This is a genomic window from Teredinibacter purpureus, from assembly GCF_014217335.1.
GTDB classification, from domain to species: domain Bacteria; phylum Pseudomonadota; class Gammaproteobacteria; order Pseudomonadales; family Cellvibrionaceae; genus Teredinibacter; species Teredinibacter purpureus.
Map to the genome: position 1 here is coordinate 2,439,703 of NZ_CP060092.1, position 57,671 is coordinate 2,497,373.

Annotated in this window: 41 protein-coding genes (2 of these 41 only partly in view); 16 read left to right on the forward strand and 25 right to left on the reverse strand. The window is 46.1% G+C overall.

The features are described 5' to 3' along the window. Positions 1-553: the 3' end of a glycoside hydrolase family 9 protein gene (locus tag H5647_RS10495; protein WP_052692000.1), read on the forward strand. 2,174 nt of this gene lie to the left of the window's left edge; only the last 553 of its 2,727 coding nucleotides appear in the window; its start codon lies off the left edge, out of view; it ends in the stop codon at positions 551-553. Positions 554-670: 117 nt separating this feature from the next. Here H5647_RS10495 and H5647_RS10500 read toward each other — a convergent pair whose 3' ends face one another. The 6 genes from H5647_RS10500 to imuA all read right to left on the reverse strand — a co-directional run bounded on the left by H5647_RS10500 (position 671) and on the right by imuA (position 6,884). After that, on the reverse strand, positions 671-1,378 hold the full coding sequence (locus tag H5647_RS10500; protein ID WP_045858421.1) for a DUF3313 family protein: 708 nt from the start codon (positions 1,376-1,378) through the stop codon (positions 671-673). A 93-nt stretch (positions 1,379-1,471) separates the two neighbouring features. Then, entirely contained in the window at positions 1,472-2,035 is a 564-nt protein-coding gene (locus tag H5647_RS10505; protein WP_045858423.1) for a DUF3833 domain-containing protein, read from the reverse strand. A gap of 81 nt (positions 2,036-2,116) precedes the next feature. Further along, positions 2,117-2,920, reverse strand: a complete 804-nt coding sequence (locus H5647_RS10510) for a hypothetical protein (RefSeq protein ID WP_162926356.1) — start codon at positions 2,918-2,920, stop codon at positions 2,117-2,119. 397 nt (positions 2,921-3,317) lie between these two features. Continuing rightward, on the reverse strand, positions 3,318-4,037 hold the full coding sequence (locus H5647_RS10515) for a DVUA0089 family protein (RefSeq protein WP_045858427.1): 720 nt from the start codon (positions 4,035-4,037) through the stop codon (positions 3,318-3,320). A gap of 351 nt (positions 4,038-4,388) precedes the next feature. Next, positions 4,389-6,029: a Y-family DNA polymerase gene (locus H5647_RS10520; RefSeq protein ID WP_052692002.1), complete on the reverse strand. Its 1,641-nt coding sequence runs from the start codon at positions 6,027-6,029 to the stop codon at positions 4,389-4,391. A gap of 15 nt (positions 6,030-6,044) precedes the next feature. Further along, entirely contained in the window at positions 6,045-6,884 is an 840-nt protein-coding gene (gene imuA, locus H5647_RS10525) for a translesion DNA synthesis-associated protein ImuA (RefSeq protein ID WP_045858430.1), read from the reverse strand. 194 nt (positions 6,885-7,078) lie between these two features. Between imuA and H5647_RS10530 the strand changes: the two genes are divergently transcribed. The 4 genes from H5647_RS10530 (at position 7,079) to H5647_RS10545 (ending at position 10,481) form a co-directional block, all read left to right on the forward strand. After that, a complete protein-coding gene (locus H5647_RS10530) occupies positions 7,079-7,963 on the forward strand; it encodes an ROK family protein (RefSeq protein WP_045858432.1) in 885 nt (294 codons plus the stop codon). Positions 7,964-7,965: 2 nt separating this feature from the next. Further along, positions 7,966-8,637 (forward strand): DsbA family oxidoreductase, encoded by a 672-nt coding sequence (locus H5647_RS10535; protein WP_045858434.1) that lies wholly within the window; start codon positions 7,966-7,968, stop codon positions 8,635-8,637. Between the two features lie 189 nt (positions 8,638-8,826). Beyond that, positions 8,827-9,339, forward strand: coding sequence for a phosphatase PAP2 family protein (locus tag H5647_RS10540; protein WP_045858435.1), 513 nt, complete (start codon positions 8,827-8,829; stop codon positions 9,337-9,339). A gap of 56 nt (positions 9,340-9,395) precedes the next feature. After that, a complete protein-coding gene (locus tag H5647_RS10545; RefSeq protein ID WP_045858437.1) occupies positions 9,396-10,481 on the forward strand; it encodes an MJ1255/VC2487 family glycosyltransferase in 1,086 nt (361 codons plus the stop codon). A 175-nt stretch (positions 10,482-10,656) separates the two neighbouring features. On the opposite strand, the gene H5647_RS10550 is transcribed toward H5647_RS10545, so the two are convergent. Further along, positions 10,657-12,384, reverse strand: coding sequence for a bifunctional protein-serine/threonine kinase/phosphatase (locus H5647_RS10550; protein WP_045858439.1), 1,728 nt, complete (start codon positions 12,382-12,384; stop codon positions 10,657-10,659). A 209-nt stretch (positions 12,385-12,593) separates the two neighbouring features. Then, complete coding sequence (locus H5647_RS10555) at positions 12,594-14,066, reverse strand: NarK family nitrate/nitrite MFS transporter (RefSeq protein ID WP_045861296.1); 1,473 nt, start codon at positions 14,064-14,066, stop codon at positions 12,594-12,596. Between the two features lie 289 nt (positions 14,067-14,355). Here H5647_RS10555 and H5647_RS10560 point away from each other — a divergent pair, with 289 nt between their 5' ends. Continuing rightward, positions 14,356-15,177 (forward strand): lipoprotein intramolecular transacylase Lit, encoded by an 822-nt coding sequence (locus H5647_RS10560; protein ID WP_082087025.1) that lies wholly within the window; start codon positions 14,356-14,358, stop codon positions 15,175-15,177. Here H5647_RS10560 and H5647_RS10565 read toward each other — a convergent pair. The 3 genes from H5647_RS10565 to H5647_RS10575 all read right to left on the reverse strand — a co-directional run bounded on the left by H5647_RS10565 (position 15,163) and on the right by H5647_RS10575 (position 18,521). After that, on the reverse strand, positions 15,163-16,920 hold the full coding sequence (locus H5647_RS10565; protein ID WP_045858440.1) for a bifunctional protein-serine/threonine kinase/phosphatase: 1,758 nt from the start codon (positions 16,918-16,920) through the stop codon (positions 15,163-15,165). The two genes, H5647_RS10560 and H5647_RS10565, sit on opposite strands and share 15 nt — an antisense overlap. A 127-nt stretch (positions 16,921-17,047) precedes the next feature. Further along, positions 17,048-17,488: a cyanase gene (cynS, locus tag H5647_RS10570; protein ID WP_045858442.1), complete on the reverse strand. Its 441-nt coding sequence runs from the start codon at positions 17,486-17,488 to the stop codon at positions 17,048-17,050. A 223-nt stretch (positions 17,489-17,711) separates the two neighbouring features. Then, complete coding sequence (locus H5647_RS10575) at positions 17,712-18,521, reverse strand: formate/nitrite transporter family protein (RefSeq protein WP_045858447.1); 810 nt, start codon at positions 18,519-18,521, stop codon at positions 17,712-17,714. A 756-nt stretch (positions 18,522-19,277) separates the two neighbouring features. Here H5647_RS10575 and H5647_RS10580 point away from each other — a divergent pair. The 5 genes from H5647_RS10580 to H5647_RS10600 all read left to right on the forward strand — a co-directional run bounded on the left by H5647_RS10580 (position 19,278) and on the right by H5647_RS10600 (position 27,834). Next, entirely contained in the window at positions 19,278-19,508 is a 231-nt protein-coding gene (locus H5647_RS10580) for a YgaP family membrane protein (protein ID WP_045858449.1), read from the forward strand. Positions 19,509-19,560: 52 nt separating this feature from the next. After that, on the forward strand, positions 19,561-20,685 hold the full coding sequence (locus tag H5647_RS10585) for an efflux RND transporter periplasmic adaptor subunit (RefSeq protein WP_052692004.1): 1,125 nt from the start codon (positions 19,561-19,563) through the stop codon (positions 20,683-20,685). A 58-nt stretch (positions 20,686-20,743) separates the two neighbouring features. Beyond that, positions 20,744-23,992 (forward strand): efflux RND transporter permease subunit, encoded by a 3,249-nt coding sequence (locus tag H5647_RS10590; protein ID WP_045858451.1) that lies wholly within the window; start codon positions 20,744-20,746, stop codon positions 23,990-23,992. 32 nt (positions 23,993-24,024) lie between these two features. After that, entirely contained in the window at positions 24,025-26,082 is a 2,058-nt protein-coding gene (locus H5647_RS10595) for a TonB-dependent receptor plug domain-containing protein (RefSeq protein ID WP_052692006.1), read from the forward strand. 516 nt (positions 26,083-26,598) lie between these two features. Continuing rightward, positions 26,599-27,834, forward strand: coding sequence for a helix-turn-helix domain-containing protein (locus tag H5647_RS10600; RefSeq protein WP_045858453.1), 1,236 nt, complete (start codon positions 26,599-26,601; stop codon positions 27,832-27,834). A 69-nt stretch (positions 27,835-27,903) separates the two neighbouring features. Here H5647_RS10600 and H5647_RS10605 read toward each other — a convergent pair whose 3' ends face one another. From H5647_RS10605 to H5647_RS10645, 9 genes are all read right to left on the reverse strand, one after another. Continuing rightward, on the reverse strand, positions 27,904-29,103 hold the full coding sequence (locus H5647_RS10605) for a hypothetical protein (protein WP_045858455.1): 1,200 nt from the start codon (positions 29,101-29,103) through the stop codon (positions 27,904-27,906). Between the two features lie 183 nt (positions 29,104-29,286). Then, on the reverse strand, positions 29,287-31,416 hold the full coding sequence (locus tag H5647_RS10610; protein ID WP_082087026.1) for a glycoside hydrolase family 6 protein: 2,130 nt from the start codon (positions 31,414-31,416) through the stop codon (positions 29,287-29,289). A gap of 576 nt (positions 31,417-31,992) precedes the next feature. Then, a complete protein-coding gene (locus H5647_RS10615; RefSeq protein ID WP_236074867.1) occupies positions 31,993-34,185 on the reverse strand; it encodes a glycoside hydrolase family 6 protein in 2,193 nt (730 codons plus the stop codon). Between the two features lie 155 nt (positions 34,186-34,340). Then, positions 34,341-35,927, reverse strand: a complete 1,587-nt coding sequence (locus H5647_RS10620; protein WP_052692010.1) for a cellulase family glycosylhydrolase — start codon at positions 35,925-35,927, stop codon at positions 34,341-34,343. An 886-nt stretch (positions 35,928-36,813) separates the two neighbouring features. After that, entirely contained in the window at positions 36,814-38,496 is a 1,683-nt protein-coding gene (locus H5647_RS10625; RefSeq protein ID WP_052692012.1) for a cellulase family glycosylhydrolase, read from the reverse strand. Between the two features lie 442 nt (positions 38,497-38,938). Then, positions 38,939-41,224 carry a cellulase family glycosylhydrolase gene (locus tag H5647_RS10630; RefSeq protein ID WP_121495367.1) on the reverse strand — a complete coding sequence of 762 codons (2,286 nt, stop codon included), beginning with the start codon at positions 41,222-41,224 and terminating at the stop codon, positions 38,939-38,941. A gap of 257 nt (positions 41,225-41,481) precedes the next feature. Further along, positions 41,482-44,067: a glycoside hydrolase family 9 protein gene (locus H5647_RS10635; protein WP_045858458.1), complete on the reverse strand. Its 2,586-nt coding sequence runs from the start codon at positions 44,065-44,067 to the stop codon at positions 41,482-41,484. Positions 44,068-44,988: 921 nt separating this feature from the next. Further along, positions 44,989-45,663 carry a VWA domain-containing protein gene (locus tag H5647_RS10640; protein WP_236074868.1) on the reverse strand — a complete coding sequence of 225 codons (675 nt, stop codon included), beginning with the start codon at positions 45,661-45,663 and terminating at the stop codon, positions 44,989-44,991. Between the two features lie 34 nt (positions 45,664-45,697). After that, a complete protein-coding gene (locus tag H5647_RS10645; protein WP_045858459.1) occupies positions 45,698-47,140 on the reverse strand; it encodes a hypothetical protein in 1,443 nt (480 codons plus the stop codon). A gap of 428 nt (positions 47,141-47,568) precedes the next feature. On the opposite strand from H5647_RS10645, the gene H5647_RS10650 reads away from it, so the two are divergent. Continuing rightward, the gene (locus H5647_RS10650) at positions 47,569-50,211 is read left to right on the forward strand and encodes a cadherin-like beta sandwich domain-containing protein (RefSeq protein WP_045858461.1); all 2,643 of its coding nucleotides are present in this window, start codon (positions 47,569-47,571) and stop codon (positions 50,209-50,211) included. Between the two features lie 237 nt (positions 50,212-50,448). Here H5647_RS10650 and H5647_RS10655 read toward each other — a convergent pair whose 3' ends face one another. Together H5647_RS10655 and mobA are read right to left on the reverse strand one after the other, a co-directional pair. Next, on the reverse strand, positions 50,449-51,222 hold the full coding sequence (locus tag H5647_RS10655) for a hypothetical protein (RefSeq protein WP_162926358.1): 774 nt from the start codon (positions 51,220-51,222) through the stop codon (positions 50,449-50,451). A gap of 74 nt (positions 51,223-51,296) precedes the next feature. After that, positions 51,297-51,974, reverse strand: a complete 678-nt coding sequence (mobA, locus tag H5647_RS10660; protein WP_082087027.1) for a molybdenum cofactor guanylyltransferase — start codon at positions 51,972-51,974, stop codon at positions 51,297-51,299. 71 nt (positions 51,975-52,045) lie between these two features. Here mobA and pdxH point away from each other — a divergent pair, with 71 nt between their 5' ends. Together pdxH and H5647_RS10670 are read left to right on the forward strand one after the other, a co-directional pair. After that, on the forward strand, positions 52,046-52,684 hold the full coding sequence (gene pdxH / locus H5647_RS10665) for a pyridoxamine 5'-phosphate oxidase (RefSeq protein ID WP_045858466.1): 639 nt from the start codon (positions 52,046-52,048) through the stop codon (positions 52,682-52,684). A 142-nt stretch (positions 52,685-52,826) separates the two neighbouring features. Continuing rightward, positions 52,827-53,186: a diacylglycerol kinase gene (locus tag H5647_RS10670; RefSeq protein ID WP_045858468.1), complete on the forward strand. Its 360-nt coding sequence runs from the start codon at positions 52,827-52,829 to the stop codon at positions 53,184-53,186. A 594-nt stretch (positions 53,187-53,780) separates the two neighbouring features. On the opposite strand, the gene H5647_RS10675 is transcribed toward H5647_RS10670, so the two are convergent. Continuing rightward, entirely contained in the window at positions 53,781-54,248 is a 468-nt protein-coding gene (locus H5647_RS10675) for an Lrp/AsnC family transcriptional regulator (RefSeq protein WP_045858470.1), read from the reverse strand. Positions 54,249-54,342: 94 nt separating this feature from the next. On the opposite strand from H5647_RS10675, the gene H5647_RS10680 reads away from it, so the two are divergent. Together H5647_RS10680 and H5647_RS10685 are read left to right on the forward strand one after the other, a co-directional pair. After that, positions 54,343-55,518, forward strand: a complete 1,176-nt coding sequence (locus tag H5647_RS10680; RefSeq protein WP_045858471.1) for an amino acid aminotransferase — start codon at positions 54,343-54,345, stop codon at positions 55,516-55,518. 204 nt (positions 55,519-55,722) lie between these two features. Continuing rightward, positions 55,723-56,952 carry an HD-GYP domain-containing protein gene (locus H5647_RS10685; RefSeq protein ID WP_045858473.1) on the forward strand — a complete coding sequence of 410 codons (1,230 nt, stop codon included), beginning with the start codon at positions 55,723-55,725 and terminating at the stop codon, positions 56,950-56,952. A 42-nt stretch (positions 56,953-56,994) separates the two neighbouring features. Here H5647_RS10685 and greB read toward each other — a convergent pair whose 3' ends face one another. Together greB and H5647_RS10695 are read right to left on the reverse strand one after the other, a co-directional pair. Continuing rightward, positions 56,995-57,468, reverse strand: a complete 474-nt coding sequence (gene greB / locus H5647_RS10690; RefSeq protein WP_045858475.1) for a transcription elongation factor GreB — start codon at positions 57,466-57,468, stop codon at positions 56,995-56,997. 21 nt (positions 57,469-57,489) lie between these two features. After that, on the reverse strand, positions 57,490-57,671 hold the 3' end of the coding sequence (locus H5647_RS10695) for a S9 family peptidase (protein WP_045858477.1). The gene runs 1,831 nt beyond the window's last position; the window shows 182 of its 2,013 coding nt (coding positions 1,832-2,013); its start codon lies beyond the right edge, outside the window — the gene reads right to left on this strand; it ends in the stop codon at positions 57,490-57,492.

Consider the following 57,671-nt stretch of genomic DNA (forward strand, 5'->3'; position numbering starts at 1 on the left):
ACCCGTACCTACGGCTACGCCTACACCCGTACCTACGGCTACGCCTACACCCGTACCTACGGCTACGCCTACACCCGTACCCACGGCTACGCCTACACCCGTACCTACGGCTACGCCTACACCCGTACCCACGGCTACGCCTACACCCACGGCTACGCCTACACCCACGGCTACGCCTACACCCACGGCTACGCCTACACCCACGGCTACGCCTACACCCACGGCTACGCCTACACCCGTACCCACGGCTACGCCTAATCTTGTTACGTGTTCTGTAAGTTATATGAATAGTTGGAGTAGTGGCTATCAGATTAATGTTGACGTCGAGAATGGCAGTAGTAGTGCTATTTCGTCTTGGACGTTAGAGCTTGATTTTGGTGAAGACCCACAGGTCACCGGCAGCTGGAACGTAAATGTTTCTGAGTCGGGTAATGTTGTGACTGCGTCAAATATTAGTTGGAATGGTAATGTCGGCGCGGGTCAAACGACTAGCTTCGGTATGCAGGGTAGTTCAGACGGTAATCTGTCAACGCCAACGTGTAGCGTATTATAATTAATACCGTTGTAACGCATAATTTACAATTTAAAAAGTGACGAAAAACCGGCTCCTTATGGGAGCCGGTTTTTGTGTGTGCTTACGGAAAGTAGCCGTCGTTTGCGGTACGTAAGATTACAATTTTTGGTGCTGGCGAGACAATGCGTCGCTTAGTTTTTTGCCCCAACCTTCAAAATGCTTCTGTAGATTATGTTCTTTTGTTAGGCGCGTATTTTCTTGGTAATTGGAGCCTACTTGCTGCTGTCCTTCGATGATAGCAATAAGATCGCCCGTTAGAGCGTCGCGTAACGCGGCCTCGAATTTTATTTCTCCAGAACCCAGCGTTTCAGTGTTGTCGTTTTTAGGGGTCCAAGGTGTTAATCGCGATATCTTTATATCAAGCTGAATTGTTTGCGCAGTGGGAACCGTAACGGCGTTAAATTTTCCTCCGCTGTGTATTCCTTTGGTGATACTTGAAATGTAAAGTCCTCGTATAAAACGTGTACTTTCATCACTTAAAGCCCACTGACCTTTCTTGGGGCTTTTAACCCAAGGTGGAGGCACTAATTTCATATCCGATACATCTAAAGGCGTAATAATAAACTGTGTGAACTGGCTGAATTCGACACCCGGTCGAACATAGGTGATTGTCGTATCTTGCTGAGCATTCGCAGTAATAGCAGCAAAAACCAGTATTGTGGCTAGAATGTCTCGATAGCAATTCTGTGTAAAGTGGGCTGATTTTCGTAAAAAAATAGAGAGCTCCTGTTGCTGCTTTGTTTGGTTAAACGGTGTGATCACTGTCGGTACTTGTCCAGCGGATGGTAACCAGTAGGTAGGCATCACGATGGATTCTTAAATTTATACTATAGACTAACTTGTTCAAAGTATGGCGTTGCTAAGGTGGTGTAAGGGTTGCCATTTTTTTATGGCCGGTTATTTATGCAGCTCAAAGGAAGAGTGTTTGATTATTGTGAGCGTTACCTTGCCTACGGTAATACCAAACTTGGTTAACGTGGATTCGTTAATAAGTGTAGATTCATTGGTGAGATACATGCGGTCGTCTACGTTAAGGTTTATATGACCGTCGTTATACGGAACCATCAACGTGTACTTGAAAAACAGTGCATTTCCTTTAGCGGCTAATACGGTTTCACCGATAACATCGTTGGCACTTGCGCTGTATCGATTATTCCCTAGTGGGCTTAAGGTCCATATTCTTTGTTGTTTTTCGCCATCGTCAAAAATGAAGTATTCATCTAATATGCCGACACCTTGATTGTTCCAGCTGGCGTCTATAGTTGCATTAAAATAACGAATCACTTTGTTTGAGCGATTCTTGACTACCCCGTGAGCGGTAAGTTTTCCGTTGAAAAAGTGGGGTACGTTAAGTGATGGCGTATTTTGAGCGTACTCCTCAAGAGTAACGTTGGAGCAGGAGGTAATCGCCAGTGCCGCGATTATTAGAAGGAAGCGTGTGCTGTACTGGATGAGTGACATAGCATTTGGACTAATCGTTAGGAAAAGAAAGGTTAATTCCCCGTTATTACGTATTAAGTGTAGATTTGGATGGTTGTTGCTCTATTGCGCTAATGATTGATCATGTAAAAGAGGTTTAAGCTCGTCGTGGTTGTCCATAAAACCTTGAGATTCAGAGAGCGCTTCCTGCGATTTTCGCTTATTTTCGCCCAGACTCCAGTTATAGCTGGCACGATGAAGTCTTGTGGAAGCTTGATATCGGTGATAAATGAGTTCTTCTGTGTTGTCGAGTTGTGTATAAATGGCGATTATTTTTGTGGATGTGTCTGCTGATTTTTTCCACGATTCTGCCGATAGCAAAAACTCGCCAGCTTGGGAGTAGGCATAACCAACTTGCTCTAGAATATCGCCTGAAGTAATGAGTAAAACCGTTAATATTGATAGCGTTTCAGTGCGTACCTCTGTACGTATTGTGTCTTGAAATCTCTTTTCGCCATAAAGGTTTAATCGACGACTAATAAGGTCTGTGTCGTCGGCAAAATTTCGCCACGATTTTCCAATTTCATTTGGGTTTCCAGATTTGGTGAGAAGTGCGGTTAATTGCTTTTGTAAATAGAATAAATTTTCAGTATTAATCTGGAGTACGCTTAATCGTTGGCTTGCCATCGAAAACTGATTGTTTTCAATTTGCTTTTCAATAAAGTCTAAATCTTTATACATGGCCCAATATATGGAGGCAAACTTGTAATGGAGAAGTTTTATGGCATTGGATTGATTCGGTGTCGTTGAGCCTACATTAAGGCTTAGTGGTAAGCGTGTTGCGGCGGGGCCGTGTATTGAGCAGAAGCCGAGTACTTGAATGCCTTCTTGCGCACATTTTTTACGTAAATCGCGTTCTTTTATCAAACATATTCTTTGCCAAGATTCTGATGGCAGGGCAGTGCAATCGCAGTGAATGTCTGCGCACGCTTTTAGAGGTTCGGCACCGACATAAAGGCTTATCACTGTGATAATTATCAGGCAACCCACGTGTCGCATGTTTCAATTCCGTTATTGTGCCAATACATCTATTTAGCATAAGAACGGAACGACCCTTCAGCCAACTCCTAGCGTATTAAGTGTAGAACGTTTGGTTATGATCAAAAGGTTTTGATAGCAATGAGCGATAACTCCTATAGGAGACCGTCATAGTGTTGGGCGTTACGGGGAGTGTTTGCCGGTAGTTATGGTAAAGAAGGGTCTTGAGCAGCGCCATCGCCGTAATTCCAACTTACGCCGATGGCTGCTTGGCCGCGCGGTTTTATCAGGCGCTTAGATGTTGATTGAGCGCCTTCTTATCACGACGTTTTCGGGAACACAAAGCTGCGAGTGATAAGCCCATTAGCATTAACACTGTTGCTGGGGGCTCTGCGACAGCGACTGTTGTGGAGATTGAAATAGGGCTGGAGGTGATATTGATGTTGTCGCTCCAGGTGATTTGATAGTCGCCGTGATCGCTGTTGGCGGTGTTGCCGCATATTTCACCTACGCCACCGGAACTTCCGAGTACCCCGCCGATACATTTTTTGGGTGAGTTAAAACCTGTAATGGCGAGTAGGTAGTCGCCTGCGGCAAGGGTTAATTCCAAAAACGAGTCGTAATGGTATTCGGACCCATCCGAAAACCCTTGTGGCGAGAAAATACCGTTCCCATCGTCGTCATTGCTAGCTAGAGTCGTGCCGAGGGGAGAAATAATAGATATGGTGGTGTCGAGCAAGGTGATTTCACCGTCGCCGTTAACATCCACGGTGTTCGCTAAGATAAAATCGAGAGAGTTAGATAGGGGTTTTGTTTCCCATGCAAGAAGATCAATAGTCAGCGCGCCACCACTGGTATAAAAGCCCCAGTAGTCTGTTGTGTTTCCAGCGTCTGTATTATAGATAGTACCGGTAGAAATAACAGAGGCTATTGACGTCTGTGCAAGGCAGGCGCTAAGCAATAGGCCAATAATACCTTTTGTGACAAAATGGTTCTTAACATTCATTTCAATTCCTTTGAATTTTTATGTTAAATAAGAAAGGGTGTGATTTTAAAATTTTAGGCGTTTTCATTTTGATAGTATCAATGTTCCTTATGGCCTTTCAATTAGAATTTAATGACGCGGTGTTAATTAGTCCACTGAACATGGTGGATGAGTGCAATGTATGAGCCAGTTTTGATATTGTTTGTGGAATCAAAGTGTTAGGTTTTGGGCTTGTCCTGCATGAGTTTTAATATGTAAACTAAACCGACTGTGTCGTATGGTATTGGTGGCGCGGTGGTTATTTTTTTGGCAGTCGTGTTTTTTATGGATGTTGTGTTTTTTTACGATTAGACGAATAGTGGTGGGTGATTTTTAAGCGAAAACGCCGTGCATAAACCATTTTCGTTGTTGGATATCGAAATAAATCCATAAACGTAAAAAATCATCTCGTTGAGCAATAAAATAATCTCTTGCGCACGCTTGTTGCCACCAACCCGATTCAATACGCTCGGGGCCTTGTAGTAGAGTTACTTTTCCTTTCCAATAGAGTGTGTGCTGTCTTTCTTCCATGGGGCGCGGAGTGTCAAATAGCCAGCTTGGCCGTGAACCGGTGCTAGCGCTAAGCGTTTTTTTTGTCGCAGGTAGTAGAGCTTTAGGTTGCGTATTTATTGTGAATATTTGATGGCTTTTCTCTGGAATATGATCGTCGCGATAACCGATCTTAAAAAGAGCGCCAGCGCCTAGGCGTGATGCTAGTTTGGCCGTGGTTATTGTAAAGCTACGGTGGGCTTCTTCATCATTATAATGATGAAGAGTTTCATTGAATGATAAAGCGTGGTTATGAAGGCTGTTGGGTATTGTATTGCGGCAAAAGAGTTCTACACTATCCACTTCAAATGCTAGGTTTTGGGCGTCTAGCTGAATGCGTGTAAGTTCAAGTAATAATGCCCATTGGCTTTGTCCTTTACTGGTAACAACAGTAAGGGTTTGCTTGTTGTGGTGAATGTCGAGCAATGTCCAGTCAATAGCCTGGCATTGTTGTTGTCGTTGCTTAAGGTATTCGCTAAGTTTTTGGAGTAATAACGTCATGGGTTGGTACAGTTGGTCGCAATTACGAATGGGGTAATCGAACTGAAGGCTATCAAAGAAAGATTCATGGGGTTTATACATTTCGATAGGCCTATTAAATAAGCCTGCTTGCGAAAATGTTTTTTCTATGCCAAATATTGTTTCGATAAACGCACAAAAGTCCAATCCCCAGCGTTTACGTATTCCGCTTAATGAATTGTGCGATATTTGATTGGCGATATCGCTTAGCGTATAAAAACCTGATTTATCTAAAGCGCTTATATGCTCCTGCATTTTTTTCGGTGTAATACCGTTGTGGGGGCACGATAATAATTGTTGAATCGGTATGTTTTTGAGTTGAGCGGTAAAAAAAACAATAGCCGTTTCACGATGCTCGTGCGTGATGTCACGGGGGATATTGTTGTCCTGAAAAGAGAGTAACCAAGCCGCATAATCGGTGTGCGCGAAACCAAGTTCGAATGAGTAAGGTAAGACGGAAAGTGTTTTTTTAAGTTGAAGCGTAAGGTTGTGAATACCTCTAAATAACGCTAAAGACTGTGAAATCTCAAGCGTAAAACCGTTATCGCGATGAAAACTATAGCGAGTATAACGTGGTTTTAAGTGCTGTTGAATATAAGGGGTGTAATGGTAAAGCTGTTCGGCGATTTGGCGAATAGCGGTATGTTCCACGTTATAGTCGCGTTCAAGAACTTGGCATTCACATAGCATCCGTGCCCTCGTTGCCGACATATCCAGTGTGATACCTTTTTTAAACGCTTCAGTATTTACACTGATGACGCGTTGTTTTTCAACAACAATGATGGCATTAGGATCGTTATAGTCAAAACCAAAAATATCTAATGGGAGTTGCGGTAAACGAATGGCTATCCAGCTTTTAGGTTCTATTATACTGTTCCCTTTTTTGGCGTTAATATTGTACTGCAAACGTGAAATCAGTATTTAATCAGAGGTTCCATAACGTTGTTTTAGCGCTACTTTCTTTTCTGTGGTGATAGGCCCGTTATTGATGTGACGGTTGTAACGGGCAAGTATATAGTCGTTCGTGGTGCTCGATGCTACGCTTGGGTAGGCTTGGTCAAGTTGATTGTGGGGCGGTAGTGCTCGCCAATGTTTAGGCAAAGGGAGTTCAATGGGGTGCGTTCGGGCTTGTTGCAGTTGGCCGCGCTGCTTGAATAACGTTACGGTTAAATGGTTACGAGTGAGCGCGGCAATTAACCGAATAGCGGCTGGGGAACTTTGTTGCTGCGCCTGAAACGAGCGAAATAAAACAGTTAGCCCGTATCGGTCAGCAGTGGCTAATTGGCATTTGCGTAATTCGGTATAGTTTAGTAATTCTTTTGGCTGCCATGCCATTAAAACACTACAGCAACTGGCGCGGGCTAATTCTACAAAAGCTGCAATAAAGTCCGTTTTGTTGTGCGTTTGCACAACTAGAAGCTGGGCTAAGGGTATTTTGGCGTCAATAAGAGCGGGAGCAAAAGGCCGCGCAGGAGGGTTAAGTAATACCGCATGGGTATTGGGTTGTTGTGTAAGTTGTGTCTTTAATGCTGGCGTAAATAACTGCCAGTCGCCGGTGCCTGCGGTAGGTTGAACAACCTCTATAAGACTACCAAGCGGCCAGCCATTATTCAGTAATTGCTGGTTGAGCTCTGGGTATCCGCTGTCGAGAGCTTCCTTGTGTCCCTGTTTTTGGACATGGCCTTTCCATATGTCGCTACGTTGCAGCAGGCTCTCTAATGAAGGCGCAGCGGTCTTTGTTGGTTTGTCGGTGTGCGTCATGTTGAGTATTAGCTAAAAAGGGTTGGGCGGCAAAAGCTCGCTTTTCACTTGCATGTATGTATATACAGTATAGCGACCTAATCATTCTGGCAAGTATGAATTTTGGCAACGTTGTGCCGGAATGCGATAATGGGTGTTTAGTGAAACAGTAGGTTAGGGGCAGTAGTAGGTTCTAACGCTTAAGGTGATTGATTATGGGTAAGCTGTACGGCGCCGTAGAGGCGGGTGGGACTAAGTTTATATGTGCGGTTGGGCGCGGGCCAAATGAGATTGAAACAGTACAAATTGCAACCATTACGCCAACTGAAACATTGGCCCAAGTGATTGAATTCTTTAAACCGTACGCGTCTACACTTACCGCGCTAGGCGTTGGTTCGTTTGGGCCTATAGACCTGAATCGCGAATCGCCAACCTATGGTTATATAACCTCCACGCCTAAGCCTGGCTGGGCGCAAACGGACATCTTAGGCGTACTTCGTGAACACTTTGACGTCCCTATTGGGTTTGATACAGATGTTAACGCGGCAGCTCTCGGTGAGGGTGTGTGGGGAGCCGCACAAGGCCTGGATGACTATATTTATATCACCATCGGAACCGGTATTGGCGGCGGGGTTGTGAGCGGTGGTCGTCTTGTTCACGGGTTACTGCACCCAGAATTGGGACACTGTTTTATCCCAAAACGAGCAGGTGATGATTATAAGGGGCGTTGTCCTTTTCATGGCGATTTGTGTTTTGAGGGATTGGCTGCGGGGCCGGCAATAGAAGAGCGCTGGCAAACGCCAGGTGTGGCTTTGCCTGTTGATCACCCAGCATGGGAGTTAGAGGCGGACTATATTGCAAAAGCACTCGTGACGTTTATCGCTACGTTATCACCTCAAAAGATTATTTTGGGTGGTGGTGTTATGGCGCAGTCGCAGGTCATTACTCAAGTGCGTGAAAAGGTTCCGGCATATTTAAATGGCTATATTCAGCACCCTGCTATAACCGATAATATTGAACAGACAATTGTCCTGCCGGGGCTTGGCAGTCAGGCGGGAATACTGGGTGCAATGGTGTTGGCACAGCAAGTGGAGTGTTAAAAGTGGCAAAAATTCAGGTTGATCATTTTTCAGATGTCTTGTGTATTTGGGCGTATGTTTCACATATTCGGATTGCTGAGCTTCAGTCAGAATTTGGCGATGATATTGCTATTGAGGTTCATTTCTTTCCCGTTTTTGGTGATGTGCCAGGAAAAATAAAAAAGGCATGGGGCGATCGAGGTGGAATAGCGGCCTATAGTCAGCATGTACAAGACGTAGCCGAACCGTTTGAGCACATTACGCTTCACGAGGATGTCTGGCTCAAAAATACGCCGCAATCTTCTTTACCCGTTCATTTATTCTTGGCAGCGGCTAGATTAGCGGAGCAACAAGAACGCACTGAAGTGGGCGTTTTTTCGCGATACATGACGTTGGTACGAGAGGCGTTTTTTGTACATGCTCGCGACGTTGCTCAGTATAAAACGTTATTGTTACTTGCCGATGAAGCAGGACTTCCCGTCGATATTGTGCGTCAAAGCGTTGAGAGCGGAGAGGCGCACGCCATTATTTGCCGTGACATGTATAAAGCCGTTGAGTTAGGCATAAAATCGAGCCCAACGTTGCTGTTTAATGAAGGACGACAGCAGTTAGCGGGTAACGTTGGGTATCGTATTATCGAAGCAAATGTTAGAGAGCTTTTGGATAATCCTGCGGGCCAGCAATCATGGTGTTGACGCGAGCGAGTGCAGGTATAGCACTCGCTTAATATTATCCTCTTCCCCCAACCCAAAGTTCTATTTAATTCATTAAAAACATGCGCTAAAGGCATGTTTTTTTGTTCTACGCCTGTCATTTTTCTGTCACGCAATACTCATAAATATGTCATGAGCTTGCGCTAAAGTGATCGAAATGGAGGGTGTAACATGCGTCTATTTCATACTATACATCAAATCGATTTAATGACTTTTGATTGGTGCTTACGCCGTAAGCACCGAGAGTTGGCTGTGGTGTTAAGCCGATACGTATCGCGGGTTGCCGACGGCCCTCTCTACGCTGTTATCGTATTTGTTTTCATGCTGCTAGAACAATGGCACATGGTTAAACTGATGGTTGTAGCGTTTCTTATTGAGCGAGCACTGTATTGTATTTTTAAATCCTCTTTTCGTCGCAATAGGCCTGCAGTTGCTATCCCAGGCTATAAAAGCGAGGTTGTTCCTTCCGATCAATTTAGTTTCCCCTCAGGGCATACCTCAGCCGCATTTTTAGTTGCCTGCGCGCTGGTGGGGGCGTACCCCGCATTGGGGTGGCTGTTGTACCCCTGGGCCGTGAGCGTTGGTGCGGCAAGGGTGATGCTTGGTGTGCACTTCCCTACAGACGTTATGGCGGGTGCGTTACTTGGCCATACCATATGCTTGCTTGTTCTAGCGGCACTCTAATTATAATTGTGTGCAAGACGACATCGTAGCGAGTTAACTTACAATAAGAGTGACGAATGAAAATACTTTATGGTGTCCAAGGAACGGGTAATGGTCATATTAGTCGCGCACGCGCGATGAATAAATATTTAAAAGAAAACGAGATAGATGTGGATTATGTCTTCTCGGGGCGAGAAAGAAATAAGTATTTCGACATGGAAGAGTTTGGAGCGTGGCGAGATTTCAAAGGTTTAACGTTTGTACACAATGCTGGAAAATTAAGTGTTATAAGGACATTAAAAGATGCAAAATTCAAACAGCTTTGGCAGGATATTAACAGCCTGGAGGTCGACAACTACGATTTGATCGTGACCGATTTTGAACCGATTACGGCATGGGCTGCTAAGCGGGCGGGGAAGTTTTGTCTAGGCGTGGGCCATCAATATGCCTTTGAACATAAGGTGCCACGTAGAGGCGATGACTTTATTGCCCGCACAATAATGTCGTCCTTTGCTCCTGCCTCCGAAGGGTTGGGGTTACATTGGCATCACTTTAATCAAGCGATATTACCGCCTATTGTGGAGTTAGACCCTGTGGCGGACCCCGTGGATAAAAAGAAAATTTTGGTGTACTTGGGGTTTGAGGATAGCGACGAAGTTATTCGTTTGCTTGAGCCATTTGAAGAATATAGTTTTTATTATTATGGGCCATTTTACGAGTACCAAAGTTTGGGCCATATTAAGCTTAAACCGTTGTCGCGTGATGGTTTTAAATACGACTTGGCAACGGCGAATGGTGTTATATGCAATGCCGGTTTTGAACTGTCTAGCGAGGCAATTCAGCTGGGTAAAAAATTGTTGGTTAAACCGCTAATGGGACAGCTTGAGCAGCTATCAAATGCGAAAGCAATGGAGGAGCTCTATTTAGCGATGACAATGGAGTTTTTAGACAAAAAAATTGTGGGTGAATGGTTAGATGATTTCCCTACTAAACGCGTGACTTACCCAAATGTAGCAAAGGCCATTGCCGAATGGATTGCCGCAGAAAGCTGGACACTGGAAGGCTCAAAAAACAAGTTAATTGAAACCCTGTGGAGCCATGTTGAGGGGCATGGGTTACCCTCTTTTGACAATAGTGGCTTGCAGCCTGTATTCATTGAATAATCAACGTTATGTTATTGGAGTGTTCGTTTGGTGAGGCGTATTTAAGCGATAGAGCGGCAAGGTTTGTTGAAGATGTTGGCCCGTACCCATAAAAAAAAGAATAGTTTTATGGGTGTTTCGGCCAATAGGGGACGCTCTATTTGGGGAGAGGTGCTCATTATAAAGGTGTTGGTACTTATAGTTTCGTAAATAAATAAAGCGCTGTTAACCAGCCCGCAGCGGCGACCAGTTTCCACGTTAACACTGGGTCGCGCTCTAACAGCGGCACTTCCTCTGGCGTTGTCCATTTCGTGTTGGGGCTACGCAGGTCTTTAACCCATTCCGATAGGGCAGAATAACGAGCGTTTGGTTGAATACTTAAAGCTTTTTCTAGTGCTTTATCGAGCCAAAAAGGTACCAGTGGATTGTGCTGTCGAGCAGGAATGTAGTTTAATTTTTGAAAGCTTTTTAAATCCTTCGCGTTGCTATAGGCTTCTCCATAAGGCTGTTTTTGGGTTAGCATTTCATAGAGTAAAACAGCGAGAGAGAATTGATCTGATTTTTGTCCCACGGTACCGCCGTAACGATACTCAGGGGCGGAATAGTCTAGAGTACCTAAAATTGTGTCGCGCTGAAACGGCGAGCCAATCTCGTGAATACCCGCGACCCAGCAGGAGCCAAAGTCAATTATCGTGGCGCCTTGAATTCCTACAACGATATTTCCCGGTTTAATATCTTGGTGTAAGGTATCTTTTCGGTGAAAGGCGCGAATACCTTTTACCATTTGCTCCAACAGTTCGATGGCATCGGTAATGGCAAAGGGAGCACGCTCTTTTATTAATTGCTCTAAGGTTGGGCCGGCAACATGCTCTGTTAAATAGTACAGCGTTTTTCGGACATGCGGGGGCGTGACGACTCGAGCAACTTGTGGGTTTTGAATGCGCGCGCCAATCCAAGATTCCATCACAAAACGTTCAATGTAAGCGGGGTCATCATCATAATTCACCGAAGGTGTTTTCATGACTAATGGTTTGCCATCACTATTCTTAACTAAATAAACCTGACTTCTTTCCGATTCATGTAGAATTTTTTCAACGGTCATGCCATCAATCTTATTGCCGGCTTCCAGTAGGGGAGGGAATGGCAGCTTAGATAGTACATTGACGGCGTCGGCTTGAGAGGGTGTACCAATCGAAACAATCTTAACCGCCTGAACACTAATGTTATCTTTTGTCTCGTACTTTACTGCGAGCGCGGACAAGGTCTCCGTGATGGTTTCTGGAAAATCTTGGTGTTCTAATACCAGTTTTTTAAATTCTCGCGAGGGAATGGCATCGTGTATGCCGTCGGAGGTTAAAACAAACAGGTCGCCAGGTTCGATTTCCTCCATTTGCATGTCCACTTCAAGCGTTATGTCGGCACCTAGAGCGCGGCTTAAATAGGTGGTGTCTTTATCGATACGTTGCGTGTGATCACGTGTTAACTGTTCGAGTTGGTTCTCTCTTACGCGGTAGATACGAGTGTCGCCAATATGAAACGTGAAACTTTTATCGCCTTTTAAAATAAGTGCACTAAAGGTTGTAAGGTAGCCTTCGCCACGGACACTGTTTTGGCTTTGCCCCCACAAATATTGGTTAAGCGACCGAATAACCTGCATTGCCGACTGCTGCGTTCGCCAAGTGTCGGGCGTAGCATAATAGTCGGTTAGAAACCCCGTAATGGCTGATTGACTTGCTTGCCGTGCGGCGGAGCTACTGCTTACGCCGTCGGCTACGGCAATGGCGATACCTTTTGTCGCAAGCGTGGTTTGTTGATCGTTAGAAGGAATGCGAGCGCCGACGGTATCTTGGTTTTCAGGCTTGTTGGGGCCTTTGTCACTGTATTGGGAGAGTGCAATTTTGAGGGACGATTTTAAGTGGTCCACTGTAGGTCCTTGTCGCGTTTGGTAGCGTTATCCTATCACTATTTTAAATGTATGGCGTTAGCGGTAGATCGGAGTACACCAGTGGCAATAATAGAGAGAATAGTCGAAATAAAGGGGCGTTAGCCTGCGTCTTGGTTGTGTGTATTACGGTAGGACGTCATTAAAAAAAGGAGGGGATGAAATACATCCCCCCCTTTTTGTTGACGAGCTTAGGTCAACTCAATTTTCTGCACGGTACCATCTGGAAGTACTTCAGTCATATGCCCTTCGGGCTCTTCTAAAAACTGAACAATCACAAAGATAACCGCAGCACAGCCTCCAATAATTAAAAAGAAGGTACTTGCATCGACAAAGCTATAGGCGGTTAGAAACGTAACGGCACCAACGTTACCGTAGGCACCTGCCATGCCGGCAATTTGGCCTGTCATGCGGCGTTTAACTAAAGGCACCATGGCAAACACGGCACCCTCTCCAGCTTGAACAAAGAAGGAACAACACATAACGGCGACAACCGCTAAAAATATAGGCCAGCCTGAATCGATTTGAGAGAGAATGCAATAGCCTACAGTGAGGCCAGCTATAAAAATGGAAAGTGATTTGCGACGGCCAAATCGGTCTGAAATATAACCGCCGCCTGGGCGCGCAATCAAATTCATAAAAGCAAAGACTGCACCGAGGGCGCCGGCTTGAACTAAGCTCAAGCTGGTAAATGTTTCGAGAAAAAAGGCCGGCAGCATCGAGACAACGGCGAGCTCTGAGCCAAAGGTTACAAAATAGGCCCAGTCTAAAATCGCAACTTGCTTGAATTTGTATTTGTCATGCTCAGGAGCGCCGTGCGCGAGCATCTCTTTGTTAACTTTATAAATTTGAGAAAACTGGAAAACAAATAGCGCAACCAGTACACCATAAAAGGTGTAGGTGGCCGTTTGGCTTAACAATTTAACGCCCGCTGGAGATAGTTTCCACGCTAATACTGCCAGAATAAGATACATGGGAATATTCATGGCTAAATAGAAGTAAAAATCTTTCTTGCTGGTAACTTCTAAACCACCGGATTTTTTTGGCTTAAAGTAGGTAGAGCCTTTGGGTGTGTTACGTGCTTTCCAATAGAAGATAAAACCATACACGAATGCAATTACGCCCGTGGACGCAATCGCGTAGCGCCAGCCATCGTCCCCGCCATACAATAATGCCACGGTGGGTAAAGAGAACGCTGCAGCCGCTGAACCGAAATTACCCCAGCCGCCGTACACGCCTTCGGCCAAGCCAACTTGACGAGCTGGAAACCACTCGCCAACCATGCGAATACCAATAACAAACCCAGCACCGGCAAAACCCATAGCGAAGCGCATAATAGCGAGTTGTTCGAAGCTGGTGGCAAAGGCAAAGCCTAAGCAAAGAAGGCCGGATACTACGAGTAAGCAGCTGAAAACAATACGTGGCCCAAATTTGTCCACCAAAATACCAATGACAATTCGCGCTGGAATAGTAAGTGCCACGTTTAAAATAAGCAGGGCTTTCCACTGAGCCCCTGTCATATTAAAGGCCTCCATGATAAGCGGTTTCATGGGAGCATGAGAAAACCACATGACAAAGGTTAAAAAGAATGCAAACCAAGTGAGGTGCAGCGTGCGGATATTAGTTTGTGAAAAATCCAGCAGGTTTAACTTAGAGGAACTCATACGGTTTCCTTCTTCTCCTAAAAAATGTGGATGAGTTACACCGGTGCGGTGATCGCTCATATTGAAATGTTTGATTAACACCTAGCAATCGTCATGCCAGCACCGTTATGGCTCGATAAAGCCCAGTAAGGACCTTGTTAAAAGGGTTTCTGAATAAAAAACAAACATAGTTGTGACCGTATGCTGTGCGTTTCGGCTCGTTTTTGGTGCGCTTTAGGTGGGAGTAAGCGTGCAAGATAAATGTGCGATAGTATGCGCGGCTGGAGATCGATGATTGGATGAAAGAATTATGGCAAAACGACCCTCAACAAAAAGCAAAAGCCCGAAACCTGCGGTAAACCAAAAGAAAAGGCCGGCGCAGCAATGGCGAACGCGACTTGGCTTACACGTTCAAGCACTTAGTTTTGGCTTGTTAACGCTAATCGTGGCGTTTACGGTCAGCTGGGTGGTATTGGCAAAATATGATTTTATGTACGGAGTTTGGCTCGATCATGGTGGAATTGGGCAAGGAATAGATACCTATGGCCCGCAAAATCGATATAAGACGGGATTTGGTGACACGACTCGAGATGAGCGCATTAGGGTGTTTAGTGAGATAAATAGCAGTGTACATCGAGGCGGGGAAGGCTTAGCCGACATTACGTATACGTCACCGAGTAGCGATGGAGTGCACGTGCTATTGCGATCACCTGAGGTGATTCACCTGCAAGATGTGGCCAATTTGATCGATGTTTTATTTGGCGTTGCGTTTATATCCGTTATTTTGTGGTGTGGCGTGAGCGGGTATCTATTACTCGTGGAGCGTTCTATGCCTTCACTTAAACAGCAAAGTATGGCGGTGTTAGCGTTAACGGTTCCGGCCATTGTTCTGGTGTTAATACTCGGCCCAACGGATGTGTTCAATCAGTTTCATATATGGATATTTCCCGCGGGGCATGAATGGTTTTTTTATTATCAAGATTCGCTCATGTCGACATTGATGCTAGCCCCAACACTTTTTGGATGGATAGCCATCGCGTTATTAGTGGCGGCGGCGGTAAGCTTCGTGGTTATTCAGGGCGTGTTACAGGTGGCGGCCACAACTGTACCGCGACTTTTAACGCGCAAGTAGGTATATAACCGCAAGGGCTAGAATAGCCGATAGGCTTTGCCAAAAGGCTACAGGGTTTCGGTCTAGTAACGGTGGCTGTGTTTTGGTGAGAAATTCACGGCTGGGCCTGCGTAAATCGGCGATGAATTCTGAAAAAGCATCGTAGCGTTTGTAAGGGTTAGGGTGTAATACTGTCTTGAGCGTGTCGTCAATCCAAGCGGGAATTTCGCGTTTGTCATGTAGCGCGGTTCTATACCGTAAGTTTCGTTGTGCGGAGGGTGTTCTGGCTTTGGCGACCTCGGCTCCATAGGGAAGGTTGCCCGTTAACATCTGATAGGTAATAACCCCTAGAGAGAATAGATCCGAACGCGGTGTGCCTGGTTCTCCCAAAAAATATTCGGGTGCTGTGTATTGTGCGGTTCCGAGAATATTTTGTCGTTCAATTGCGGTTGTAATCTCCATAATTCCTGCAACTTTCGTTGCGCCAAAATCGATAATTTTTACGGTTCCCGTTGCGTCGATCATAATGTTTTCAGGCCGTAAGTCTTGATGTAACATTTCTAACCGATGAAAAGCCCGCAACCCCTTTGCAATTTGTTCCACAATTTCTCTAACGCTTTCGAGTGTGGGTTTTGGGTTGTCTATCATCCATTGGGTTAGTGTTTGGCCGTCGATAAACTCGGTTGCAATATAGATAAAGTGCCGTTGCCGTGTTTGCGAACAAGGCTTTAGTACATAGGGGTTATCTATGCGCTTGGCGACCCATTCCTCCATTAAAAAACGTTCTAGGTAGGCTGAATCGTTTCTCAAGTCGATAGAGGGGATTTTGATGATAGTGGGTGTTTTGGTTTCGTTATCCTCCGCTAAATAGACATGGCTACGACTACTGCCGTATATCTTCCTCAAAATGGTATAACCATCAAATTGTGCACGAGCCTCCAGTAATGGTGGGAATGGTAACTCGCTGTATTGTTGGTAAATTGCGCGTGTATCGTGGCTTGGTAACGTATTAATACGTACAACTTGTGCAGTAAGGTTGTCGGTGCTGCCATTGTCGAAGGCTGCCTCTACAATAAATTTTGCGGCGGTATTTAAATCTTGCTGGTGAGCGTTAATAGTCTCGGTAATGAGCTGGTCATTCGCAAATTCATAAACACCGTCAGAAGCAAGAATAAAGATGTCGCCTTCGGCAACGGGTAAGGCCTTGTAGTCAATTTCGAGATGTGAATTAATACCTAAACCTCGGCTTAGGTAGCTTTGCTCTTGTGAAACCCAAAGCCTATGATCCTGAGTAAGCTGTTCTAATGCGTTGTTATGTAGCCGGTAGATGCGAGTATCGCCAATATGAAAAATGTGCGCGGTATCCGACTTTATAATCAGTGCACTTAACGTACAGACATACCCGCGGTCTTTATCGTAGCGGTATTGGCTTTGTTGTGTTTGGGCAAATAGCCATGAGTTGGTTGCCATTAACACTTGTTGCGCGGATTTTTTAGTGGACCAAGCCTCAGATGTACAGTAATAATCTTGTAAAAAACTGGTGACCGCCGATTCACTGGCTATTTGGCTAACCTGACTACTGCTAATGCCATCGGCTATCGCAATGGCAATACCCTTAGAGCTAAGTTGAGGTTCTGCTGGGCAGTAACTTCCGTGAAAATCCTGATTAATATCCTTGCGGCCTTTATGTGAATATTGGCCAATCGAAAGTGTGAGCGGCTGATTTTTTGTAGGGCTAGAAGGGCGTGGCTGCTGGGTAGTCATTGTTATCGCTTCGCCCCAAGGGGCAGGTTAACCGTGAGAGAGGTGTTTAAATTTAAATAAAGGACGGTAGAGCGTGCTGCTCGAGAACGATGGCCGCCGTTTAGGGGCGGCACCCATTGCCCAAAAACTACCAGTTATTGTACTTTAAAAATTTCCCATTCATTGTAATTAATACGCGATCCCCTTTGGGGTCTTCAATTTTATCGACATCGAGCGAGAAATCGATAGCGCTCATAATGCCGTCACCAAATTTTTCTTGGATGATTGCTTTTAAGGTGGTGCCATAAACACCGGTAATTTCATGGAAGCGATAGATTAGGGGGTCGGTGGCAATCGATTGCTCCCACGTTTTTGTTGGATAGGCTTCAAGTGCGGCAACAACGTCTTCTTCCAGGGCTAAATATTCAACAATGGCGAGTGCAATGTCTTTGGGTGCGCTATTCATGCCTAAGCAAGCGGAGGCTAACCACACGGGTGAGAGATTTAAATCTTCCCCAATTTTTTCCCATGTTAAACCTTTTTTTGCTTTGGCGGTAACAATGGTATCGGTCATGCTTTGTTTGTTCATGCGTATTCCTTATCTGTTGGCAGACCCTTATTGTTTTATAAAAACGTTAAGGGTCCGTGGAATAAAGTGTTTTATAACGGGCACAAAAGTAGTCGTGTAGCACGCTAAAACTCTCCCTTGGATATTGCGCCTTTCATGGCACCTTCTATTGCGCTATTTATGGTGCTACCAAGAGAGAGGGGCCGAATGTTTACCTGAACGCTGGGTGATTTCTAGGTGTTGATTAAAGAGAGCGTCTTGGCCCAGTACGCAAATGAGTACTGTAAAGTGTTAACCCTGTGAAGAGTAAACCACCGACAAGATTACCAAGTACGGTAGGTATTTCGTTCCATATTAAGTAATCCATTATTGAAAAGTCGCCGCCCATAATAATGCCTGAGGGGAACAAGAACATATTCACTACTGAGTGCTCAAACGTCATAAAGAAAAACAGCATAATCGGCATCCACATGGCGATAACTTTGCCGCTTACGTGGGTAGATATCATTGCACCAACAACACCGGTTGAAACCATCCAGTTACAGAGCATGCCTCGGAAGAAAATAGTGAACCATCCAGAAGCACCATAGGCGGCGTAACCCAAGGTACGGCTTTCGCCAATACCCGCAATTTTTTGGCCTACAGCCCCCGGTTCAACGGAAAATCCGTAGGTAAAGACAAACGCCATCATAAACGCAACCGTTAAAGCGCCTGCGAAATTACCCAAAAATACTAAGCCCCAATTTTTTAAGACCCCCTTCACGGTTACACCTGGACGTTTGTCGATAAGCGCCAGTGGCGTGAGCACGAATACACCGGTGAGTAAATCAAAGCCCAGCAAATAGAGCATACAGAAGCCAATGGGGAACAGAACGGCACCAAGAAGTGGGACGCCGGTTTGTACCGTCACCGTAATTGCAAATACCGCGGCCAGCGCCAGAATGGCACCCGCCATATAGGCGCGAATAAGAGTGTCGCGTGTGGACATAAATATTTTCGATTCACCTGCGTCTACCATTTTGGCGACGAATTCGGAGGGTACTAAATAAGACATAATGATTTCTCTGTTATATAGGTGCGTTTTGATTGATGTTGGTAGGTGCGGCCCTACGTACACTGAACAAGGCAATTATTACGCCTACTTGTGCGAATATTGGTTAAGGGTTTGTTTTATATAAATAAAAATTAGTTTTTTTAGAATATTTTAAACAGTAATTGCCATGGCATGCCTCATGAAAGGGCTTTCTTTGCTATATGCTGGTGCGATAGGTGAAGTAGACGAAGCCTTTATGTTGAGTATTGGTCGTGATTTTGCCCATAAGAAAAAGAGCATGATGGAGGTTTAACATGTTAGCCGGTTGGCTATTTTTTTCGCGGAAAAGAGTGTGTGTTGCGCTTTGATTAGTGTCCACTAAAGTTAAATATTCGGGCGCAATTGCATCAATCTATACGCGGTTTTTAGAGCGCCAACGTTAACGGGGAGGAGAGATGGCTTGATGTCGTCACGTATCGCATATAGCGACTGTAATTCGATGAATACAGCGTGATAGGCGTGCTCCACTACCACGAGCGGTAGTTTTTGCCGCGTCGGGCGGGCCTGCGCAATAGCCGGCAAGGGTAGGTGGGCCAGGTAAACATAATAAGAAGCGGTAAAGGGTTGTATATTAGATAATACTAAATTAGTATTACCTCTTCTTTGGGTGAGTTGCTCTAGAGTTCTTTTGCGGCGTAATTCGAGGCTATAGGGCGCATAAACGGTACCGTTTAATATTATTGTTGATTTATAACGCTATATGAAGAGGTTGGTAGTATGACCATTACACCTAAAAAAACGAATATTGATAGTTTAGTGTTTAGATTTGCGGGCATTTTCATTTTACTCAGTGTGTTTCTGGGGCATTTTCATCACGAGAACTGGTTGTGGTTTACGGTGTTCGTAGGGGCCAATTTACTGCAGGCGTCGTTCACGGGTTTTTGCCCGTTGGCGATGATATTGAAAAAAATAGGTGTTCAGTCGGGCATGGCTTTTCGCGGAGATTAGCGACACTTATAAAGTGGGTTCTCATAAACATTTATACAATAGGACGGTAGGCATGCAGTGTTTTGATTTTACGCACGGCGCCATCACGAGAAGCTGGCGTTGGTTAGGTTTATTGAGCGCGGTGCTGCTGGTGTTTGCTTGTGGCAATGAGTTGAATACGCCCAGTACCAAAGCGTTTTCACCACTGGCTGAATCGCTAGAGACCGAGGCTGTGGCATGGCGGGTGGTGGCTAGCGAAACCTCGTTTGACGGTGTGGTTGAAGCGGTGAATCAGGCGGTGGTGTCGGCGCAAACAAGTGGTCGAATTGTCGAGCTTCCTTTTGATGTAGGGGATTATGTGGCACAAGGTGATGTTATTGCGCGGTTCACCGATGCTGAACAGCAAGCCGCATTGCGGGTTGCACAAGCACGTGTTGAAGAAGCCAATGCGCGATTTACAGAAGCAGATGAGCAGCTTGCCAGAGTGGCTGATGTATATGCGCGCGGTATGGTGGCAAAAGCGGGCTTAGATCAAGCAAAAGCGACACAACAAGCGGCGCTCGCACGCAGTGATTCTGCCCGTGCAGGTGAACAGGATGCCCATGAGCGTTTGGCGCATACCGTGGTTATTGCGCCCTATAGCGGGATTGTGGTTAAGCGACTGACTGATGTGGGCGCCACTGTTGTGCCGGGGTCTCCCTTACTTGAAGGGCTTTCGTTACAGCATTTGCGTGTACAAGTCGATGTGCCTCAAGACCATATTGGTTTACTGCGTAAGCATAAAAAAGCACGCGTAATACTGGCGAATGGCGATTCTGTTGCGGTCACTGATATTCGTATTCCACCTAGCGCAAAAAGTAACACGCATAGCTTTGGTGTTCTATTGACGTTGCCAGAAGGCCAATATGAAGAGCCTGTTTTTCCCGGCACTTTAGTGAAAGTTGCGTTGCCGCACGGAGAGCAGCGACAGCTATTGGTGCCAGAAAAAGCGGTTGCACGTAGGGGCGAAGTCACGGCGCTTTATATCGTCTCGCAGCCTGAACCAAACGTTTGGGATATAGAATTTCGCTATGTACGCTTAGGCACGCCAATCAGTGAACACCATGCGATTGTATTGTCCGGTTTAGAGGCGGGCGAACAGATTGCGTTAGACCCCATTGCGGCGGCGGCAGCTTATAAAATGCAAACATTCAACTAGCGTATGCCGCACGTAATTATAGTAACAAGATTAAGTTTTAATTAGACCGGATAAAAACATGGAACACTCTTCGACACTCGGTTTCTCGGGTCGCCTTGCAAAAGCTTTTCTTACGTCAGAAATAACACCGCTATTAGCCTTGACGGGTTTCTTGTTAGGTGTGTTTGCTGTTTTGGTGACACCAAGAGAAGAGGAACCGCAAATAAATGTCACTTTTGCAAATGTTTTTATTCCGTTTCCCGGCGCGTCGGCGAAAGAAGTTGAATCGTTAGTGACTACGCCTGCGGAACAAATTGTGTCAGAAATAAAAGGGGTAAAGCATGTTTACTCTGCATCACAGGCAGGAATGGCGGCGCTCACCGTTCGTTTTAAGGTGGGAGAGCCTCGCACAGAGGCAATTGTGCGTTTATACAATGCATTCTATTCGAATCAAGATGCGTTGCCCTATAATTTAGGTGTGGGGCAGCCATTGATAAAACCCAAAGGTATTGATGATGTACCCGTGGTGACCGGCACATTATGGAGTCAAAACCCTGATATTAGTGCTGCGGATTTATTGCATATAGCACATGCCATGGAAACCGAATTACAGCGAGTTCCCGGTACGCGTGATATTAATACCATTGGCGGAGCAGCAACAATTGTACAGGTTAAATTTGATCCCTCTCGTTTAGCGGCTTATGGATTATCGTTAGGGGACTTACGTGAAAGTTTGTCGTCGGCCAATGCGTCAGCTGACGCTGGCGCAATTGTTCACCACAATACTGATATTAATATTCAAGCGGGAAATTTTCTAACCACTGAAAGTGATGTGGCTGAACTAGTGGTAGGCGTTGTTAACGGTGTACCGGTATTTTTACGGGATGTTGCAACAGTCTCTTTAACCACCGAAACGCCTCGAAACTATGTAAGTTATGGCGTTGGCGCTGCACATGCCTTACCGCCGGCGCGCTATCCTGCGGTGACCTTGTCCGTGTCGAAAAAAAGTGGCGAGAATGCTGTTGAGGTTGCCGATGCGGTGATTGATCGTTTCAACCAAATGAAAGGTCTTTATTTTCCTGATGGAATTGAAGCCACTATTACACGAAATTATGGCGAAACTGCAGAAGAGAAAGCGCAAACGCTAATAAAAAAATTATTATTTGCCACCCTCTCGGTAATTGTCTTAGTGATGTTGGTATTGGGTAAGCGTGAGGCGATAGTGGTAGGGGTAGCGGTGGTCGCAACCTTGGCCATTACACTATTTGCGTCGTGGGCGTGGGGCTTTACGTTAAATCGAGTGTCATTGTTTGCGTTAATATTTTCAATTGGTATTTTGGTGGACGATGCCATTGTGGTGGTAGAAAATATTCACCGGCATATGAGATTGGGTAAGGGTACATTAAAGGACATTATTCCCATTGCGGTGGATGAAGTAGGCGGGCCAACCATTTTAGCGACGTTCACGGTTATTGCAGCACTTTTGCCCATGGCGTTTGTGACGGGATTAATGGGGCCTTACATGCGGCCGATTCCTATTAATGCTTCTATTGGCATGTTGATCTCGTTAGCAGTAGCTTTTATCGTAACGCCTTGGTTGTTTTTGCGTTTATTTAAACGGGATTCGCATCATAAAAATAGTAATGAAAATAAACCTTTTACAGAGAGTAGCAACCCAAAAGATACGCGGCTGCACGTTTTTTTTACACGAATACTTAACCCCTTTTTACAGGGAAAAGACGGCCGTAAAAATCGTGTCTTTTTACTGGTGGGTATTCTCGGTTTAATTGGCCTGTCGCTAAGCCTAGTGGTTTCTCAGGCGGTAATTATGAAAATGCTACCGTTTGACAATAAAAGTGAGTTTCAAGTTGTCGTTGATATGCCTGAAGGAACATCACTGGAGCAAACACATAGAGTATTACAGGCACTGGCCAATGATTTAGAGTCCCTCCCCGAAATGCTGGATTACCAGCTATACGCCGGTACCGCAGCACCCATTAATTTTAACGGATTGGTGCGGCAATATTATTTGCGGAACGAACCGCACTTAGGTGATATCCAGGTCAACCTTGTTCACAAAAGTAAACGTAGTCGAAAAAGCCACGCCATTGCTTTGCAGGCTCGAACACTGATGGCCGATACCGCCCAACAATTTAAGGCCAATGTTAAAGTGATAGAAATGCCGCCGGGCCCGCCAGTAATGGCCCCGCTGGTGGCTGAAATATATGGATTGGATTACCCTCGCCAATTGGCGGTGGCACAAGAGGTAAGAGGGCTGTTTAGTGCGACGGATGATGTAGTGGATGTTGATGACACTATTGAGGCTCCGCAAGAAAAGTGGGTGTTAATTGTGGATAGGGCGCGCGCGGCAAAACTTGGCGTGAGCCAGCGAACCATTATTGCGGATATTACGGCGGCGGTACGCGGAGAGGATATGACGTACCTGCATGATGAGCACGCCAAGCAGGCGATACCTGTGCGAGCGACGCTACCGTCGGTGCAAAAAGGTGATTTATTGGCGTTGCAAAATTTACGTGTGCGTACGAGGAATGGCGACCTCGTTGCGCTTTCAGAAGTCACACAATTGAAAAAACAGGTGCGCGACCAAACGATCTACCATAAAGATTTATTACCGGTGGTTTATGTTACCGGTGATGCCGCAGGCGATACTGATAGCCCACTTTATGGGTTGGCAACGATTGCTAACGCGTTAGCACAAAGCCCTGTTGAGGGTACCGTTATAGAGCAGTTTTATATTCAACAGCCTCAAAACCCTTATCGATGGAGCTTGAAGTGGGACGGCGAGTGGCAAGTGACGTATGAAACATTCAGGGATATGGGAATAGCCTATTCCATCGGGCTTATTATGATTTATTTGCTCGTCGTTGCTCAATTTAGATCATATTCAATACCCTTAATTATTATGGCGCCAATACCCTTAACCATTATCGGTATTATGCCGGGGCATGCGTTGCTTGGGCAGCAGTTCACCGCACCCTCGATGATTGGCATGATTGCACTTGCGGGCATAATCGTACGTAATTCAATTTTGCTAGTGGATTTTATTCAACAGCAAGTGCGTGCGGGTAAAAATTTACAGGCGGCTACTATTGAGGCCGCCGCTGTACGGTCGGTGCCCATTGCTCTGACGGCTTTGGCGGCTATGATGGGGGGCGTATTTATTTTGGACGACCCTATTTTCGGAGGTTTAGCTGTGTCGTTAATTTTTGGCTTGTTAGTTTCCACTATCCTTACGTTGTTGGTTATCCCAGTTGTGTACTACGCTTATGAATACCAACAGCAGCGAAATATTGTGCGACAGCAATAATCGTTCAATATTTTTTAGAGGGGCGCTCAGTTATGAGCAAACAGGGAGTAGTCGTACGTCATCTGACGTCCTTGTTACTGGTTAGTGCAGTGTTAAATTGTCGCGCCGAAGATTATTTATACGATTTATCTCTTGAGGATTTACTACAACTTACGATTACGTCGGCGTCAAAAGTGTCTGATGTGGTGCGCGACGTCCCCGCGTCCGTCACTATTATTACGCGCGATGATATTAGCCTTATGGGCTATGCCTCGCTCGAAGAGCTGTTGATGAATGTGCCGGGCTTTTATCACATAGACACCTATGAGGATTTTCAGGTGGGTGTGCGAGGCACGGTTGGCGGCTCATTAGCCTTTTTGATTAATGGTGTTCAACAACATCCCACTCGTATTAAAACCTTAACGGTACCTAACCGTTCTCGTAGTAACTTACCTATCCAAGCCATAGATCGCATTGAAATTATTCGTGGCCCTTCTTCTGTTATCTATGGCAACAATGCTTTTCTTGGCAGTATCAATATTATTACTAACGATAAACAGCAGGGTACGACCGCCTCGGTAAGCATTGGTGAAAATGGATATTCTTCAGGTTATCTGCGTGTTTTACAAGAATCGGATCGTGGCTATTCTGTACTGAATATTGGCGCCAGCCGAACAAAGGGTATTGGCGGCAACCTCAACGAAGTTATGAGTGAGGAGCAATTAAACCGTGAGTTGATGAGCCCCGAAATGTATCAACGTTTAGACGGGACATTGGAGCAGGAGACCTTTAGTGCCGAAATGAGCGGCCGGCTGGACACGCTGGAATACGGGTTTCGTTATTCGGATATGCATTATGGCTTTTACGCGCTATTTCCAGGTTTTGAGGATGGCAGCAAAATTGATCTAACCAGTTGGGTGGGACATGTAGGGTATGAGCTAAGTTTGAGTGACGCCTACAAAGTGAATATTTCGGGTGTTGCCAGCAATGAAAAGTATTTTGTTGACCCCGATTTTATTATTCCCAGTATTCGCGGGTATCAAAACCAGAACAGTAACCGCATAGAGCTGGAAGGGTTGTTATCTTATGACGCGTCTGAACAGCTGAAGTGGCTGATAGGTGTAAACTATCGACAAATGCGACATGTACAGAACAATGGAGATTTTTTTGAAATTGGTTATTTTAACCTAGCCGAAACCGAGAGCATTGTTAATCTCGCGGCGTTTTCCAATGTAACTTACAAAGTGTCAGAACGTTGGGAGTTGACGGGTGGCTATCGGCATGCCTACGTAGGTGATTATGACGCAATATTCACTGCACTAGATGAGGGTGGCGAAACACTAAACGAACCGTTTAGCGTGGATAGACGCAATGATGAAGCGGTTAAATTGGCGAGCAATTGGCGTTTTACCGATCAAGATGCAGTCAAGGTCATTTATAGTACGGCCACGCAAGATAATAGTTCGATTGAGCTGCTTGAGCCCGAACAAATGAAAACGTATGAGCTCAATTATTTGCATACAGGCAAGAAGAACACCGTATCGGTCTCGCTTTTTGACAATGATATTCGTAATGTTAGGCGCCGTGTAGTGAGGTATAACGGGGATCAAGTAGAGGATGTACTGGATAACCAATCGCACTGGCAAACCAAAGGCGTCGAAGCGATTATAACAACGCGTCCTACGCGCAACCTCATGGCTGAAGTCAGTGGCGTTTATCAAACGAGTAAAGACCTGATCGCACCAGGTGCAACGGTAGGTTATTCACCACAGAGCCAAATGAAGTTTAAGTTGGGTTACGGGGTTGATGCTTGGCGCTACAGCACTTCGTTAGTGTATGTGAGTGATATGCACTCTACTTTTGGGATCGATTACCGAGAAGAGAACCCCGATGATCAGATTCAGTATTTAGGTAGCCCTGTGGATAGCTACCTGCTGGTGAATGCGAATATTCGCTATCAGCGTGAGAGTAAGCCTTGGTTTGTCAATATGCATGGTTTTAATCTTACGGACAGTGATATTCGTTACCCAGCCAATGAACTGGCTGATTTTGAATACGGTGCCTTTGGGCCAGGTTGTCAGATTGTCCTAACATTTGGTATCGACTTATAGCCTTTCTCTTTTATAGTCTCCAGGCGCGCTTCCCAGCCGATATTTCGGCTGTGAGCATTGTTAAATTGCCTTCATTTTGCGCTTATTTATCCCTGTTACGGTTTCGTATGATCGCCTATTAAAGCGGCCATCCGGTCTACATCTGGCATGCGACGGTCCCTTAATAGGGCTTATTATCATTATCCCCTAAATTAAGAAGCGAATCTTTGCTCTACCTATAGCAGGGCAGTATTGCGTATAAATGAACTTAATTATACGTGTTTATTGCTGTGAGGAAGTAGTAATCACTAACTTTTAGGTGCGTTGTGGAGACGCCATTGTCGTGCCTGTCGTCCAATTCAGACTTCAGACTGATTGTCTTTACGTATAATTGGGATCAAAATTATTGCTATTGCCGGTATTTAAACGTTTAAATACCGGTAGCGTCGCTTAGCTAGGTGTTTAGCTACGCCATGTAGCTAGGTCAATATAATAATAACGGTGAGAAACCGCATAGGTTTGTTGAGGGGTCGTCCATTGGATAGTGTTCTCTTTAATTTTCACGATATCGTTTTAATCGCAACCATTTTTCTGTGTGCCTTACTGGCGATTATTCTCTTCGATAAACGAAAGGGCCGTGGTTTAGGTAACATTTTTCTAATTGCCTTTTTTATTGCCAGTGCGCTGGTACCCATCGATACCCTGATTAATTTTGGTGCGGCCTTTCGTGGGTGGGCGATTGAGCACTTACCGGATTGGTTTTATATCTTTGACGTGGGTTTTTGGCTGCAAGGGCCGTTATTGCTGTGGTACATACGGTCGATAATCTACAAAAATTATCGGCTACGATTTGTTGATACTTTCTATTTGTTACCTTTTCTGCTGGTTATTATGCATCAGCTGTTGGCCTACCATATTCTTCCTTCAGATGTGAAAGCCGATATTCAGCGCGAATACAATTTAGGGTCTGAAACAACCATTATCTTTTTTATCACGCTGTCGCGCGAATTATTGCGTCTTTACTTTGGCGTTTTGTGCGTTGTAGAAATTCGGTATTACCTGAGCCAGATATCGCCCGACACAATACTTCGATATAAAACCGAGATTGCTTGGTTTAATGCCGGTTTGGTTGGTTTAGTGGGGTTGTGGGGCTGGGCCTGTGCAATAGCGGTAGCGCTCATTGTGAACGTGGAGTTACACACAGGCTTACCCGTGAATCAAATGGGTTTAATGGCGAATTACGGAACGCTGTTTCTAATGGCGGGTTTTGTCGTTGTATTGAGCCGGTACGGTCTATCCGTTACGGGTATTGTGCCCATGTTTGAACGCTCGCTAGTGAGCCCTGTAGTGGGGGGAGAACAACAAGGCATAGAGAGTGAAGAAAAATTAGAAACAGTGGTTAATGAAGTGGCGGCCCCGCCAATCAACCCTGTATATATTGAGCGTTTGGAGGAGTTGATTAGAGTACGAAAAATTTATTTGGAACCGTCGTTAACATTAGAAGTGCTGGCAAACGAAGTGGCAGTTTCACCGCGAACGCTGTCGACCATTTTAAATAAGCATTACGGGTATAATTTTTTTGAATATATTAATACGTATCGTATTGAAGAGGCGAAAAAACTGTTAGTGAGTGATGAATATCAAAATGCCACTATGCTCGATATTATGTACAAAGTGGGGTTTAAAAGTAAGGCTACGTTTAATAATTTTTTTAAGAAGATGGAAGCCATGACACCTAGAGAGTTTAAGAAAAACAATGCGGTAAAAGAATAATCGATAATAGAGCATTACGCTATTAGGGTTAAAATATGGCGGCCAAGTGGCCGCCATATTGTTGTGCGTTTACTTCCAGATTAAAAAAGAAGAGGGCGCAATTTTTTTGTGTAATATTTCAATGTTGTCTCCTGAAAGAGACATTGTACGTAAGCTGTAAACCCTCTCGCCAAGCGCCTCTGAATAGAGGTAGGCAATTTGATTGCCGCTAGGTGAAAATGTGGGGTTTTTAAACAGATGGTTACCTTGGCTGAGTTGCGTAGTGCCTTTATCAATAGTGTGGTGAAACAGCTGCATGCCGCCTTCATACACTTTCTTGTGTGTTTCTTCGTTGTAGTAAAACTTATAATCTACCAGTGCCGAAAATAATAGCGATTGACTGTTGGCTGCCCAACTTATGCCGTCTTGAGCGTGAGCGCCGGCTGGAGAAAGCGATTTATCATGGCCGGTTTTTATATTAAATAAACGAAGCTGACGACTTCCACGGAAATTAGGGTTGCGTCCATAAGCAATATACTCGCCATTAGGCGAAAATTTTGCGTATGCAACGTGCTTCATAAACGGATCATCGTCATTGGGTTCATATACCGTGGACGGTGCTTTTAATGGCAGGGAAACGAGGTGTTGAACACGCTTGGACTCAACGTGAAGTAAGCTGAGATACGACATCTCATCTTCAGAATGCCCTATCGCAATAGTGGTGCTGTCGGGCGACCAGTGATAGTGGTGAATTTTTTTGCTCACCATTAAGGTTTCCGCTTCGCTTTCAGGTGTGGCTTTTCGCAATAGCTCCGTTTTGCCGTTTCGGGTTAGCAAATAGGTTATGGCGTTACCCGCAGGATCAAACTGTGGGGAGGCTTCGGTTTCGGGGTGATTAATAATTTGTAAGGGTTTAGCGGCTGTTTGACCGGGCTCTATAGAAGCTGCAGAGTCTGCGGGCAATAAAAACACATTCAGTCGTTCGGTATGTTTTTTGAGGTCGACTTTAAAGTTGTCTTTACGGTTTGAGAGAAACACGATGTCGCCGTTGGGTGAAATATCCATACTGAGGTCGCGCCAGTGGCTGTCGTCGGTATGCTTGGTTAACACCTTATTATCATCTAATGAGTGGATATTGACCGACGGGCCAATTGTTTTAACGGCAAAATATAATCGTGCGGGTTGTGTTGTGGGTTCAGAGCAGGCGGCAATGACGATGCTTGCGCAAGTGGCAACCGCCACTTTAATAAATACATTGCTTGCTCTGTGATGGGCTCTTAAAATCTTCATTGGTTGAACGTCCTTCGCAGATTTTTATTGTTGTTTTGGGTAAATGATACCGGCTTGCAGGTGAATTGCCAGCGAGGATTAAGCACTTTCGATATCCTGCAATAAAAAAGGCCACGATGTTAAGTCGTGGCCCTTGGGTGCGGTCATTTTAGCGCAGGTTATGCGCTAAAACACGGTGTGATCTTAGAGAGCTGGGTAAGCATTCTCAACTAAGGTCTGGAAGGCTTCTGGGAACCAACGGCCAGCGTGTGGTGCGTTGTCCATAGCGCCAGTCATAATGCCGGAACCTTCGTCTGCGTAACGGTTTTCAGCACCTGGGTCACACATGGGGTCGTGCTGTTTATTTGGATCGTTAGGATCAATTTCAAAGTTAGGATCACTTACGCCATCCGACTCACCTTGAGGTTTAATCCAAACATAAGCATCAACCCCGGATTGAGGCGCGGCTTGTGGGCGGAAACCAACACCACCAGATTGGTTACACCAGTTTCCTCTATGCTGGCGGCGATCGACTCGTGATTCGTTTACATAGGTTTCTAAATCATCACTTGATGATGCGCCTGATGGACGAGCAGCGCCACCCCAGCCATTGCGGCCAGTATCAATTAGCATACCCAAGGAATTGGGGAATCCGTTGTTGATCATGGATGAACGCCAATCTTGGACAAAACTTAACTCATCTAAGTAACTATTAAACTCGTAGAAGTCTGAAGACTTAATTTGTCCACCGCCAACTTGGAGGTCTGGGTTAGATAAGTAAGGTTCTGTAACAGGCGTGTAGTTTGCGGAGTTACTCGCGAACCCGGAGATGCTATTAACACCGTTATTGGTGCCCTTTACGGCATTCCCTATAAGAGTGATTGCTTCGGAGAAGTTGTCACTCCAACCTAGCCAGCCTGAGTGAGCGATATCCACATAGGAATATACATTTGGAATTTCACTCAAAACGTTTAGTGCATGCTGAATACCGTCGACGTATCCACCGGCGCCATTCGCTTCGTTACAATCGGCTTCGTCGAGGTTGGTCACTAAGTTGGGTAGTGAGTCCACTTCAATAATCGCGATGATACGAATATTGTTGTAGGCAGGGTCGCTTAGGATTTCAGCGATAGGTGCAATGTACTCATCTTGATAACGCTGGAAGCCACCGTCGGCGATGCGCAATTCTCCGTTTGAGGCGAGTGCGGCACAGTCACGGTTAGGTAAGTCGTACACGACAAACATAAAGAGATTTGCGCCTTGGGCGAGGGTCTCGTCCAAGTGCTCACGTAAACCCATGCCGTCGCCATCAGCTGGCCCTTCGATAGCGCCGATACGGTCCATCCATACCGCGGTGTTGTAGCCGGATATAGAAGAACCGTTTGATTCACCGTTGGCTTTTGCGGCCCAAACAGGGTCTACATACCACGTTGCGCCCACGAACGGGTTGTCTAAGCCCGTCGCATCACCGGTGTTAGGTGTGGAGCTACTACTTGAGCTTGATGTGGAGCTTGTAGACGAGCTTGTAGACGAGCTTGTAGACGAGCTTGTAGACGAGCTTGTAGACGAGCTTGTAGACGAGCTTGTAGACGAACTTGTAGACGAACTTGTAGACGAACTTGTAGACGAGCTTGTAGATGAACTGCTAGCGCAATCCGAAACAACACCACCTGCGGTGCCGTCTTGGCCTTCACACGTTGTTCGCCCAATACAGCTAGAGCCATCTTCCCAGCCCCAACCGCTGTCTTGGTTGTTACATAGCGGCCAAGTGCCATCGCCATACCAGTTACAGGCTTCGTCACATTGCCCTGTGCTTGAGGATGAGGAACTAGTGCTGCTGGACGAAGAGCTGCTCGAGGATGAGCTACTGCTCGAAGAGCTGCTAGGGGTTGGTGTGGGTGTAGGAGTAGGAGTCGGTGTTGGCGTGGGTGTAGGGGTTGGTGTCGCGGTGGGAGTAGAGCCGCCATCGCCTACACAGCTAGGCTGCGAAAGATTACCGTTAGAGCTACCCTGAAAACCGAAGCTTGCAGATTGCCCGTCACCTAAGCTGCCATTCCAGCCAATGTTTGTTGCGGTCACTGAATTGCCAGAGCTATTTAAATTGGCATTCCAGCTATTGGTAACTTGTGGTGATGTGCCAAAGTCTAAGTCAACTGACCAACTGCTAACACTTGAGCCAGAGTTGGTGACGGTTACGTTGGCTTGGTAACCGCTATTCCATTGGTTCCAATAGGACACTTCACAGGTTATTGCGGCGAAGGCCGACGGCGCTAAGCTAAAGGCAAGCGCCGCGCCGGCCAGGCGCAAGGGTTTGAACAGGTTGTTGATTTTCATTGTTGTTCCTCTGAGGATTTTTATTGTGATTTTTTCGCAAAACATGATGCCCGTTATTATTGTTTGGAAGATGGGCTTTTATTAATGGGTGGCGATGACGGTTAAGGTGGTTTCGTGTCGCCGGGGTGATGGATTCACCTTTTGGGTGGTGTCATCAAAAAGGAAATAATAAAAAAAATATTTATGTCGTTTATTGTTATGTTGCCATTTCTACGTTTGTACTAGTGTAGACGGTGTTAACTGGGTTGAAATAAAAATTGTTAAAAACGCAAACAATTAAACAGTTGATGTGTGAATTGGTTATCTTTAGGTGTGACACCGCCGAATATGTTAACTGCTTTTGCATAATCTAATAGGGATTGCGGCGTCAATAATTGATTAATTATTGTTGGATATTTACATCTGTTATTCAGGCGAGCGTTTTTATGCGGATGTGAAATTAGATGGGGTTTTTCTGGAGGATAAAGTCGAGAGGTATATAAGGGTTGTTAGCGTTGGCAACAAAAAAAGCCGCGATCATTTCTGATCGCGGCTTCTATTTTTACACCTTAGCAACGCTAAGTTGAAGTAGGAAACTTACAATTCTGGGTAAGCGTTCTGAATGAAGGTTTCGAATGCTTCTGGGAACCAACGGCCAGCGTGTGGAGCGTTGCCCATTGCGCCTGTGCCGAGTGAATCATCAGAAGTGTTGTTCGAACCAGGGTCACACATAGGATCGTGTTGCTTGTTAGGATCGTTAGGATCGATTTCGAAGTTAGGATCACTTACGCCATCTGACTCACCTTGTGGCTTAACCCAAACGTATGCATCAACGCCTGCTGCAGGAGCAGCTTGTGGGAAGAAGCCTACACCACCGGGCTGGTTACACCAGTTACCACGGTGCTCACGACGGTCGATACGACTTTCGTTTACATAGGTTTCAAGATCAGAGCTAGAAGATTCGCCAGTAGGACGGTTTGGACCACCCCAACCGTTACGACCAGTATCAATCAACATACCGATAGTTGAAGGGAAACCTTTGCTGATCATAGCGTCGCGCCATGCTTGAACAAACATTAACTCTTCTAGGTACTGAGTCCACTCGTAGAAGTCAGCTGAACGTACGGGATTGCCACCAACCTGAAGATCAGGATCTGGCATGTACGGTTCGGTTACAGGCGTGTAGTTTGCAGAGTTAGAAGCAAAACCAGCAATGCTGTCTGCGCCCTTGTCTGTTTCTAAAATAGCATCGCCAATCAAAGCAACGGCTTCAGAGAAGTTGTCACTCCAACCTAACCAGCCTGAGTGTGCAATATCAACGTAAGAGTATACGTTAGGGATTTTGCCAAGCTCGTTAAGAGCGTGTTGGATACCGTCTACGTAACCGCCTTCGCCGTTCGCTTCTTGACAATCAGCTTCGTCTAAGTTGGTTACCAAGTTAGGTAATGAATCCACTTCGATTACAGCAACAATACGAAGAGCAGCATACTTTTGGTCACCAAGAATAGCGGTAATACCAGCGATGTATTCGTCTTGGTAACGAGCAAAACCACCGTCAGCGATGCGAAGTTCGCCGTTAGAAGCTAAGGCCGCACAGTCACGGTTTGGAAGGTCATAAACAACAAACTGGAACAAGTTAGCGTTCTGAGCTAAAGCTTCGTCCAGGTGATCACGTAAACCCATGCCATCACCGTCTTCTGGGCCAGCAATTGCGCCGATACGATCCATCCAAACGAAAGTACTTTCGCCAGAGATCTTGCTGCCGCCAGTCTCGCCAGCTGCTTTAGCAGACCAGATTGGATCAACATACCACTTGGCACCCACAAATGGGTTGTCTAGGCCAACAGACTCGCCCGCATCAGGGTTTGGTGTTGGAGTAGCCGTTGGAACAGGAGTCGGTGTTGGCTCTGTTGTAGGAGTAGGCTGGCCTGTAGGAGTAGGCTGGCCAGTAGGCGTTGGCTCTGCAGTGGGAGCAGGTGTTGCCGTTGGCGTGGTGCCACAATCAGAGACTACGCCACCGTTGCCGCCGTTTTGGCTTTCACAGGTAGAGCGACCGATACAGCTTGTATTGTTTTCCCAGCCCCAGCCATCACTGTTAGCACAGATAGGGTAAGTGCTTTCGCTGTACCACTGACAAACCTCTTCACACTGACCTGGATCAGTCGTTGGCTCAGTAGTTGGTACTGGCGTTGGTACTGGCGTTGGTGTTGGCTCAGTAGTTGGTACTGGCGTTGGTGTTGGCTCAGTAGTTGGTACTGGCGTTGGTGTTGGTTCAGTAGTTGGTACTGGCGTTGGTGTTGGCTCAGTAGTTGGTACTGGCGTTGGTGTTGGCTCAGCAGTTGGTACTGGTGTAGCCGTAGGCTGAGAACCGTTGCTACCTACACATGTTGGTGTTTCGAAGCTGCCGTTGGAGCTGCCCTGAAAACCAAAGCTAGTAGAACCGCCGTTAGCATTAAGGTTACCGTTCCAGCCGGAATCGGTAGCGGTTACAGTGTTGCCAGAAGTGCTTAAAGAAACATTCCAGCTATTGGTTACTTGTGGTGCGTTAGCAAACTCAAGTGTAATTTCCCAATCGGAAACACTGCTGCTGTCGTTGTTAGTAACGTCTACATTCAACTGGTAGCCTGAGCCCCAGCTGTTTACGTAAGAAACTTCACAGTCAACGGCGTTGGCACTAGCGGCCAAAGTCGTTAACGCTATACCGGCTACGCTGGCTTTGAGCCAGTGGCCGATGCCCCCATTAAAAGTATCCATTCTCGAGCGAGATGGACGATTTTTCAGAATATTCATTTTTATTGTCCTCTGATTTTTATTAGTGCCTACATAGGAAAGGCGTGTTTTACAGCTGTTACAACAAGTTGCTGCCGCTGAAAAAGTGATCAAACATGATTCAAACGGCGCGCACATCCCTGTGCGCAAGGGGCTATAAGCCCCCAAAAAAATCCTTAGTTAATAATGTTATTGCCACATGCATCTCGAGAAATACAGGTTTGGTTGTTTTCATTGCCCCAACCAGATGTTGTATTTGCACAAATGCTTACCTGCCATCCGTACCAGTTACACATGCTGCCTGTAGGCTCTGACGTTGGCGCAGGAGTGGCGGTAGGTGCCGGAGTTGCAGTAGGTGCTGGTGTAGGTGTAGCCGTTGGTGCGGGAGTTGGCGTTGCTGTTGGCACAGGTGTTGGCGTTGCCGTTGGTGCGGGCGTAGCCGTAGGTGCGGGCGTAGCGGTAGGAGCTGGAGTAGGTGTCGCTGTTGGAGCAGGTGTTGCCGTTGGCGTGGTGCCACAATCAGAGACTACACCACCGTTCCCACCGTTTTGGCTTTCACAGGTAGTACGTCCAATACAGCTCTGGCTATCTTCCCAGCCCCAACCGCTTTCCTGGTTGTTACAGACGGGGTAAAGGCTTTCGCTATACCACTGGCATTGCTCATCACAGTTGCCTGTGGAGCTGCTGCTAGAGCTAGAGCTAGATGAGCTGCTGCTAGAGCTAGAAGAGCTAGAGGAACTGCTAGAAGAGCTAGACGAACTGCTAGAAGAGCTAGACGAACTGGAAACGTTACCAATGGTTGTTCCCCAGTTGGCAATAAGATCTTTAACGAAGCGACCTGAATCGGTTAAATCTGAATTGCTCCAGTTGCTTACCGGTGCGCCAGTTTGAACTAAAGAAGAACCTTCGGCTTTATCGCTCACAGTCCAGTTGAGGTGCGAGATGTTGTTTTGCTTCAGGAAGTTCATCCAAGTGTTGGTTTCATTTGCAGCTACAGCGCCGTCGCCGTCAGCATTAACCGTGCCCCACTCAGTAACAAGCAATGGGATACCGTTGTTTAGCGCGGTTTGCGCCTTGTTTCGGTAGCTCTCGCCATGCGTACCTGCGTAAAAGTGCAAAGTGTAGGCTACATTAGGATCGTTAATGGGATCATTTGATGCTGCATCAACATCTTGAGACCAGTTAGGGGTTCCCACAACAATTAGGTTGTCTGGGTCGATTGCGCGAATGGCAGAGATTACGGCTTCAGCGTAAGGCTTGATAGTACCACTCCAAGAAACACTTAACGGCTCATTGTAAATCTCATAGATTACGTGGTTATTGTTACCATAAAGAGAGGCCATTTCAGTAAAGAAGCTAATGGCTTCAGATTGAAGGTTCTCAGCGTGATGACTATGGAAATCGATTAGTACGTAAATGTCGTTCGCAATCGCGGCGTCGACAACAGTGCGTACACGTTGCACATTACCTTCTGGGTCTTCGATGTAGCTTCCGTCTTCATCTGCGCCCATAGCGGCTCGAACCATAGTCGCTTTAAAATCATCTTTTAACCATTTAACAGTATCGGCATTGTAGAAACGTTCTTGTCCCCACCCTGTGTTACTCCAGAAAAAACTGTTTCCTGCGAAGCTTTTCGCTACGCCACCGCTGAGAATTTGATTCCCGCTCACAGTTAAAGGTGGAACATCGGCGATTGCAGTTGTGGTTGAGAATACCGCAGCGGCAGCTGTGGCAAGCAAGCTTTTCATTTTCGTGCTCATCATAGTGAGAGTCCCATTACTTATTAAAGTTATTTTGATTGGGTTAGAGCGCCATTTGCTTTTAAACACAGAGGCTTAAAAGTCGAAGCAGCACGCATTTTATGGGATGTGAAATTTGATTAAAAGGCTTGAAATTTATGGAATTAGTTTTCCAATTTTATTTGGGAGGCCCATTTTTTTAACGAGTATTAATATGATTTTATATTGGCGGTTTTACCGGTAATGCGGCTACAAAGACGTTTTCTTCTTATAAAAGCGTTAGAAAAAATGAGCGAATTTATTAGTGAATAATGTGATGAGGTACCAGCAAAGTACTAAAGCGTAAAAATAACAGACAGAATTGAGAATAAAGTCTGGAGACTATTGCCCAGCCTTAATATTAAATGGTTGGTTTTGTTGAGTTGGGAGGGCTGTTGTAGTACTTGTTTGTCATGCCTTCGATGGCTTTAGTTTTAGAGGTCGCTTACTCCAATACAACCGTATTTGAGGGTCTTAAAGTTGTCGTTTGCGTAATGTTTAACTTAATTTGCAGAAATAAGAACTAATCTGCCTTAGTTCAATAGGGCATATTGACCCTGACGCCATTTATTCTTAGGCATAAAAAAACTAAAAATAAATTGTCCATGTCGTCACTCTAAAAATTTTAGTAGAACCTTTTAATGTGTTTTGTTTTACTGTTGGTGGGTCAATGGTATGGGTTTCGTTGTGTTAATGTGTTTTTTACGTCAAAGCATGAATGTTGAAACTTAACTTTGGCATTAATTTTATCGAGGATTTTTGTGCCATTTGGTGTTGGAGAGCCGACAAAAATACAGGTAACCCGTTGTGCGATTTACGGAGAAAAGGTCGTGTAAACGACGCGCGTTTTACACGACCTTTTAACGCTATGTTAGGGCGCGGAACAGGACGGTGAATTGATATTTCCGTTTGAGCTTCCCTGAAAACCGAAGCTTGCTGAACTACCTGCGCCTAAACCACCGTTCCAGCTTATGTTGGAGGCCGTGACGATATTGCCGCTGGTCGCTAAATCGGCATTCCAGCTATTGGTAACTTGCGGAGATGTACCAAAGTCCAACTCGATCGTCCAGTTGGCAATGCTTGAAGTACCGTTGTTGGTAACGGATACATTCATTTGGTAGCCAGAGCTCCACTGATTTAAGTAGGTGACTTCACAGGTAACACCATCATTGCTAGCGCTGCTTGAAGAGCTAGAGGATGAACTAGAAGAAGAGCTTGAGGAAGAGCTACTAGAGGAACTAGAGGAGCTAGAGGAACTAGAGGAACTAGAGGAGCTAGAGGAAGAGCTGCTAGACGAGCTAGCTGGGCAATCGGAAACGACGCCACCTTCTGTTCCACCTTGACCTTCACAGGTCGTGCGCCCAATACAGCTTCCACCGTTTTCCCACCCCCATCCACTGTCTTGATTGTTACACAGAGGCCAAGACCCGTCGCCGTACCATTGACAGGCCTCATCACAATTCGCGTTGCTTGATGAGCTGCTACTGGCGCTAGAAGTACTCGAGCTGCTAGATGAACTAGAGCTACTACTAGACGAGCTGCTAGAACTACTGGATGAACTGCTCGAACTGCCAATATCTATCGTTGTTCCCCAGTTAGCCACAATGTTTTTAACTAAACGGCCTGCTGCGGTTAGGTCTGAATCATTCCAATTGCTCACAGCCGAGCCGGTTTGCACAATTGAAGAGCCTTCGGCCTTGTCGCTCACGGCCCAGTTCAAGTGGGAAATATTGTTTTGACGTAAAAAACTCATCCAATCGTTGGTGTTGCTTTCGTTGGGTGAGCCATCGCCGTCAGCATTCACCGCACCCCATTCAGTTACAAATAGGGCAATGCCGTTATTAAGGGCTGTTTGAGCTTTACTGCGATAAGAAGCGCCGTGAGTGCCTGCATAGAAGTGCAGTGCGTACGCGATGTTGCTGTAGCTTGTAATGGGATCGTTTGACGCAGCATCGACGTCTTGTGACCAGGAAGGCGTACCTACAACAATCAAGTTGTCTGGGTCTATTGCTCTAATTTCTGCAATAACGGCTTCGGCATAAGGTTTTACGGTGCCGCTCCAGGATACTTGCAATGGTTCGTTATATATTTCGTATATAACGTGATTATTTTGGCCGTAACTTTGTGCCATCTCCCTAAAAAACTCAATCGATTGCTGCTGCAAATCTTCTGCATGATGCGAGTGGAAATCGATAAGTACGTAAATATCTTCCGCAATGGCGGCTTCTACAACCGTGCGAATACGGCTGAGGTTTCCGGATGGGTCTTCGCTATAGCTTCCTTCACCGTCGGCGCCCAGAGCAGCTCTCACAATTGTTGCGTTCCAGTCATTTTTAAGCCAACGCACCGTATCGGCATTATAAAAACGTTCTTGTCCCCATTCTGTATTGCTCCAAAAAAAACTATTGCCGGCAAAACTTTTCGCTTGGCCACCGCTGAGTATCTGATTGCCACTAACGGTGAGTGGCGGTACGTCGGCTAGTGCGGCCGGAGCCGACAACGTAGCGACGAGAGCGGCGGTTGTCATTAGGTTGAGTAGATTTTTTATTTTCATAGTTGGAGTTCCATATCGTTATTTTTTTAATGTTTTTGAGTGTTTCGAAAATTGAAAAAATTAAGGCGTACAGCATCGAAAAGTTTAGGACACGCAAAGTCCTGGGAGAAGAAAACTTTTATATGGTTTTACTTTTCTCGAGTCGCGTGTAATTAACATTCGCTATTTGCAGCGCGGGAATGGCGCGTGAATTTGTACCTTGTTTCGATTGGATATGGGCTGGCAGTTTTATTATAGGGAATTAAATAAACGTTTAATTAACGTATTAATTTAAGTAGGGTATTTGTTGTGTCGGATGTTGTGTGTGGTTTTTTTAGTGTCGCGAAGCATTTGCAATAGACTTGGGTAGCCGCATATTTTATTGCCGTAAACAAAAAAGGGCCTTGTCGATAACGAGAAGGCCCTTTGCGGTTGTTTCGCTACAACACGATAATATTATTTGTTATTGCACGATATTGTTACCGCAGGCTGCACGAGAAATGCACGTTTGATTATTTTCGTTGCCCCAGCCGGAATCGGTATTGTCACAGATAGAGACTTGCCAGCCATACCAGTTACATATTCCACCGGAAGGCGCCGTTGTTGGCGTTGGCTCCGGCGTTGGTATCGGGGTCGGTTCTGCAGTTGGTATGGGGGTTGGCTCCGAGGTTGGTGTTGGTGTTGGTGTTGGTGTTGGAGTGGGAGTGGGAGTGGGAGTTGGCTCCGGGGTTGGTGTTGGAGTGGGTTCAGGCTCGCCGTCGCAGATTTGTACGATACCGCCGTTACTCGACTGGCCTTCACAGGTTTCAATACCAATACAGCTTTGGTTGTTTTCATAGCCCCAGCCACTGGTTTGGTTTTCACACAGTGGGCGTGGGTCGTCTTGGTACCATTTACACATTTCGGTACATACGTCAGTGCCTGGAGTAGGTTCAGCCGTTGGGGTGGGTTCTACTGTTGGTGTTGGTGTTGGTGTTGGCTCCGCCGTTGGAGTAGGCTCTGGGCTTGGTGGAAGGCTAGGTTCGCCGGAGGGGGCTGGCGTTGGGTTTGGGTTAGATCCGGTGAAAGAAGAATCGGCACAGGTCCATGTTGAGCCGTTGTCACCTGTTAAGGTGTAGTAGGCCGGTTGTACCGCAGGGCCACTGTCTTTGGTGACTTGGTAGTCAATGGTGACGGTGTTACCGGGTGCCAAGATGCCATTAAAATGGTCAGTGTCTAAACGAATGGTGACTGAGTTGCCGTCTTCTGTAAAACTGGTGGCATTGTAGCCTCCGTTAAGATTTTCAGCTTCGCCAATGAGGAAGTTTAAGTCATAACCCTCAAAGGTAATATTGTGTCCGGCATTATTGTTAAGGTTCAACTGTAGATGTGAGCCGGTATCCCATTCATCGTATCGCACGAACTCCACCCTGCAAGCTGGGAGACCGTCTACACCGCCACCGGTCGCTACGATCATAGTGGCTGTTGCGGTTGCGGACTCTACAGATTCATTGTCAGTGAGGGTATATTCAAAGGTATCAATACCTGAAAATGCGGAGTTTGGGCTATAGGTAGCACTAATACCGTTGGTGCTAACGGCACCGTTTTGAGGGGCGGTAATAATGGTCGCGCTCACGAGTTCACCGTCGATATCGCTTCCTAGCAAATCAAAAGTGGTGTCGGTGTCGCGCAAAGTCGTGTGATTGAACGATATCGCTTGCGGCGGGAAAACAGCACCAGTACCGCCGGTAAAACAAGTACAGGTTTGGGCTGTCGCACGAATGCCGTGCTCGCTGTTAATGAGGAGGTCACCCCACGTTGAAAGGTTGCCCACATCATAGTCGATTGTAATATCGAGAGATTCTACACCGCCGCTATTGCCTGACCATGACCAGCCAAGGTAGCCTAAATCGTATAGGTCGGTTAATTCCAAAATAGAGGCTTCGTCAACGTCTTCGTCTTGATGGTCGGCACCAAATTCACCCACTACAATAGGGAGTTTGTGATCGTATACAAATGTACGCAGGTAACTGTCGATAACATTACGGTTGTTATAGATTTGGTACATGTGAACACTAAACACAACATTTGCGAGCGGGTCTGCGGCGAACACTTCGGGTGCACGCTCGAGCATGGTGTTTTCCCAGTCTTGTCCCCAGTTGGGGGCATCTACCATAAGGGTATGAGTAAAACCGGCTTCACGTAAACGCTGTATCGCGTCGATGTGATCGTTAACCCAGTCGTCTCCAGTTACACCGCTGTTACCGTATGGTTCGTTAGCGATATTGATGATAACGGTATCCTCTTCGCCTTTAAGGGCGCCTTGGATATCGATCCAGTAGTCAACGCCGGTCGACAGATGCACTGCACCCGATTTTTCGGGGTAGCCAGTAGAGTCGTGCACTTCCACAATCGATACCATTTGCAGTTCTTTCATTTGAGCAATAATGCCCGCAACGGTTTCTTCTGAATCGCGCCCCCAATCCTCTTCGTGTAGGCCTGTACTTAGTACTATGCGTACGGAGTTAGAGCCAACACTTGCTATATCGATGAGTGCTTGTTCGGTGGTGTCTTCGTACCATGTGTGGGCGTGGTTTACACCGCGCATAATAAAAGGTTTGTCGTAGTTATCGAACAGTAATCCGTCTTTGACATAAAAGCCGTCAACGGCCATGGCAGAGCTCGCGAAAAGGGAGGCTGTGGCAAGTGCAGTAGATAAGCACCATTGCCGAATTTTTCCCGTACGCGAGGAGTTTTTAGATTTGTTCATTGTTATTCCTCAATTATTTTTATTGTGTGTTGTTGATCTATTATTTTGATGTGAAATTTAAATTGAGTATCGGTTACATTCTTGTGCGGTTTTATGGTTTTTAAGCAATGAAATGCCTTATTAAAAAACAGTAAGAATGTTGTACGAAAGCGTGATTAATTGACACTGTATGAAGGCTTCTGTTTTAGCAGACGGCTTCATACAGAGAGCCTCTAGCAACCTTGAAGTAAGGGTGTGCTAGAGGAGGATGCTAGAGCTTATTGAACGACGTTGTCGCCACAGGCTGCACGCGAGATACACGTTTGATTGTTTTCATTCCCCCAGCCAGAACTGGTGTTGGAGCAAATGGCCACTTGCCAGCCGTACCAGTTACACATACTACCTGTTGGCTCAGCAGTGGGTGCTGGCGTAGGCGTAGGTGCTGCGGTGGGCGTGGGAGCCGTGGTGGGGGTGGGCGTTGGTGCAGTTGTGGGCGTTGGTGTTGGAGCTGCGGTGGGTGTAGGTGTTGGAGCTGCGGTGGGTGTAGGTGCAGCAGTAGGCGTGGGTGTTGGTGCTGCCGTTGGTTCTGGTGTAGGACCGTCGCATACGCTTACCACGCCGCCGCTACCGTTTTGGCTGTTACAGGTGTCAATGCCAATACAGCTTTGGTTGTTTTCATAACCCCAGCCGCTCTCTTGATTATTGCAAAGAGGGCGGGGGTCATCCTGATACCACTTACACTGGTCGCTACAGGTGCCGGTGCCGGGCGTAGGCACAGGTGTTGCAGTGGGAGTGGTTGTAGGTGTTGGTGTAACGCTAGGTGCTGATGTAGGTGTAGGTGTAGGTGTAGGTACTGGGGTTGTAGAGGGCTCTGCTGTGGGCGCCGGAGTAGGAGTTGGTTCGCTACCTCCGCTGGGCTCTTGCCCCCAAACTAGGCCTTCTGGGCCATAGGCAGGAATTTTAGGGGCATCAATACCATAGGTTGCATCCACAGTGCCGCTATACGCAGCGTCATAAGAAGGGTCGTTACTATTGTCCCACTCTACGCCGGTTGCTGAATCGGGCAAAGCCACACGGAATTGAACTTCGCGGCGATGTTCTGATTGGCCACCAGGGAATATCACGTCGTCACCAAATAAAACTTCGACGTAATAAATAGTGCCATTCCATTGGTTTAGTGCCGAGATGTTCGACGCTTGATTGTAACCAGAGCTAACGGTTAGGTCTTCTAGTCCGTAGCCGGCATCAAACACTTCGCTTAAATCATAGAAATAGCGAATGGATAGATCGTCTCGTCCTTTTGCGGGAGTGGTGCTGTGGTTTTGAATTACAGCTTTTATTTCAACGTATTGACTGCTTGAAGAATTAACTTTAGCGCCGACTAAGTATTCCACTGTTTCGGGTTCTGCTGGTGGAAAGTTGGATAGCGGAGCGCCGCCATACTGGCTATATAATGCGGCCAATGCGCTAGTGAAACCTGAGTTGTAATCAGTGGCAACTTCGTTTTCAACGTAATCGTCTCTATCTTCAACGTAGCCTGTGTCGGCATTGGGGCCACCCACTAGGGCACCGTAGAGTATATGGCGTTGTTGCTCAGGAACACTGCTGGTATCTGCCCAAGAACCGTGGGAACCGCGGTGGTGAACATTGGTGGGGTAATTGTTTCCAAAACCCACCACGTAACTTTGGTTGGCGGGGTTGTCGCCAAGAATGTGGTCTATTTGGTATTTGCCAAAACTGTGATAGCGGTCGTGGAGAGGGTGGCTTGTGCCGAGGCTTTCGGCATAAAAGAGCGCCAAATAGGCCGCGTTTGCAGCGTATCGGTTAACGCCCCAAGTATCTACGAGAATTAAACCTGCGCCAGTACGATTACCGTCGCCGATACTCCAGTGATCTAAATAGCGCTGTGCATCTTCGTGGTAATTATCGTCACCCACGAGCGCCGCCATTAACACGTAAACGCCATAGGCTTTGTCGTTCCAGCCTTGTGACCACGTGTACACCGGTGTTTCGGATTGGTTTTCTGTACCCATTTGAACGTAATAATCGCGCGCTTTTGTTAGGTATCTATCGTTGCCAGTCGCACGCCATAGCCAAATCGCGGCCCATGCCATTTCATCCCAATAAACGCCATCGGTTGAACTGTAAAAACTGGATGCGTCTGAAATACAAAGCGAGTAGGCGTTGTCTTTTCCGGTTGTGCCGGTGGTTGATTCGGCAAAGTTAAAGAGTGATTCGGCGTGAGAAACGAGCGTAGCGGCATAGGCGGCATCATTGGATGAAAAGACCATAGACGATGATGCCATTGCGGCGGCTGTTTCGGCAGCGAGATCTGGGCCGGGGCAGCTCGAGTCGATTTTCATTGATACGCGTGATTCGGGGATTTTATGGTGTAAAACTTCTGCTGGCCCCCAAAAAGTATGATCGTCTCCGCCTACACCGACTTGGCCGTAAAATTCGTTTGCGGAAGGGTGAGCATTAATAAAATAATCATTTACAAAACGTAGGTTATTTAAGAGGTGTTCCTGCTGGTTTGAATCTTGGTAGGCGCCCGTATAGTCGACGCCCCCCCAGGCAACCATAGTGACGGTTGCGGCCATTGGGAAACCAAATTTAACGTGGTCGCCAGCATCAAACCAGCCACCGCGTAAATCTAAGCCTACATCGGCGCCATCATCGGGCACAGAATCGCCACGCCACGCGACACGGTTCCATTCTGGCAGCGGGCCGGCTTGCTGGGCCTCGTAAAAATAAAGAGATTTTTGTAATGCTTCACCATAGGCGAAGTTCGATTGAGCACTGGCGCCGCTGCTGGCAAATGCCAGCGCCGCTACGCTAGTTGCGAGCCATATTTTTTTTATCATTGTTGGTCTCCACACAAGTTAGGTTTTAAGCGCATACAGTTACAGCACGGCTACGGCAGTCGCTCTTATTTTCTCTCGACAGCACCTAAACATAAAAATTAGAAATATGGGGGGGCACCCGTGCAGGACGTTGCTGGGTACAAAAAAGTGATATTGATTTCGTTAAGTTGAAGGCCCCAATGGCCAAATTTTTATTTTTGTTTTGATGCGGACGATATTTAACGCTTCTGGCTATCGCTTCGTCCAGACTTAGGTCAAAAAAACAAACTATGAAATTTTATTTATGTTTACGGGCTAACTTGTGGCCTAAAGAGTGGTGTATATGAATGGTACTTTTGTGCGGCATACAGTGTGTTGAGTGTGGTTAATGCCTTTGATGGTTTGATGCGAGCGCGTACGTTGTAAAAATTAGGCATAAGCGGGGGCTTAACGTGAAGGCGGTTAATGCTGTTGTCGGTCATTAGGCTGGCAGGAGATGGAATAAAAAAAAGGGGCCCATAAGGGCCCCAATATCATGTTTGCGAAAAACCACTCCAGCCTCAGAGAAAGATGGGTAGCCTTCACAGGAGGGAGTATACCTAATTGGCGTCATTAGCAGGTAAAACATGAGGTGCCACTCCTGAATTATTGGCGCCATAGGTTGACTTTTTAGTGATTTTGGCGACGATTAATATGATATTTATGCCGAATGGCGTGAGGGTGCGTTGACGTTGGAGCGCAAAAAAATATTCACGCGTCGAAGAGTTGTTTTTGGCGAGCAAAAGGTATTATACATATTATGTAAGCTGGCGCTGGGTGTGCGGCCGTGCGCCTGCATATTGCATTGAACAAAACCTGCTGGCTAGCATCGATCATAGAATGAAATGTGCGGTTGCTAGCCAGTGGTTGATAACAACAGTGTTCTGCATCAACGCCTTAAGCTTAAAAGGTAAGTGCTTCAGGTTTGTCTAGGTCGTTCACAACTCGCCAATTTCCGCCACCAGTAATCACCTTATTGCTCCAAAGTGAAAGGCGGTTTAAGTAGTCTTGCGGGTTTTGGTTGTCTGCTCGAAGCTTAGTAACGTTGAGCGCTTGCACAGTAAACCCTTTTAAATTTAAGTCGAAGTCACGTACGTAATCTTTAGGGAGTTCTTCTTTTAAATCGGAGTAGATCATAATGGTTTTACTCCCGACATTCGCTTCGTTTAGATATTCGACTCCTTGCAGTAAACCGCCCGAAATATCGGTGTAGGCACTGCTTTGAACCGTGCCAACAAAGCGCTCTATTTGGGTTGCGAATGTCCGTTTTTGTTTATTCGCAACAGATGGACGTGCATCTAACACCACCTTTGCAATAATGTCTTTTTCACTAAAACTACCGCTATCAATACGAGCAACGGCGAAGGTATCGCCGGGTTCCAGTATCGCTAACATAAAATTGATGAGTTGCTGTGCCTTGGTTAACTCTTGGGTATAGGTGCCAGAGGTGTCTAGTAGTAAGTAAACACCGCGGGCATAGTTTGTGGGTGGTGTATCGCTGCAAGCCGTGAGCCCGAATATTGAGGTGAACACCAACCTGATAAAGAGGGTTTTAATGTTGTGGAATAGAATAGTCATTCTGACGGCCTTATTAGTTAATGCGGTTTCCGGCTTACTTTTCGGTGACCGTGTTTAAACGAGCTTTCGATGGTGTTTCCAGTGATTGGCGAATAAGTGCTTCACACCATAAAGGCGCCGCTATTAGAAGGTCATACAAACTGATCACGATTTTTCCAATGTGCCTAACCATGGCCGCTGTTATGCGCATAATCACAGCGGTTACCGTTAAGGCTAACTCCAGTACGCTACCGAAAACGCTTCGACCCGTTTGGAGTAAATACTCTAGCGGTATGGCAACCATCGTGAGAGCGAGCGGTAGAATAAACCCGAGTGTCATGTTGGCTGCGAGTGGTATCCACTCGTTAATGTTCGTATCTGTGAGTGGGGTAGTGGCGGTTACGCCGGCAAGTGAGGCACGCAAATCGGCGAGATCTCCCGCTATTTGATCCCGCATAAAGGCCAGCGCCGATTCAGTTGACGCTAAAACAATAAGTACAATTGCGGCGGCAATCATAATGGTGCGTCTTATGCGGTCATCCATAGCGCCAATTAATGGGAATAGTGACGTTATGCGCAGGCTTTCCAATAGAAATATACCGGCAGTCATTTCTAAGCAAATAATGACAAGCGCGGCTAAATCGGCCACCTTAACCCCCGCGACTCGTTGCACCGAGCCAACCATTTCTGACATGGGTAATGCTATCAGGTGAAAGTTGAAAAACGCGCCGCCAATGGCAATAGTTATGACCAATGCCGCGATAATAAACTGGGTAATAGAGGATGCTTTAAGGGCGCGTTCCGCTTTGTCTCTACCGGCGACAATGTCATTAAAGCGAATCATTTGATGATCAATATTATGGCTTCGTGTGACGATTTCTTTAAGGCGTTCGCCCACTTCGTCAACGCTATAAGCCAGTTTTCGCCAATAGGGCGTCATACTTTTTAGCGCGTTGTGGCGAGTGAATGATTCTTTTCGGTAAGCTGCAAGCGTTTCTTTATGCTGTTGTTCAGCGGAGGCGTGAATTTGCTCTAAAACTTTCCCGCCAATGGTTGCTGCTTTTTCCCCGTTTTTAAGTTTTGCTATGGCGTCGACGGCTTCTACCCAATCAGGCCCCGCTAATGGTACTTCACGGCTTCGTTCGTAATCGTCTTGTATACGCGCGACTTGCGCTTGCATTTGGCGTTGTAACTGTGGGTAGCCACCAAGATCACGTTGGACAAATTTATTCACTTCAAAAAACTCTTTTTCAAGGTCTCGTTCGGCTTGCTCTCTCCCTTGGGCGAGCAATACCTCTCTGTTTCGATGATATAAGCGAATGCGGGCGGCTTGCAGTGCTTTTGCTGCGAGCCTAAGGCCACTGTATAAACTGTTGAATGAGCCATTTAGCGCACGATGAGCTGCGTTACGGGCAATGTAGAGGACGAGTGTCCCCCCAATAAAGAGTATTGCGAATTCACCCCAACTATTGAGGGTGAAAGGAGTCTCGAAGATCATAGTACGTACCACCTTGATTGGGTGAAATGTAAGGGTATGTTGGCTGCGAATGTTAGTATTCGCGGTAGTTGTGCTTACTTTATCAACGTAGAGGTGGTGCGAGAGGGCGTTGTTCACGTTTTCGTGGTGATCAATTCTGTCCAAATATGGCGAAATATGGCAGCGCTAACTATTTGATTTTAATAAGAAAAAAAATGTGAACTTATCGCTGTGTTACGGTCAAAGTTTGAGCTAGTAAGGGTGTGCGCATTGGATCAGACGCTTTACAAGTCCACCCTTTACTCAAGCGGCGATAACTAGTACCTTGGTCGCCCTGATTTTTCGGTCTTTAAGGCCTAATTATCACAACGATCAATAAGAAAGAAAGACACAGATTCCGGCGTAGTCAGCCTCCTCTAAATGGTTAATTTTTTGGGTTAATTCAACGAATGTTACGAAGTACATCCCCCTTCTTGTATGCTTTTTCCGTATTACTTTTATTGAGCCTAAACGGCTGTGGCAATGATACTGATCGGAAAAAAGGTGCCGTTACCGATTTTAGCGACCTTACCGATATGCGCTTAAGCAGTTTGGTGATCGATCAAGGTACGTTAGTGCCGGCTTTCGATCCCGACTATATAGGCACTTATGCGCTTAATGTCCCCAGTGATGTGACGAGTATTAATATTACCGCCTCACCTTTAAACGAAGACATTAAACTTGCTATTGCTAAGCGAGAGCTGGAGCGCGATGAAAATGGCGATCCGGTACTTGATGAAAATGGTAATAGTACGTTCAATTATTTGGGCGAAAATAACGAGATTGAGCCTGGCGAGGTTGATACTAAAACCTTGGCAGAAGGCGATAACATTATTGTATTGAGGATGTCTGAAGACGGAAATACCCGTCGCCTTAATTACACTATAAATGTTCATCGGGTGAGTACGTCAGCAAAGCTGCTGAATATTGTGGCGACCAATCAAGCCTACAATTCTGATGATGCGTCAGACGTTTTTTATCTGGCACTCACTCCTGAATTTAATTCTTCTGTCTTTTCTTACGCAGCTGAAGTGCCTTATGCGGGCTGCATGATAACTGTCGGTGCGCAAACCAACGAACGTCATACCAGCGTAACCATTAATAATCGAGAAAGTGCTCACTTTCAATCGATTGAGCTAAACGTGGCCGAGGGTGACAATTTAGTCGAACTAGTGTCTCGTGCTGAAGATGGTGTTGGCGAAGAAACCTATCAGTTAACCGTTACTCGAGCTGTTGGCACCACAGAAGAGTTGGCTGCAGATACGACTTTGAGCGCTATGGAAATTGTTGGCGCAGAATTACAAACCGATTTTGGTTGCTTAATTCCGAGTTATCTTGGTGCTTACAATCAAAATGTCTCAGGCCTACAGTTAACCGCTAGCCCTTCAGTAGAGGGCGCAACCATGACTTTGGGTGTGCCGGAACTGAGTGATACTGGGGTTATCTTAAGTGTTACAGAACCCCAAACGCTATTAGCGGGTGTGCCGTTCGCTATTGATGTGGACGGTGTCGATTCCGTTGAGCGGGTACTAGAAGTCACCGCCAGTAATGGCACTAATAAACGGTATTACACGCTTTCGCTAGGGCGCAGAGAGACTAATTGGGTATTGGTTGAGACTGTCGATGAGTTACAGGCAGCGTTGTTAAACGCCGAGCCTAATGATGAAATTGTTGTGCGTCCCACGTACTACTTCGGAACAGCTTCATTAGACACAAGCGGCCATGAAGACGCGCTTTTTTACAGCGATCGTAGTGGTACCGCTGATACTCCCATAACATTGCGTAGTGCCAGTAGTGGCGCTTATCCCATATTATTTGGGGAAAGCCAGACAGAAAATGACGTGTTACGTCTTTCGGGCGATTACTGGGTTGTGAACAACATCCAAACCTATGGCGGAAGAAATGGCATTGTTTTGGATGGCGCGAGCTATAACGAGCTTACAGGGTTAACGGTGAGCCATGTGGGTGAGCGAGGTATACAGCTTCGTAACGGTAGTTCATATAATAGTCTGCGACGCTCTTTGGTTTCGAATACTGGTTTGTCTACGCGTGAAGGCTACGACGCATATGCTGAAGCTATTGTTGTTGGTTCGCCCGCAGACGAATGGTCCAGTGCGCCTTCAGGTGTTTTTGACCCAACGAATATGAGCAATCGTATTTTTACCAATATTCTTGGGCCAAATGTGTTGGCTGAAGCCATCGATATTCATGAAGGTGTTGAATCAACTGAGGTTAAGTTCAATGTTATTGATGGCCTTGGGTTGTCCGCAAACGCTGAGCAGTCTGCGTTGATCGTTGTGAAGGGGAATGATACTGATATTAGCTTCAACACCTTTATTAATGAGTCGGGCGAAGCGTTAAACCATGTTGTTGCCGCTACTACAGTAGAACGAGATTGGGTGACACAAGCGTGGGGGGAAAATACGCATTTTTATCAAAATAAAGCGGATCTTGGTGGTGCAGCCACTGCGCTTGCGAATAGCGGTAATGTTGCGGTATTTAATGCGACTGAAAATACTCGAACTGATGGGGTAGAGGTAAGTTACGTTGGAGCGGGTATTAATACGGAATACTCAGTGCCCATCTATCAGATTCAAACAGTTGTTGATACACCGCTGTGCTTGGCAGAAGTACGCCCTTATACCACGACGGATTCCGGCATTAATTTGTCCGCTGGTATAGAGATGCAAGCGTGTGGGAATGCGGCTGAGCAATTGTGGAAGTTTGTCCATGATGAAGATGGGTTTGTTTTCATTGTGCCATCAGATGTTCCTGGGCGCACACTGGCGCCACAAACACCGCTTTATGTGGGTGAAACAGGGCTTCCTGTGGTGACTGCCGAAGTTGACTCGTTAGGCGTTATTCTTAACCCTGAAGACGGCTTCTACCTTCGTTGGCAGCTATTTTACGATGGTGATGAAGTTATTATTGTTAACAAAGGGGATTGGGGTCGGCGGTATGTGTTGACCGGCGCTGCAGAAGTGGGTTCTGCCGTTAATCTTGCTGTTAATATTGGCCACGAACTTCAGCGTTTCCGTTTAATCGCTCAGTAATCTGTTTTACTCTGAGAAAAAGGGCTTTTAAAGCCCTTTTTTTGTGCGTGAACATTTTATTTTACGCTGCATTCACGGTGATTTAGTTCTATGCTCGGTACTAGTATTGCCTTGTAGTACTATTGCCTTGTAGTACTATCCCCTTGTGGCACTATCCCCTTGTGGCACTATCCCCGTATATGCCTGACCGTAAACCAACGTTATGACGCGTGTTTGTTTGTGTAACGTTGCTTTTGCTTACCCGTCAAACTTGTAGACCCAGTTTCGTTTTACGTTGTCGCATACCAACAATGTCCTACCAACCTCCATGCACTGCGTAAGGCTGTGAGGCTGGCTTTCGTCGTATCGACGTTTAATTCCGTTACGAGATTTCTCGGCCTTTAGTAATTGGAACATGGCCGAAAAGCGATTGGCAAAATTGCCGCCGCGTTGCTGTATTTCGTCGAATGTTGCGGCAAAGCGTGTAAATGACATCGTTGAATCACCTAATCCTATACTTAGCATTCGATCTAAATAAACGGGGTAGGTTTGGCTTAGGTAGTAAAGGTCTGTTTCGTTTAAATAAGCGGCGTGATCACGGGGCCGTATGGAAAGCGTATTCGTGGGGCTGAGCGCACGAGAAGAGAGTTCGCTATTCGGTTTATTCGTTTGCAGATGGTAGCGACCAAACTGACAGTGGATGACAAGTGGCAATAGCTGGCAGCGGCTAGAAAGTGGCGCGTTTTCGGTGTGGTGGGCTTGTACCGCTGTATTCTGTTGTTTTGTTGTGGGTATTGGCGTCGCTGTATCGGGAAGCGCCTGTAGTGTTTCTCCATTGAGAGGGGGCAATGATAGCCCGGCTTTTCGGGCTGGCGCTTTGAGCAGTAGCCGTTGGATCTTTTCAGCGTTACCACGAAACTCCATAAATGTTGGTAAGGCTGCGCTTTTGCCTCGCGCTTTAAGTTCGCAATAAAGTTTTTCCAAATCTGAACGTGCTTGCTCAGCGCATGCGATAGCGTGAGTAGAGACCATAAACATGCATAAGAGCATAAGCGCAATGTAGGCATGTTTTACGTAAGAAAGGCACTGTGTGTTTTTCTGGTGTGTCATTGGGAGCGTTGTTCTAGTGCAATGGCTTTTGCTTTAGCGTGGTCGTTGGGTGTGTTTATGTTAAAAAACAGGTGTTCTTTCAACGTTGGTGATGCAACAACAGCGTCCGTAGTGAGGCACACGCGTGTTGAATTTAACGAAGCCAGAAAGCCTTTTGCTGAGCGTTGGCCAGATGCCAAATACTGGGTAAGTACAGGGAGTGTTGATGCATGCCATAGGCCGGTTAAAAAATGGTCTCGGCCTTGCCAGCATATATAGTGTGCCTTACTAATAGGTGTGTTTACGGTACTGTCAAATAGTCGTGTCACTAGGTTGTCGGGCAGAAAGGGGGTGTCGCCAGGTACGGTTAACAGCCATTCGCAGGCTGGTAGCGGTTTTAGCCATTCGAGCCCTTTTTGTATACCTGCCAAGGGGCCTTCGCGCGTTTCGCCATTATCTTTGAGTACTGGGCGCTCATGGCTGAAGTGCTCTGCTATTAGGTGTGCGGGTAATGGGTCGTTATAGCTGAGGGCAATAGCTCGCACCTGAGGTTGTAACGAGTTAAGGAGTCTTTGCAGGAGCGTGTGTTGCCCTAGAGGCAACAATATTTTAGCTTTACCGTTCATACGACGGTTTTCTCCACCGGCTAGAATGAGTGCGGCTACTGGCGGTATAGTAGAAAATGAAGATGTCATAATCGTATTTAATCGGTAATATCCCGTTCCCCAGTCTGGGCAACTTTATAACTTACTATCATACCCGAATTATGAAACTAGAAGACATTCGTCGAGAATACCTCGCTGGCGGTTTACGCCGAGATAACCTACAAGATAACCCTATCACGCAATTTAAACTGTGGTTGGATCAAGCCATTGAAGCACACATTCCAGATCCCACTGCGTTTACTTTGGCTACAGTGTCCAGCGAAGGGAAACCAAGCCAGCGCATTGTGTTGTTGAAGCATCTGGATGAACGAGGGTTCGTTTTTTTTACGAATTATGCGAGTCAAAAATCCCAACAAATTGAGGTGAACCGCAATGTCTGTTTGCATTTTCCATGGCACGGAATGGAGCGTCAAGTAGAGGTGGAAGGCGTTGCAGCGCGAATACCGCTAAAAGAGTCGCTCGCGTATTTTCTTTCTCGGCCACGTGATAGCCAAATAGCGGCTTGGAGTTCTCGGCAAAGCCATCCAATAAGCTCACGTAAAATGTTACTGATGCAATTTGAATCGATGAAAGCTAAGTTTGCAGAAGGAGAGGTGCCTCTACCGGATTTCTGGGGGGGGTACCGTATTGTTCCGAGCGCGTTTGAATTTTGGCAAGGGGGAGGCAGTCGTTTACATGATCGTTTTCAATACGTTAAAAGCGCTGAGCAACGTTGGGCGATTGAGCGCGTGGCTCCGTAGGGGCTATCCAATACACACTACTTTTATTGAAGCGAGTGTGGCGTACCTTATTCCTCTTAATAGGGTGCTTGTCATCCTTCTGTCATTAAGCCGACATACTCTCTCGCCTATTACCGTTGCCGTCGAATGAGGTGTAGAGAATATGATCCAGAAAAATCGTGGATTTACCCGTATTGTTAAAGCCACTGTTTATTCTTACAAGGGTATTCTAGCGGCGTGTCGAAATGAGGCTGCCTTTCGACAAGAGCTTGTGCTCGCGGTTGTACTTATTCCGGTCGCGTTGTGGTTGAACCTTACTACATTGGAACGTGTGGTCTTAATCTTCTCCGTTATAGTGGTGTTAATAGTGGAGTTACTCAATAGTGCTATTGAGTCTGTAGTTGATCGCGTGGGTTATGAACATCATGAGCTTGCTGGGCGCGCGAAAGATATGGGGTCAGCGGCTGTACTTCTGGCTTTGACGCTTCTTGTGTTTGTTTGGGTCAGTGTTATTGCCTTCTAGGTTTGATCTTTGTCTTGATAGACTTTTGGTTTGAGGTGTGGCGACAAGGCCATAAGTGCAATACAGTCTTGAAAAGGGATGCTCAGTGCGCCATGCGCCAAATTAAATTACAGCCTTCCTCATTTCTTGCATTTTTCCCATGGAATTAATTCTTTCCCTTTAAGTCGAAGTTTTAAGCAATACAGATTTGCTTGAAAAATAGTGCCTTTAAGCGTTAAAACGCAATTTCTTATAATTGTTAATGCTTTATTGTGAGTTTTATTGTTTTTTTTTACATGATATTTTTCATTTTATGGCTTTATCTTTAATGCGTATGTGCTATATTATTAATCAGTAACGTGTTGTTCCGCTGCGTGAACACGGTTCAAGTTAGTCGCAGCGTTTAGAATGTTGTTTACATTTGTTGTTATATGAGTTTGTTATTCGCTTAATTTTGATGTGATTTATGTGTAACTAGTCCCAGCCCGCTTCCGAGCGGGCTTTTTTTTGTTTGTGGAATTGATTCTTCGGATTGCGGGGGGTAAAGGTATCTTCGTGGTCAGAAAATCAACATAAAGAGCGTGGCGCGCTAGAAAGCTTAATGTGATTCTAGCGTTAGAGCGGTAGCTGAGTGGTGTATTTAATCTGTTTCAACGCAAATACAGAGTTCACTGAGGCTACATTGGGTAAGTGCACTAGCTTGCTCTTTAGTAGTTGTTCGTATTGATCGACGCTCGCGACAATGACTTTCACTAGGTAGTCTTTATCCCCTGTAATGGAATAGCATTCTACGACCTCGTTAAGAGTATGTACGGCGTTTTCGAAAGCAAGTAGTGATTCTTCATCGTGACTTTTAATTGTGATGTAGGCGTGAATAACAACACTCAGATTTAAGTGCTCTGCATTGAGCAGCGTTACGCGGTTTTGGATATAGCCGGTTTCTTCTAGCCGTTTTACCCTTCGCCAGCAAGGCGTGTGAGAGAGCCCTACTGCCTCGCCCAGTTCGGCCATCGAAATGTCGGCATTGGCTTGTAGGCTTTTTAGTATTTTGATGTCGTAATTATCGAGTTCGACAGAGGTCATGACAGGTCCATTGTGTGCTTTAAATAGGGTAGAATCGAGCTTTCGGCACGACTTTACACTGTGTCTCCCTAGTCCTCAACGTTGAAAAAGTTCTATGTTCGATTCTCTTTCCACTCTTCCTCCGGACCCTATATTGGGCCTTATAAGTAAATTTAACGCTGACCCCAGAGAAGACAAAGTCGATTTGGGTGTTGGTGTTTATCGAAATGCTCAGGGCAGAACGCCCATTCTTGACTGTGTGAAACAAGCGGAAACACAGCTACTAAATACTGAAGACACGAAGGCGTATATAGGCCCTCTCGGTAATGCGGTGTTTAATCAACAGATGGCGGAGCTTGTCTTGGGTGATTCCCATGCTGAACTTGATCGTTTAGCGTTGGTTCAAACGCCTGGCGGTTGTGGTGCGTTGCGCGTTGCGGCCGAGCTTATAAAGCGTGCTAGCCGCACCAGTAGTATTTGGGTGAGCGACCCCACCTGGGGCAACCATGTGCCCTTACTCGGGGACGCAGGAGTGCCGATAAAACAGTACCCTTATTACGACTTCTCGACACATACGATACGATTTGAAGAAATGCTGGCATGCCTTGAAAAAGTTCCTGCGAACGATTTGGTGTTGCTGCATGGTTGTTGTCACAATCCGAGTGGTGCTGATTTAACGCGTGAGCAGTGGCAAGCCGTTGCAGATGTGGCTCAGAGGCGTGGGTTTGTTCCGTTTATCGATATGGCGTACCAAGGCTTTGGTGAAGGTGTAGCAGAAGATGCCTATGGTATTCGATTGATGTGTGAACAATTACCCGAGGTGTTGTTAGCACTCTCGTGTTCAAAAAACTTTGGTTTATACCGTGAGCGAGTAGGTGCAGTAGCCGTATTAGGTGCGAGTAAGGCGATCACAACTTCTCATATCGCGAGTATTGTTCGGGGTATTTACTCTATGCCGCCGTCACACGGCGCGGCGATTGTGGCGAATATTTTATCGAATGACGCCTTACGGCAAGTATGGTTTGCGGAAGTTGATGAAATGCGTAATCGAATTAAAGCTATGCGTGATCAATTCGTGGCGGCGATTAACAATCGAGGTGCCGAAGGTCGATTTGATCATATTGCTCGTCAGCAGGGAATGTTCTCCTTTTTAGGATTGGGTGAGCGCGAAGTAGCCGAGCTGGCCGATGCTTATGGTGTTTATATGGTGGGAACAAGCCGGATTAGTTTGGCGGGCCTCAACCACCAAAATAGGGATAAATTTTGTGATGCGCTAATGCGCGTCATATAAATGGAATAGACATCCCGATCGCAGAGGGAGCTTCTATACTCAAAATTAGGCTCCAAGTTTTGCGTTCTATCCCGCTGAAATATCGACCTTCAGTGCTTCTTTTTGCCCGCGATACGCATGGTATCGCGAGTGTTGAAAGCTAATGTTATAGAGCGTGACGTATTCAAGTGAGCATTGAAATGTTTTGATTTATAGCGAGGGCTCATGTCGAAGATCGTCAAAATGCATGTAGGTGAACTGCGGGTTGGGATGTTTGTATCCAAATTAGATAAAGACTGGTTGGATACCCCCTTCATAATGCAGGGCTTTCTACTCGAAGTGCAGGACGATATTGATATCGTATCGGAATATTGTGAGAGTGTGTGGGTCGATACGGATTACAAAGAAACAAAATTAAGTGCCAATAGTTCTGGAGATGGCACCGCCTCGCACGCAAAACCCTCAAACGATGCCTTTGCGCCGGAAGTATCTATTCAAGATGAGCATCGAAAGGCGTACAAGGCATTTCGGCAAGCCCGCTCTCTCACCAAAACACTGTTGGATGACATTCGTTTGGGTGGAGCGTTAGATGGTGCTCAAGCCCGAGACATGGTTAATGACTGCGTCCAATCGGTTATTCGGCACCCAGACGCGCTTTTGTGGATGGCAAAAATTAGAGATGAGCGAGAATATACGGCTGAGCACTGTTTAAATGTCTGTATTCTCGCCATCGCGTTTGGGCGACAGCTGGGTTTCGACGAAGCAGAGCTGCACAATTTGGGCATGTGTGGATTACTGCACGACGTAGGTAAAATGCGGGTGCCGGAAGAAATTGTAGATAAGCCCGCAAGCCTCACGCCTAAAGAAATGCGTTTAATGAAAGCGCACACGGTACATGGGCGTAACCTATTGCTGGCGAGTTCCAATATATACAATGGCGCCATTGATGTTGCGTATAGCCATCACGAACGTATCGACGGGCAAGGTTATCCCCGTAAATTACCGGGGCATGGTATTTCTCGGTTTTCGCGTATTATCGCCATCGTAGATGCTTACGACGCCATGACTGCTGATCGTTGTTACTCACGCGCAAAAACGTCAACTGAAGCCCTTAAAATAATCTACAACGAAAAAGGTAAGCATTTCGACGAAGCGCTAGCATTGAAGTTTATTGAGACCATTGGCCTTTATCCCGCAGGAAGTTTGGTTGAACTATACAGCGGTGAAGTGGGAATAGTTGTGGAATCTAATCCGAGATTACGCCATTTGCCTCGCGTGATATTGTTGCTCGATGAAGAAAAACAAGTGCGTGAAAAAGAAACAATTAAAGATTTAGCGTATATAGAAACTGGCGAAATGCCACGTAAATTTTTAATCAAGCAAGTTTGGCGTGATGGTAGTTTTGGAATACGTTTGCGGGAATATCAGAAGAAAGGATTGATTCTAAAACACTAGTAGTATCAGTGTCGTTAGGTAAGAGATCGAATCTATAGATATTTATGGATCGTATTTTATAGCATTAATATACCAGGTAACGGCTCCCGCTTCGGTAGTGACAATTGCTTCATCATCCACTTCTTTTTTTAATAGCGCTCTCGCCATTGGCGAATCAATTGAAATATAATCATTTCGCCCAAAAATTTCGTCATAACCGACAATGCGAAAATTGAGCGTGTTGCCCCCATCGTTTTCTATTGACACCCAAGCACCAAAAAAAACCTTGCCTTCCTGTTGCGGGCTATACTCAACAACCTTCAGGTTCTCTAAGCATTTTCGTAAATAGCGCACGCGGCGGTCTATTTCTCTCAGTCGCTTTTTATTGTATTGGTAGTCAGCATTCTCGCTTCTATCACCCAGGCTCGCTGCCCATGCGACTTTTTTTGTTACGTCGGGCCTCTCCGTGCGCCAAAGCTCATCGAGTTCTATTTCTAGGTTTTTGTAACCTTGTTGTGTGATAAGGGGGGTGCGCACGGTTATTTTGTCGTCCTGTTGTTAGTGTTTTAAATTAAAAATATCTTTATAAAATGCCAGCTCTTCGTCTAGCATCGTTTTAATATTATGCGCCTGCCTGAAACCATGCCCTTCATTTTCAAATGTAACGTAATTTACTTGTAGGCCTTTCTTTTTTACTGCAGCTACCATGGTCTCGGCTTGGTTGGGTGGCACAACTTTGT

What these genes read in the sequence shown, in the direction of transcription:
- H5647_RS10500 (WP_045858421.1), bottom strand. Translation starts at nt 1,378, where the DNA reads ATGCCTACCTACTGGTTACCATCCGCTGGACAAGTACCGACAGTGATC.
- H5647_RS10505 (WP_045858423.1), bottom strand. Translation starts at nt 2,035, where the DNA reads ATGTCACTCATCCAGTACAGCACACGCTTCCTTCTAATAATCGCGGCA.
- H5647_RS10515 (WP_045858427.1), bottom strand. Translation starts at nt 4,037, where the DNA reads ATGAATGTTAAGAACCATTTTGTCACAAAAGGTATTATTGGCCTATTG.
- imuA (WP_045858430.1), bottom strand. Translation starts at nt 6,884, where the DNA reads ATGACGCACACCGACAAACCAACAAAGACCGCTGCGCCTTCATTAGAG.
- H5647_RS10530 (WP_045858432.1), top strand. Translation starts at nt 7,079, where the DNA reads ATGGGTAAGCTGTACGGCGCCGTAGAGGCGGGTGGGACTAAGTTTATA.
- H5647_RS10540 (WP_045858435.1), top strand. Translation starts at nt 8,827, where the DNA reads ATGCGTCTATTTCATACTATACATCAAATCGATTTAATGACTTTTGAT.
- H5647_RS10545 (WP_045858437.1), top strand. Translation starts at nt 9,396, where the DNA reads ATGAAAATACTTTATGGTGTCCAAGGAACGGGTAATGGTCATATTAGT.
- H5647_RS10555 (WP_045861296.1), bottom strand. Translation starts at nt 14,066, where the DNA reads ATGAGTTCCTCTAAGTTAAACCTGCTGGATTTTTCACAAACTAATATC.
- H5647_RS10560 (WP_082087025.1), top strand. Translation starts at nt 14,356, where the DNA reads ATGGCAAAACGACCCTCAACAAAAAGCAAAAGCCCGAAACCTGCGGTA.
- H5647_RS10565 (WP_045858440.1), bottom strand. Translation starts at nt 16,920, where the DNA reads ATGACTACCCAGCAGCCACGCCCTTCTAGCCCTACAAAAAATCAGCCG.
- cynS (WP_045858442.1), bottom strand. Translation starts at nt 17,488, where the DNA reads ATGAACAAACAAAGCATGACCGATACCATTGTTACCGCCAAAGCAAAA.
- H5647_RS10575 (WP_045858447.1), bottom strand. Translation starts at nt 18,521, where the DNA reads ATGTCTTATTTAGTACCCTCCGAATTCGTCGCCAAAATGGTAGACGCA.
- H5647_RS10580 (WP_045858449.1), top strand. Translation starts at nt 19,278, where the DNA reads ATGACCATTACACCTAAAAAAACGAATATTGATAGTTTAGTGTTTAGA.
- H5647_RS10585 (WP_052692004.1), top strand. Translation starts at nt 19,561, where the DNA reads ATGCAGTGTTTTGATTTTACGCACGGCGCCATCACGAGAAGCTGGCGT.
- H5647_RS10590 (WP_045858451.1), top strand. Translation starts at nt 20,744, where the DNA reads ATGGAACACTCTTCGACACTCGGTTTCTCGGGTCGCCTTGCAAAAGCT.
- H5647_RS10595 (WP_052692006.1), top strand. Translation starts at nt 24,025, where the DNA reads ATGAGCAAACAGGGAGTAGTCGTACGTCATCTGACGTCCTTGTTACTG.
- H5647_RS10605 (WP_045858455.1), bottom strand. Translation starts at nt 29,103, where the DNA reads ATGAAGATTTTAAGAGCCCATCACAGAGCAAGCAATGTATTTATTAAA.
- H5647_RS10610 (WP_082087026.1), bottom strand. Translation starts at nt 31,416, where the DNA reads ATGAAAATCAACAACCTGTTCAAACCCTTGCGCCTGGCCGGCGCGGCG.
- H5647_RS10615 (WP_236074867.1), bottom strand. Translation starts at nt 34,185, where the DNA reads ATGAATATTCTGAAAAATCGTCCATCTCGCTCGAGAATGGATACTTTT.
- H5647_RS10620 (WP_052692010.1), bottom strand. Translation starts at nt 35,927, where the DNA reads ATGATGAGCACGAAAATGAAAAGCTTGCTTGCCACAGCTGCCGCTGCG.
- H5647_RS10625 (WP_052692012.1), bottom strand. Translation starts at nt 38,496, where the DNA reads ATGAAAATAAAAAATCTACTCAACCTAATGACAACCGCCGCTCTCGTC.
- H5647_RS10630 (WP_121495367.1), bottom strand. Translation starts at nt 41,224, where the DNA reads ATGAACAAATCTAAAAACTCCTCGCGTACGGGAAAAATTCGGCAATGG.
- H5647_RS10635 (WP_045858458.1), bottom strand. Translation starts at nt 44,067, where the DNA reads ATGATAAAAAAAATATGGCTCGCAACTAGCGTAGCGGCGCTGGCATTT.
- H5647_RS10640 (WP_236074868.1), bottom strand. Translation starts at nt 45,663, where the DNA reads ATGACTATTCTATTCCACAACATTAAAACCCTCTTTATCAGGTTGGTG.
- H5647_RS10645 (WP_045858459.1), bottom strand. Translation starts at nt 47,140, where the DNA reads ATGATCTTCGAGACTCCTTTCACCCTCAATAGTTGGGGTGAATTCGCA.
- H5647_RS10650 (WP_045858461.1), top strand. Translation starts at nt 47,569, where the DNA reads ATGTTACGAAGTACATCCCCCTTCTTGTATGCTTTTTCCGTATTACTT.
- H5647_RS10655 (WP_162926358.1), bottom strand. Translation starts at nt 51,222, where the DNA reads ATGGTCTCTACTCACGCTATCGCATGCGCTGAGCAAGCACGTTCAGAT.
- mobA (WP_082087027.1), bottom strand. Translation starts at nt 51,974, where the DNA reads ATGACATCTTCATTTTCTACTATACCGCCAGTAGCCGCACTCATTCTA.
- pdxH (WP_045858466.1), top strand. Translation starts at nt 52,046, where the DNA reads ATGAAACTAGAAGACATTCGTCGAGAATACCTCGCTGGCGGTTTACGC.
- H5647_RS10670 (WP_045858468.1), top strand. Translation starts at nt 52,827, where the DNA reads ATGATCCAGAAAAATCGTGGATTTACCCGTATTGTTAAAGCCACTGTT.
- H5647_RS10675 (WP_045858470.1), bottom strand. Translation starts at nt 54,248, where the DNA reads ATGACCTCTGTCGAACTCGATAATTACGACATCAAAATACTAAAAAGC.
- H5647_RS10680 (WP_045858471.1), top strand. Translation starts at nt 54,343, where the DNA reads ATGTTCGATTCTCTTTCCACTCTTCCTCCGGACCCTATATTGGGCCTT.
- H5647_RS10685 (WP_045858473.1), top strand. Translation starts at nt 55,723, where the DNA reads ATGTCGAAGATCGTCAAAATGCATGTAGGTGAACTGCGGGTTGGGATG.